Origin of the sequence: Brevibacillus sp. NRRL NRS-603, assembly GCF_003013445.1 — a bacterium.
Taxonomy (GTDB): Bacteria; Bacillota; Bacilli; order Brevibacillales; family Brevibacillaceae; genus Brevibacillus; species Brevibacillus formosus.
In genome coordinates, this window is record NZ_PXZN01000004.1 from 1 (window position 1) to 57671 (window position 57671).

Sequence of the window (57671 nt, forward strand, 5' to 3'; positions counted from 1 at the left end):
CGGGGAAACGCAAAAGTGGTAGCCGCTTCGTAGCGCAGGCACGGTTGCGTTCCTGCTGCCCGCGAATCCCTTCTCCGCTCGGTAGGACTCCACAAGTCGCTACGTCTGGAAATATTCTTCTCTGTCGTAACTGATTACATTCTTCATTCTTTTTAAAACCCGTTTAACACGGAAAGCTCGTAGAGGAAACAGGAGAAAAAAGCGAAGATCTTAGGGACGCCGACCGAGGCGCAATGAAAAAAAGAGAAACAAGCTCTTAGCGCCCACCTCTGAGAAACTTCCTGAATAGACCACTTTGGGCGCGGGCTTCACTTTTTTTCATGGAGCCGGGCAGTCAATCCCACAGCAGGTGGCCCTAGAATCTGAGCGTTTTCTCCTGTTTCCTCCCACCACTACAGCCCGACCGAGAGGTTTTTAAAAAAGGCTTCCCCGCAATGACAAGTGTCCAACAGTGCTGGCCAAGTTTTACATACGATGACCATGTAAAACAAACTACCTCCAGAAAGGAAGGGGTACTATGGCAACCTTTCAGGAAGCGCTCCTGGCCAAGAAGCATTTGGTCAAAAGGTGGAAGCGAATGCCGGGCGTAATTGGCATCGGGATTGGCTACGCAAACGGAAAAAACAAAAAAGGCGGCGCCTGCATTGTGATGTATACCGTCAATGCAAGTGCCGCCGTGAAGAAGACATGCCCGAGCTGCGTCCTTGTCAAAAGACAGGAGGCGACAGCCCATGTGTCTGTTCCTGTTCGAACTGTCACCTCTGGACGGTGCCATTGTCATCCTGCTGTACGTCCCTCTGCAACGAATTATCGCAGCAGAATCCGACCTGTGATCGCTGGATATAGCATCGGCTACCCAGGGGCCTCCGGAACGGCTGGTTTAATCGTTGCGCGAGGAGGCCAACGGTTTGTGTTGAGCAATAATCACGTCCTGAATCGTAACAATACGAGCGGCTATACCGAAACCATCCAGCCAGGCGGAGCAGACGGCGGCCGTTCAGGAAGGGATCGAATCGGACGCTTGTACCGGTATGTTCGACTACGGAAAAATACAGGTAATCGAATGGATGCAGCGATTAGTATCCCTACTTCGAATCGACTCCTTGCCCCGCGTTACGCAACAGTGGGCAGAGTTCCAGGTGTGATTCGCTCGTATGGCATCGGGCGCAGATTGAAAAAAGTGGGCCGTTCATCAGGGCTGGCATGGGGAACAGTCGAATCGATCCACACCGATATTGATGTCAGTTACGGGAATTACGGAGGACTGGGAACCATCCGTTTTCAGAATCAGACGGTCATCAGGAGTACGGTTCCCATCTCCTTGCCTGGAGATTCCGGCTCTGTTTGGCTGACTGCGGGCAACTACGCTGCGGCTGTGAATTTTGCTGGTTCTGCCAATGGGAGGCTCTCGATTTCGTATCCGGTTGTCTGGGCATTGCAAGCGTTTGGCGTCGGGATACCAAGAGCAGCAGGAAGAGTTGGCAGGTCAGTTGCCAAAGCCAAAAGAGTCAGGCGAACCAACGCTCGTACTAGACCGCTATCTCCTGCGGAGTTAAACCGTGTCCAAACTAAAAAAGCTGCCTCCAAAAGGCAGCCGGGAAAGAAAAAGACGAAATAGATAATATCATTAGGAAACTTCTGTGGCTAGCTGATCCAGTACGCTGAGAATGCGTTGTGATATCTCTTCAAGAGTATCGAAAGTAGCTTCTGCTTCCTCAAGTTTTCCTTGTTTGACGAAGTGGTAAATCCTTCGAACAGTTTCGTGGAACTGTCGATGAGGTTCTTCTAATTGCTTGAAAGAGGCCAAGGTGCTCACGGATGGATTGTTCAGGGCCTCGTCATACCAAATTCCCAAGCGGCATTGATGGTGGTCGACGAGTTCTTTTTCATCAATATGGTGATACCCAAGCATGAAGTTGTAGAGCCACCATCTCCATAAGAGATGATCGGTTTTGACGATTCGCAAGTAATGCTTGGTCTTTATGTGGCTCGTTTGTGTGATGCTCAGCTTGTGCAGGCTGTTAATGCCAGCACCAACATTATAGACGTTTTTCCCTACATTCGAGACGTGCGAAGAGACCTGCTCCATATTCGTAAGGACTTGCGATATGCGCATCGAAATATCATCTGTGGCAGCAGACTGCTCTTGTGCCAATTCTGCGATATGTCCGGTGGAATGTCCGACAGTCTCAATATTTTGCACTATATCTCCTAATATCTCAATCGCATCGCGTGTCTGCATCACTTTATCGTTAAAATGGTCACTCATGAGAGTGGCCGTTTCTTTTACCTGGACAGCTTCATTTTGGACGTTGTTGATTGTGGCTGTAATGCTTTGAACTGATTGCTTGGTCTGTTCGGCGAGCTTTCGTACTTCGTCTGCCACGATAGCAAAGCCTCGGCCGTGTTCGTTGGCACGCGCTGCCTCAATCGACGCATTCAATGCAAGAAGATTGGTTTGATCGGCAATATTGCGGATGACTTGGATGACCTGAGAAACTTCTGCAATGGATGTCATTAATTGCGAAGTTTTTGTTTGCATCTCTTGTAATTCATCTGCCATGGAAAGAAAGCTGGTTAATGAATCTTGGATAATATCCTTGCCCATCGTCGCTTGCTCGATTGTAGTGGAAGCACTCTCTGCGACAGAGACGGCTGATTGAGCCACTTTTTGCACAGATTCGCTTAGTTGCTCAGCAGCAGATCCTACATTGCCAGCTTCCTCAGTTGTATCCTCAAGCGTGTCCAGGACATGCTTGAATTTATCGATCTGAATCACTAACTCCAGAACTTCGCCCAGGCGATCAATGACTTTGTAATCATTGTCCTCCTGATACGATTGAAGGACGATTTGCGAATCAAGCGTGATGATTTTCGTGAGTGCCAACAGGACAGAAGATAATTCCTGGGGACGTTTCGAATAGGCGTTGACGATTGCGGGAATCAAATATTCATAGACCCGCAAGTAAGAGCCCGTATACCATTCTGGCGCAAGTCCAATTTTGCTGTGGACCTCTCCGATTTTCGTGCGCCCGGCAACATAGGCATCGTCTAGCTTGGCGTGTGGAAGCGATTGCAAATAGTGACGAAAGGAAACGGCCAATCGGTCAACTGTCGTATGCGTTTCGATAGTTTGCATTAGATGGGAATATTGACGAAGCATGTGGTAATGACGCTCTGTAATGGACTCTAGGTGTTCTGTTAGGAGTGGTTCAATTTGTTTCAACCGATCAAGGTCTGTCTGATTCATTTGCAAAAAATGAACCTTCCCCGTTAGCTGATCGGACATTTGGACATCGCTTTTTTGAATTGAGGCCGTAACGGTTTGGGCGCCACGCTTACCAAACATAAAATCCCTCCATATGTTTACGAAAAACGGGCCTATTCATAAGGGGAATAGGCCATAAGTGCTTTATAGATTATAGCATTTGCGTATGGAGTTGAAACTTTGGAACTATTGTGATTTTGTGAAAAGTATATTAAGAAATGGCAACATCATCGATTATTCAAAAAAGGTCATGTGATGCTTTTCGTCCCGGTAGTAAGCGAGACGGTCCTGAAGAGTGCCTGTGTGTAATTCAAACTTATGTCCATCAGGGTCGGTGAAATAAATGGATCGCTTATCCCGCTCCGCACGATCCCGCCCATGCAAAATGGTAACGTCATGCTTTTCCAAGTGAGCATACCACTCATCAAATGACTCTTCTGTGATAGTGAAGGCCATGTGTGTATAGGAGTGAGCAATTTCATTGCGTGGGATGTCTGGTTCTTCATTCAGGGCCAACCAGTAGCCATTTAAGTCAAAGTAAGCCAGCTTGCGACCACGTACTAATGGTTTGGCATGCAGGACATCCCGATAAAAACAAAAAGATTTCTCGAGATCTGAGACAGAGAAAAGCAAATGATTCAATCCTTGGAGTTGCGGCAATTTGTCCCCCACCTTTTTAGCAATAATCCTTGCAGCTATTGCTATTGTATGGGGAAAACAGGCAAACCACCAGTCTATTCCGGGTCTGCCTGCATTTGTTTAGGATTGGCTTTGTTGAGCTTTCGCTTGGGTTTGCAGCGTGGATTGGACTTGGGACACCATCGTTTGCGCTTGGGCAATTTCCTGAGACGCTTGTTTCAAGGCTTCTTCAGCGAGCTGCGGATTGGCTGCAGATTGCTCGATCGCTTGCGTAATCATATTTTTTGCCAGCGTGGTGGCTACCTCTGCTTTTTTAAGTGAGTCCGTGTTAATTTGGCTAGGCATTGCTATACCTCCTGCGGGTTTTCATGATGGGAACACTATATTAATTTGCCCTGCACGCAACGGTTTATGTATATAGATACGCGTCCAACCGTTTTCCTTACACGATGCATAGTCTGACAGGGGGAGGGACGCCAGATGAAGAAGCAATGGGTGCAGGTCATTCGATTGGCAGAGCAAGCTTTCTTTACGATTATCTTTTCAGCACATAAGCGGGTAAGGGATCGCGGAATCATTTTGCCAAAACGGTTCAATTCCAAGTTGAAAATTCGCCGTTTCCTGCAAAAATTCATGACGCCTTGTCTGGCAAATCGAGTGATCGGCAATCTTGATTTGCGGCGAATAAACGGACGACTCGCGATCCCGGTAGGTGATACGATAGGGGCGCCACCGATTGTAAAATCACAGGTCCTGTCTTCAGGCAGCAGGTGTGCGACGCTTGTGGTATGGTTTGCCTTCGATTCCAGTGATCGATTTTTCCGCGTGTATCAGTTGAAAAAGCTTCCGAATGGGCGCTGGATCGTTGTAGGGCGTCATCCGCTGGACTATCCGTTTAATCTTCCGCAAGATTTCTTGAGACGACAAATACCATGTGGGAAAATCTGTACACCATGGAGAGTGAAGTTAAATACTAGGAAAAAATAACTATATTCCAAAAAAATCCGGTATTGATATTGGTTCAATTTGCCTGTATAGTATGTAAGTGTTGCGATACTTATCGGAAATTGTCGAATGAGAGAAGGTCCGATATGGTTGGCAATCGGGAAGTAGCTCAGCTTGGTAGAGTACTTGGCTTGGGACCAAGGGGTCGCAGGTTCGAATCCTGTCTTCCCGACCATGTTTTCATTTGAATAGGCCGGTATGGCGGAATTGGCAGACGCGCGCGACTCAAAATCGTGAGGGAAACCGTGGGGGTTCAAGTCCCTCTACCGGCACCAGCAATCTATACATATGGTTTTCGTTATAAGGTGGGGAACAGTGAGTAGGCCTGTTTCTCACTTTTTTTTGTTCTTAAAAGATTGTCCATGAAACCGACAATAGATAGGGAAGATCGCATGTACCTGCTGTCTTTTCCTTTTCTACCTGCTACAATAACGTAGTATAGAAGGAAAAGGAGGCGAGAACGTTGAGACTTGCAGGAAAACAAGTGGTTTGCTTCGTCGAAAGTGAATTTGAGGATCTCGAGCTCTGGTATCCGGTGATGAGACTGCGAGAGGAAGGCGCTACCGTCCATTTCGTCGGCCCGAAGGCGAACCACGTCTACATAGGGAAGTACGGTGTACCTTGCGAGGCTGACAAAGCGATGGCTGATGTCAATCCTGCCGACTATGCAGGCGTACTCGTTCCAGGAGGGTGGGCACCTGACAAGCTGCGCCGCTATCCGGAAGTACTGTCGTTTGTAGGTGCGATGCACGAGGCGAAAAAACCGATTGGACATATTTGCCATGCGGGTTGGGTGCTTGCTTCCGCAAAAATTTTGCGCGGAGTAACCACGACATCCACGCCAGGCATTAAAGATGATATGGAGAATGCAGGCGCGATTTGGGTAGATGAAGAGGTTGTGGTAGACGGTCACATCGTGGGTTCCCGGAGACCGCCTGATCTGCCTGCGTACGCCAAAGCGTTTGCTGATTTGCTCGCACAACAATAGGGAATGCTGAAAAGGGCTTGCTCGGATAGACGGGTAAGTCCTTTCATGAAAGAAACGCCAATCTAGTAGGGGATGATCGGGTGTTCAATAATCGGGAGCCACTCCCAAAAGAAAATCAAAATCATAGGCCAAGCAGCAAAAATCTATCTAACAATGTACTTTCCCCACAAAATTCCCCCCGAAATCTGCCGCCAGTTTTACAGCTCGCCAAAAAAGTAGGAAACAAGGCAATGACGCAACTCCTGCAAAATCAAAAGCAACCTCGAATGCCACTCATCCAAAGGAAACTTAAACAAGAGAATCTCAATAAAATGAAAGCGGACCATCCAGATGCATTCCAACAAGAAGATTTTGAAAAAGCCGTTGGAGATGACGGGAAGTTTACGGATGTGCAGGCGGATAAAGGGCTTCCTACTTTTTGGGGGATGTTAAAGGAAGTATTCGGAGAGAAAAATTTGAATGCAAAGGTATTTGCCAAAACAAAAAACCAATTGGGAGATACATGTGACCGTCCTCATTCTGTTACTGCTCTTATTACAAAAAGTGCCTCTAAAAATGGCCGTGAAGGCTTAAAGTTGGTAACAGCCATCGGAAATCTTGGGAATGAAGAGATTTTCATGCGGGAAGGCGCGATTACCGGGTTATTGGCCAGCTACGAGGGAGGTCACTTGATTGGCTATCAGATCCTCAGAGGACAAGGAGCCGATCAAGAATGGAATGTAGCTCCGCAGGATGCAAAAAATAATAAAGAATCCTACAATAATACAATCGAGGAAATGCTTCGTGAAGCGAAAATTGGAACAAAGTACGAGTACACGGTAGAAGTAAAATACGATCAATTGAACTTCAGTGTAGACCAGGATCAGCTCTTACAATTGGGGATCTTGAAAAAAATAGACGCGGATAAACCATGGGAAATTCAGCTTCCTGTCAGAATCCCATTCAAATGGGAGGCCAAGGCAGAGATGCTCAACGATGGGCAATTTGGTTGTCCGACGGCAGGGGATTCGTCCTATGATCAATATTCAGAAAATATGGACGAAGGTAATCTGGATTATACGGAAAGCGACTATACGGCGAGATACCATTTATGGTATTCCGTCAATCGAGGAGAAGACAAAGACTATACGTCCAGTGATTTGGAAGATACCAAGGGCGTTACAGGTGTTCGTTTTTCCATGCATCAAGCCTTAATGTCAGATCATGCGAAAAATAAAGACCCGATAGCATGGAAAGGAAGGGAAAGGGTAGCGGACTACGGGAGTGTACAAGATGGATTGGTGGCAGAGTCTGCGGGTATTCGAAAAGCGATTGACAACATGTATGAGAAAAACAGACAAGACTTTAACGAGTTTGAAGCCATGGAGGATGCTGATCAACCAGAAGATTTTGAACTAGCTCCTGCTGATGTGATGGACAAGATGTTCGATGAAGGATACAAAAGCTGTTTTATCAAAGAATTGCGGGATGCAAACATTGAGATGGAATACGATGAGTTGAAATATGCAAATGAAAACTATTTGGGTTCTTTTTCCGTGAAGGATGATGACATGAAACTCTTGGAGCTGGAAAAAGATCATCTGAAAGACATCGAAACAAAAATGAACGCAAAAGATATAAGTACAGGCCTGCTGAAGGAATGTAAAGCCATGCTCCAAAAGCAAAGCCGCGTTTTACGAGTTATCCTCAATCATAAAAGGGAAAGAATGACGTATTCAAAGATCGTCAAAAAAACACGTCCTATCTATCAAAAAAAATGGGGAGGGGCGGTCGAAAAATCGATTGCCGCTCATGAAAGATTGAAAAGAATGAAGATGAAAAAAAGAAAAACGTGGTATGACGAAAAGATTTTACTAGACTTCGAGCGGAACAAAAACAATTGCAGGCGAATCGAAACATTTGACGGGTATTTGAAGGAGGAAATACTATTACGAGAAATTGATACAGAATGAGAGAAACACCAGGCCGAAACATGTTGCATTTCGGCTTGGTGTTTTTTATGAACCGGATTTGTTCCGTTTCTTCCACGGTGGATCGCCTAACTCGTGGATTTTGTTATTGATTTTAAAAAAAAGATAGGGAATCAAAAACGCTAAGACCGTCCCTGCGAAGGTCAAATATGGAGGGACGACGCCTAAAAATTTGAACATGGGATCACCTGTTGTTTTGGCGTTCGGTACGGTTGATCGCACCGATATTGCGTAGATAGACCTTTGCTTGAATGATTATCTCACTTTTTTCATACAGACGCTGTCCTGTTTCCCAATCCTGCCGAATCTTTTTCCATAGCGAATAATGATGCTGCTTGAGATAGCTGCCAAGCTTGATGACATCCACTTTCATTTGATTATGGACTTTCCTGATGGTGTCATTACTCATTCGCTCGATTTCTTCGGCAAACACTTGTTCAAGCTTCTCCATTGCCGTGTTATTCAAGTAATCCATTGTGGCATAAGACTCGGCCAATGTGCCTTCACATTCGATTTCTATCGTGAATTTCATGTGCTGCCGATCTCGTAAATCTGCCTTAATGCCATGTTTGATCCCTTGGATGTTCATCGAGACGAGACTGTTTTTAAATTTGCCTTTTAGCATGCCTCCGTTAATATTTCCCGTGAGAAAATTCAGTCCCTCCGTCTCTTCCTCCCCGAGAAAACCCATCAACTGATTGTCATAAGAAAAAACAGCTGCACCTGCTAATTTTACCTCCTGCTCTTCGGGTCTGATTCGCGGAACCACAAAGCTGTAAGGGCTGAGAAGCTCCTCGTGGACATCGCCCAATCGGACTTCTGGAAGCATCCGAGCATTTTTAATATTGTTCTCCGCGACAGAGTTGACGTAAATAGCCGGCAGCTTTTCTGTTTTAGGTTTGACTTCCAGTACCTCCTTGGCAAGACCTTTTGAGATAAAGACCTTGCTGCTTCGCCTGGAGTCTGGATCACGCAGATAGAAATCGAGTGCTCGGGCAAAACCATCTTTGGTACGGGCCACTTCCTCAGAGACGATCAGGATCTTCATATGCTGATAAAACGGGGCTCGGCTGGTACGGGTAGCCAATTCGCGAGAAATCTCAAAAAGGGAATCCCCTTCGGATACGAGATTGTGAAAAGCCTCATTGGCTGTGTTTTGGCCGCCTCCGCTTCCTTGACCGCCTGAGACCAACCCACCGGGTACGACGAATTGATGTGTGACGAGAAAGCGTTCTTTTACGGGAGGTTTGTCGGGAGCCTCTTGCTTGGCTTGCTGCTCGGTTTCTTTCGTACGAGGTATATCAATCCCTACGCCTACGACAAATCCTCGTTCCTCAATTTGAACCTGATCCCAGCAGCCAGCCAGCAACGTCGAGAGAAGCAGGCATATACAAAAGGTAGTGAGCTTGCTATTCATGACCCTTTACACCTCGTATGACAGCGATGAGGAGCAGCAAAATCGGACATAAATAGACGACGATCATTCCGAAATAGGTGATGCTGTCAGCAAACGTGAAGAAATCAACCAGGTTTTGCGGGAGCATCGCTACAAAATAAATAATGGGAGAAAGAATGAGCACCCAAACCGTTTTGCGCACCTTATGGAACATGGACTGCAAGTTGAGCACCGTAATATCGAGCCACATCGCACAGGTGTTGAAGATTGTCATGATCCAGATGGTAAAGAAGATGGATTCCACCCGTTCAAAGAAGCCGCCAGGGATTTCTACCTCTTTTGCCAGCTCGATGGTTGGATAGGTCAAGTTCGTTGCAACATCAGCAGAGAAGACCCCGATGACAAATATGTAGATGGTCAAGTAAAGCAAAATGGGAATCGAGAGACCTAGTGTTACCGCTTTTGCCCCTTCCTTAGGGTTCTTCATTAGCATGGTGTAAAACAGGATAATCTCGAAGCCTGAATAAGACAGTCCGACCGCTCTTGTTCCTTCCATGAGTGCGGGCCAGTCAGAAGAAAAGAAGGGCCGGATATTTTCTACCTCGAACAGCTGAGTCGTAAAGAGCAAGACGATGAGCATGACGACGAGAACGACAGGGAGAAAGAGCAAGTTGAGCCGTAGCATGGAAACGCGCGTTCCGACTACGGCGTATTGAACAATCAACAGAAAGGAGAGTGTGATCATCTCAACCGGTGTATTGTAAAACAGGTATTGCTTGGCAATATTTCCGATCGCCCGGATTTCAAACGAGACGAAAAGCATGGTGTAAATACAGACGACCAGGGTCAGGATGTAGGCGATCGGTTTGGTCGCGATGATCGAGGTGAATTCAAAGAAGCTTTGTCTAGGAAAGCGAGCCGCCAGCTTGGCAAGCAGCCAGCCAATCACACACGCGCAGAATCCGCTCAAAACAACCGAAATCCATCCGTCGAAAGCACCTGTTGCCTTGGCTAGGGAGCGGGGAAAGGTCAGAATGCCGACGCCGATTGTGACAGAGGCGATGCTGATCCCCATATGATTTTTGCTGATCATTTTCTCCGCCAAGGTTTGTGAGCTCACTTACGACCCTCCTGTGTTCATACGATTTTCGTCTTTCGGGTGAAGAGCATCTGGTCGGTTCTTTAAGAAGGTCACAGGTGCCCGCAAAATTAAATCCTTCCAGTCCCTCGGCATATGAGGAGCAAGAGGCGCCAAATAAGGGTACCCGATGCTGGTCAGATTGGATAAATGAATCATGATGACAATCAAGCTTAGCACCACGCCATAAATCCCAAAGATGGCCGCCATAAACATGGCGAAAAAACGAATCATCCGAAAAGCGATGGCGAGGTGATAAGCAGGGATGGCGAACGAAGCGATAGCAGTAAGAGCGACGACGATGACCATGACCGGACTGACGATGCCCGCAGATACCGCAGCGTCACCGATGACGAGACCGCCGACGATCCCGACTGTCTGGCCGATCGGCTTCGGCAAGCGCAATCCGGCTTCCTGCAACAGCTCCATCGTCGTTACCATCATGATCGCTTCTACGAATGCCGGAAAAGGAACTCCATCACGCGTGGCTGCAATCGAGAAAGCGAGATCAGACGGGATCAAGCCGGGATGAAAGGTGACGAGAGCAATATAAAAAGAGGGTGAATAGACAGCCAAAAAAGCTGCCAAATACCGCAAAAGCCTTGCTAAAGTGCCTACAATCCAACGCTCGTAGTAATCCTCTGGTGAATGCAGGAGCAAGCCAATCGTCACAGGCAAAATGAGCACCATCGGAGTCCCGTCCACCAGTATCGCAATGCGGCCTTGAAACAATGCCCCACTCACTTTATCGGGACGCTCCGTGTTATGAACCTGAGGAAAAGGAGACAGAAAATCATCTTCAATCCACTGTTCGATAAAACCGGACTCTTCTACCTCATCGATATCAATTGTGGAGATTCGCCGCCTCACTTCATTCAGCAGTTCTGGATCAACGATGTTTTCAATGTAGGCGATGATCAGATCTGTCCTGCTTCGTTTCCCTACGATGGACCCTTCAAAGCGCAAGCTCGGGTCTTTGACACGTCTGCGTATAAGAACGGTGTTGTCCCGGATACTCTCTGAAAAGCCATCCCGGGGACCTCGAACCAGCCCTTCGGAGACTGGCTCCTCGACAGAACGGGTTTTCCATCCCTTGCTGTCGATAATGATGACTTCGGCGGATCCATCTACGAAAAGGGCTGTATCCCCAGAAAGAATGCTTTCGAGTGTTTTTGTAAAATCCGTTGCTTTCGATATTTCGACGACAGAAAGGACTTCCTCATAGAGCATCCGGACAATCTCATCTGGTTCAGTGGGCACCATTTTGGAAGCAGTCGAGATCATCAACTGGATTTGTCCAAGTACTTGCGTGTCCAGCATATCGCAGTTCGCCAATCCATCAATCGCAATAACACCACAGGAATGATTGGTGTTGCCGATAAAAAAGGAACGAGTTAATAAATCATGTGGGCTGCCCAGCACAGTCTTAAACGTATCCATGTTTTGCTGCAAACTGGTCGATAGTGCAAGTGCAGGATCATTTCGCTGCTGCAAACGCTGTGCGATAAGAGAGGGAGTTTTCTTTTGGCGACGCTGGGACAAAAATCTGCGCATCATTTGAAGTTCCTCCCGTTCAGATTGCGAATATCATGTTAGTGCGATTTTTTCCAGATAAGAGGAAAATTATGCGGAGGAATAGGCGAATGCTAAATCTTTCATAGTTTTGAATTGAACTCATTTGTGACCTATGGTACATTCGGCATGGTAGAATAGAGAGTAGTAAAAAGGAAGTTCAAAAAATCGTCTTTTGATCATGAAGTAGTCATGAAAGCTTATTCGACATCGAAAATGGCGTTCACCATCGAAGTCCGGTGCTCATGTAGGTCCCCTACACTCCGCTCCTCCTTCTTCAGGTACTGGCCATTTTCTCGATGCTGAAAAGACGACTTTTTGAACAGGCACAAGTAGAGAGAGTAGGAACGATGGAGAAGGGTGGAATAGAAGTGCTTGACAGTCAAGTATTGATCCGGGAAACGGACTTTTCCCGACTGGCACATACATGGGAAGAACTTGCAGAAGTAATGAAATCGCAGGGAGACGAAACCACGGCTCACAAGCTCATTCAACTGGCCGCAAAAACAAAGTGCGCTGAACTGAATATTGCGTTTTGCGGACACTTTTCCGCTGGAAAATCAACGATGATTAACACGCTTCTGGGTGTCAACTTGCTGCCGTCCAATCCGATTCCGACAAGTGCGAATGTCGTGAAGATTCGTGGCGGAGAAAAAGCGGCTCGCGTCTTCACCATGAACAGCGGAGTCCTTACATTTGATCCAGATACGGAGATGGAGAAGCTCAAACAGTTTGCTGTTGACGGAGATACGGTTGAATCCGTAGAGGTCGCTTATCCGGGAACATTCCTTGACGAATACGCCAGCTTGCTCGATACACCGGGCATTGACTCAACAGACGCCGCACACAAAATCGCTACGGAATCTGCCCTGCATTTGGCTGACGTCGTCATTTACATGATGGATTATAACCATGTTCAAGCCGAAGAGAACTTCAACTTTACGAAGACGTTGAAGGACCGTGGCAAGCCAGTTTATCTGGTTGTGAACATGATCGATAAACATATTGATTTCGAATTGGATTTCGATAGCTATAAGGAAAGTGTCGAGGAAGCATTCGCGACCTGGAACATTCATCCTGATGGTATTTTTTACACGTCGCTTGCGGAGCCGGATCATCTTGAGAACATGTATGCGGAATTTAAGGGCATGCTCTCGCAGTTGATTGCTGATCGTGAAAAGCTGGTTGGCACGAGCGTTCGCAGTGCTGCCGAGCATTTGATCGACGAACACATCCAAGTAGTAAGAACAAGCCAGGCAGATCAACGCCAGCAGTGGGAAGCCCAGCTGGATGGCCTGGAAGTAGAAGGCGTCGACAGTCGTAATAGAGCGGCTGTGCAGAAAGCGCTTGAGCAGGAAGAAGCGACAGCAGCGGCTCTAGAGCAGCGTGCTGAGGATGCCCGATTGCAGATGGAAAAAGAGCTGAGTGTACTTTTGGACAATGCTCGTTTGACTTATTTCAGCACGAACGAAGCTGCACGAAGCTACTTGGAGAGCCGCAAGCCGGGCTTCAAGGTGGGATTGTTGTTTGCAGGCAAGAAGACGGAGGAAGAGCGCGCACGCCGTGAAGAAGCGCTTCTCGTCGAGTTCCGTGAAAAAGTGGCGGGAAATCTCGACTTCCATTTCAAAGAATGGCTCGGCAAGCAGCCGCAAGTGTTTGATTTGCGGAGCGAAGAATATCACGCCAGTGTGCACGCGACCAAGATCGAGATTACGGGCGAGTTCCTGAGCAAGCACATCAAAGAGGGGGCTGCTTCGAGTGAGTACGTCCTGAACTACTGTGCGGATATTTCCAGCGGGATGAAGCTGGAGTACAGACGAGTGGGTCTCTCCTTCATTGCACAAGTGGTTGAGATGATAAAGGAAAAAGTGCGTGTAGAAAGTGCAGCTCAAGGCGAGCGTCTTGGCGTATTGCGTGAATTGGCAGCACTGCATCAAAAGCTGGCTGGACTGGAAGCGAGAGAAGAAGAAACCAAGGATCGTCTGTTGGCGATTATGCGTGGAGGAGAACAAGTAGCATGAATCAACTACGAGACAAACTAATTGCGGCAGCAGAGCGTCTGCGACGCGCAAGTGAAGAAGTCGTTTCTGTACCAGGGATGCAAGCACAGGCACAGGCGATGCTGGATCGCGCAGATCGCCTGACTGCCAATCGTTTTACGGTTGCACTGTTTGGTGCTTTTAGTGCAGGAAAATCCTCGTTTGCCAACGCCTTGATGGGCGATCTTGTGCTGCCAGTATCGCCGAATCCGACGACAGCCGCGATCAACAAAATTATGCCGCCTACGGATGAGCGTCCACATGGAACTGTGCGTGTTGTCTTGAAGGAGCGCGAAGCAATTGAGCAGGATGTTATCCGTTCTTTGGCTGTGTTTGGACTGGTTGCGTCTGATCTGGATGGGGCATTGGCTGAGCTCGGCAAGATCGACGTCGCCCAAATCCCGCCTACGGCAAAACCTCACTACACCTTTTTGAAGGCTGTTACAAAAGGTTTGCCAGAAATGGCTGCTCATCTTGGTGGAGAACTGCTGGTGGATATGCAGGCATTCAAAGGCTTTGTAGCCAAGGAAGAAAAAGCTTGTTTTGCGGAATACATCGAGCTGTTCTATTCCTGCCCGCTGACTGACCAGGGCATCGTTCTCGTTGATACGCCTGGTGCGGATTCCATCAATGCGCGTCACACAGGTGTGGCGTTTGAATACATGAAAAACGCGGATGCCGTGCTGTTTGTGACCTATTACAACCACGCCTTTTCACAGGCAGACCGCGAGTTTTTGCTGCAAATGGGACGGGTCAAGGATACGTTTGAAATGGACAAAATGTTCTTTATCGTCAATGCTTGTGACCTCGCAGCAAACGATGAGGAATTGCAGGGTGTGATTACCCACGTAGAGAAAAACCTCCTCTCGTGCGGAATTCGCCTCCCACGTATTTATCCGGTGTCGAGCCAGACTGCTCTGTTGGCACGGATGCACGAAAAAGGCAAGCTGGCAGCTTCTGCGGAGAAAGTATACCGCCAGCGCACGAATACGGCTGAAGGCGAGCCGCTGATGCCGGCAGATGAAGCATTCAAGTTCTCGGGAATGGCGTCGTTTGAAGCAGAGTTCCTCCGCTTTACGATTGAAGAGCTGACGCAAATTGCTGTGAATTCAGCGATTGGTGAAATCCGCCGGGCCCACGATACCTTGACAGAATTCATGCGTATGGCACAGTCCGGAGAAGACGAGCGTCTGTTGCGCAAAGAAGCAGCAAGCAACGCCAAAACACAGGCTCTGTCAGCTGTTGAAGCGCTGTCTACCGCTTCGTTCGAACGCGACTTGGCAAAAGAGCGCGAGGAGCTGCTCTACTATGTACGCCAGCGCTTGTTCTTCCGTTTCAATGAACTGTTCAATCTCGCTTTTAACCCGGCTGTCATCAAGGACGATGGACGGAACATGAAGCAAGCACTGCAAGGTTGCTTGACTGATCTGCTGCGTTCGATCAGCTACGACTTGGCGCAGGAGCTGCGTGCCACTACCCTTCGCTTGGAGAAATTCACGAACAAGCAGGGGGCAACGCTTGTTACGGCGTGGCAAAAGGATGTACAAGGCTACGCAGCAGGCTTGACCTTGGCACCTTATCAGCAGAGACAGGTGGAAACACTGTCCTTTGCAAACGAGCTGCCAGTAGCTGAATCTGCCTTTGCATCAGCGATTTCCTTGTTCAAAAACACGAAAGACTTTTTCGAGCAGGATGGCAAAGCGAAAATGCGTGAGGAGCTGGAAAAGCGCATGCAAGAACCAGTGAGCGGCTATGTAGAAATCGGAAACAAGCAGTTGGATGAGCAATTTTCTACGCTGTTCCAAGAGCTGGTGGCAAGTGAGCGCAATCGCGTCATCGACCAGATCAACGAGTACTTCACAGGTCTGTTTGCCGCTCTTGAGATGAACGTCGATCTCGACGAGTTGGCGGCGAAAGTAAGCCGTGTGGCGGCTGAGTTGGAATAGAGAGGTTTGAGGGTAACAAATGAAAAGGGCAGTTCCCGGATCTTGTAAAGACCAGGGGATTGCCTTTTTCATTTGTTAGATAGAGCATGTCACACTTGCCGTTCCATTAAAAAATGCCCCAAAGAACTTTCAGCTCTTTGGGACATTTGATTAATAACAATTATTCAATTCTCCTTACTGGTCACCTTATCGAATCTGCCGCATGCTAAAGGCTGCTTCGAGGGAGAATAGGATGCGCCCTGCTCAGTACAGTGACTTGACTTGTAAGCGCCATTTTGCAAAAGGGACTGTATGGGTGGAACAGGAAGTTGTTCTGGTGCAATGACCAGGAAGCTTATTTTTCCCCTCATAGCTGATCGTCTAAATGAATGACGGTTGATTTTGTGCGAATATCCACGTGTCTGGTGAAAAAACCCATGAGCCAAACTGCGATCCAAACGAGTATCGTACCGGCCACGGTGATTATAAAATGACCACCTGTATGAATGAACAAAACGGCAAGACCAATAAAGCTTAGGTACGAATGTATTTTTCTCATGATCTGCGTGCGAACACGTCGGATAAGCCAACCATAGACAGCCAATACAAGTAAAATAAGGAAAGAGGCAATTCCATTCAACATTCCTTTATGTGTGAGTTGTTCCGTTAACAGATAATAACTGCCATGTAAGATACCAAATACTAATGCTGTCCATCCTGTAAATAGATGAAGATGGTAGATTGCTTTTGATATATGTTTGACGAGCGGGGATGGAGAAGAAAGAAACTTTTTAAAGCGAATCCAGGAAAAACTGATCACACCGGCAATATACGAGAAAGTTCCAAGTAAATGAAAGATTTCTCGATAACCATCGCTCGCCATATTCGGATGACCACCACCAGTAGCAGGATCTTGGTGCATTTTTTGTGGTGTGGTATAGAATGAATAAAGAATAAGCATTGCAATAACCATTAGGAAAAGGATCGCGGGTAGCCAAGGTTTTATTTTTTTCACAAAAGTCACCTCTGTATTTAAGTTAGATAAATAGTAGCGAAGAAAACTTAACAAATCCTTAAGTTACGAGGATGTGAATTTTAAGGAAGAGTTAAGGGTTGTAAGACATAATTGAAGCAGTATGAAAACAGATGTATAGATGTGGGGTGAAGCGGATATTGCGGTTGTTAGTTGTAGAAGATAATCTCCCGTTGAAAGAATCGATTATTCAAATATTAGTGGATGAGTTTAAAGTAGATGGAGTATCTGAAGGGGAGGAAGCACTCTTTCTAGCAATGCAAAATATTTATGATGCTATTGTGCTAGATGTGATGATACCAGGAATGGATGGCTTTCAAATTATAGAAAGCATGCGCATGGAGGGAATTAAAACGCCAGTATTATTCTTAACAGCGAGGGATTCATTGGAGGATAGAGTGCAAGGTCTGGAGTTGGGAGGAGATGATTACCTGACCAAGCCTTTTCAAATGGCTGAATTAAAAGCACGCATTCGAGCCCTGTTAAGAAGGAGCGGCAGTTTGACGACTGATCATACCTTAAAGTACCGGGGCATCGAGTTAGTTGGTAAAGAACAGGAAATCCTGGTAGATCAGGCGCCTGTAAAATTGACAATAAAACAATACGAATTATTGGAATACCTCGTACAAAACAAGGGCACCATTCTGACAAAAGAGCAGATTTACGATCGCATATGGGGATTCGAGTCAGATACAACAATATTAGTTGTTGAGGTTTTTGTGCATCATCTTCGAAAAAAGCTGGAGCCCTTCGGATACCATAAAGATATTCAAACCATTAGAGGCGTTGGGTATATGTTAAAAGAACAGTAAGGGGAAGAATATGTTCAGACGAACGCATATGCGGCTTACCATTATGAATTCAGTTGTTTTCATAATGCTTATCGGTTTGCTAGCTACTGTGATCTATTTTTTCACCTATGTACAATTGTATAAGGATGTTGATCGATCCTTGCTAAAAACAGCTGAGAAGTTAAACCCGCAGCTTAGGCCTGGAAGAAACGATGAGCCTAGGAGTAAGCCCGAGGGTGGGCCTGGAGCTGGCGCAAAGAAAGGACCTGAAAAAGGACCCGCTCTCGAGGAATTCTTGTTTGAAAATGATCCGCGTGTCATTACGCTTGTCTGGAATGATAAAAATGAACTGATTAATACGGGCCCAGGAGTAGATTTCTTTCAAAAAGCGAATTTCGTCAAGAAGCCAAGGCATTTTGATGGTGGAGAGATTCAGGAAATTCATGTTGATCGCTTTGCTTTTCATGTGAAAACCATGAAGGTTCATTCCTCGAGTGGGGTAATAACGGTACAGTATCTCCGCAATGTAAATTCAGAGAAGGAGCTTCTGGACAGATTGCTCGTCATTATTATCATCGGAAGCTGTATCGGGGTCATATCGGCTGTGATTGCCGGTTATTTTCTTGCAGGTCGAGCATTGGTCCCAATACAAAATTCCTGGACAAAACAACAACAGTTTGTTTCAGATGCTTCTCATGAATTAAGAACACCACTTGCTGTCATACAAGCAAAAACAGATTTATTATTTCGCTCACCTTCTGCAACGATTCAAGAAAAAAGTATTGATATTTCCATGATTTCAAATGAGTCTAGAAGATTATCCAAACTGGTCACCAATTTACTTACCTTAGCGAGATCTGATTCCAATCAGATGGAAATGAAGAAACAGCCCTTTTTGCTTGATGAAGTTCTGCGAGATATTGTAGCTAACTATGAAGAAATTGCTATATATCAAGAGAAAGCGATCACTCTTCATACGCCAGTAAATATCAGTTTCACAGGAGATAAAGAAAGGGTCCATCAGTTGATTCTTATTTTCTTGGACAATGCGATGAAATATACAGAAGCAGGAGGCGAAATCTCACTTATATGTGAACAAACTGCCTCCACAATTAAACTGAAGGTGAAAGATAACGGGATTGGAATGGACGAGAAAGAAATTCCAAACATTTTTGAGCGGTTTTACCAAAGCGACAAAGCACGGACGATGGCAGAAGGTTATGGTTTGGGGCTTTCTATTGCCAAGTGGATTATTGACAAGCATCATGGAAAAATTACGGTCAGCAGCAAAGCAGGGGAAGGAACCTGCTTTGAAATTACGTTCCCTAAGAATCAAAAATAACAAAGCATTGGGTACCGATTCCATTGGTACTCTTTTTTCTTTTTCCGGCTCTTGTTGTTCTTAAGGAAAAGTTAAGACTGGAGGTCCATAATCGTACCTGTAAACAAAACATCTCATCATCGAAAAAGGAGGAGAATGGATGGAAGAAAAAAAAAAGAAGCGGAAAATCTGGAGGTGGCTGATCGTTGCTACCGTCTCCGCTGTCATTCTTGCTGTTGGATTCCGGGCTTTGCATGCAACAGGCTGGATGAATAAGGAGATGCTCGCTTTTCCACATGTTCATCAAATCTTTGTAAGCATGCAAGACAGAGGCGAGAAGGAATTGGTAGGACAAAGAGAACATTCGGAGCGATTTCAACCCAAATCTGAAGGAAGGCGATTGCACAAAGAGGATATCAAACGAGAACACGGTGAGCGAAGACATCAAGCAGATGGTTGGATATTCTTCCTGATTGCAGCAGGTCTTGTCATCAGTGGTTGGTTTGTTCGCAAACATGCAAATGAGAGTATCTGGAGAAAATGGACAGGCTGGCTTCTGATCTTTGTTGGGGTTCTTCCCATCCTGCCATTACTTGTCATTGGATTCGTCATTTACTGGTTATGTATACGAATCAGAACGCGTAAAGGGAATATCGTTTTTGTTGAAGTACCACTTCACTCCCCATATGCAGGAGAGAATAGGAATTCAGCCATTTTAGATAACTGGGAAAAACAGATGTCAAAGGAGGAAAAGTAAGATGGGTATTTTTAAACGGGTAAGAGATATTGTTGTTGCAGATGTGCATGAGGTATTAAATAAAGTAGAGAATCCAATCACTTTGTTAGATCAATATATAAGAGACATGGACAATCAAATCGAAAAAGCCAATCAGGCACTTTCCTATCAACTCTTTCTTGAGAAAAGGTATGATCTTCTCATCGCAGAAGAAGAAGCAAACATAGAAAAGCGCGCGAAGCAAGCCAGCCTTGCTGTTGATTGTAATGAAGATAACATGGCAAAGCTCGCTCTACAGGAAAAAGTAATTCATGAAAATAAGCGCAATCTGTACCAGGATCAATATGACGCGACAAAAAAACAGACTGCGATCCTGTATGAACAAATAGATAAACTTAAAAACACCTATCAAGAGTTCCAATTCAAAAAGCTGGTGTTAACATCCAGAGCCCACGCTGCAAAATCTATCAAGCAAGGACAGGAAATGTTGTCAGGGTTTCATAGCGACTATGCAATGAAAGGATTTGCGAGGGTAGAAGAGTTTGTCCAGAAGCTGGAAGCTGAAGTAGCTGCGAGTTCATACGTTTACGGTACGAAAGCTGTCGACAGGAATCCACATATTGATCATCTTCTGGCAGAAACAGTGGAGGCGCAATTAGCAGAGCTGAAAAAAACGAAAGAAGTGAAATAAGAGGATGTGAAACGCAGATAAACTCCCTTTTTTTGTTCAGATAGAAGGGAGTTTGTTTTTTGCGGTACCCGACAACCGACTGAACAGACTTCCGCTGCTGCATGATAAATGGCACCAACAAACACATAGCTCTTTCGTTCTGCATTCGACTTTTGGACGGTGATATCTTCCATATTGGGCATACAGTTTCCTCGTATAGGGAGTTTCCTATACAGATGGAAGATGCTCATGTTAAAAACAACCGTTATTCAAAAGTTTTATTTCCGATCTCCCATTCCTCCCGCAATATCCCCATCTTAATCGCATCGTAATATTCACCGCGAACAATCCTTGCTTTGCGTACCCGCGCTTCTTCCACCATTCCCATGTGAGCAGCCAGCTTGATCATACGTTCGTTGCCGGACCACGTCCCAATGCCTAAACGTACCGTATCCATGTGGGTAAACAAGTAGTCGATCCACATCCGAAACGCTTCCCGGCCATAGCCATTTTGCCAATAGCGGGAGTCGTAAATGACGATTCCGATTTCGCACCAGTTCGTCTCTTCGGATACCCAATAGCGACCGACACTGCCTTTTAGCTCCCCATCAATCTCAATCATCAGCTCAGTTCTTGGTGCATCTGTCCCGACGAGAGCGAGAGACTCCTGATGGCGTGGGAGGGCACGATACTCTTCTCTTGTGTAAGGATCAAGCGGTTTGTAGGGGCCATTCCAATTGAGATGTTCACGATCTTCTGCTTCGTATTTCCAATAGTAGATGGTATCTATATCTTCTGCTCGAATATCACGTAAAATGACCTTTTCTCCTTGCAAATGAATACGCATGATTGCTTCTCCTTTCGTGTGGGTAAATCTGGTACAATCATTGTAAAAGAGAACTGCTCCTATACATAGTGACAGTTTGGTAGAGTTGGATGGGTACAGAATGGAGGCCGCTGATGGAATACATGCCGATCGTGGATGCACAGAGCAAAGAACCTTTATATCAGCAGCTATACAAGCAATTGAGCAAATGGATCGCATCAGGAGAGATACCGTCTGGAACGAAGCTGCCGTCGATCCGTCAGTTGATGAAAGCAAGCGGCGTCGGAAAAAATACGATTGAGGCAGCCTATCAGCAACTGCTCGCAGAAGGCTACATCGTGAGCCGGGAGCGAAGCGGATTTTTTGCTGCCGAGATCGAGAGATGGTCAGAGCCAGTAGATCAGGATGAGGAGATTGCCCTGTACTCGTCCATCTTGAAAAAGAAAAAAGGAGAGCACCTCTCTTGTCGATACAATTTCCACGGTTCTGTCATTGATACAAAGCACTTTCCTTACGCTGCATGGCGCTCGTGCATGCTGGAGGCGCTGGATGTCTATCCGGAGGACTTTTCTTTTTATGGAGATGATCAAGGAGAGTGGGAACTGAGAGAGGAGCTCAGTAAATATTTGCGCAGAGCACGTACGCTCCTTTGTCAGCCCGAGCAAATCATCATCGGCACCGGATTACAGCAGGCTCTCAGCTTTCTATGTCTGCTCTTGGCGGATCGGCACCGTGTGGTTGCGATCGAGGAGCCTGGGTATGCCGATGCTCGAATCGTTTTTTCGCATCACGGGTACGAGGTCGTGTCGATACCGTTGGAAGAAGAGGGGCTGTCCATTGAAGCCTTGGAGAAAAGCAACGCAACTGTCGTATACACAACTCCGGCCCATCAATATCCGTATGGGATGGTCATGCCAGTCGGTCAGCGCCAACAATTGCTGCAATGGGCAAAGAGAAAGAACGGAATCATCATCGAAAATGATTACGATGGCGAATTCCGCTACGATGTACACCCTACGCCATCTCTGCAAGGAATGGATCGGGATGGATGTGTTGTTTATATCGGCAATTTTTCCAAAGCATTTTCTCCAGCACTTCGCTTGGATTATACGGTACTTCCGAGGCAATTGCTCGGGCGTTATTTGGAAGCATTTCAGGCGTATCCTTCCCCAGTTTCCCGCCATTTGCAGCGGAGCATGCAGTTGTTCATGCAAAAGGGCTATTGGGAAAAGCATGTCCGAAAAATGCGCACCGTCTATCACCGCAAGCACGATGCTCTGCTTCGTGCGATACAGACGTACATGCCACGGGAAGTACGAGTATTGGGGCAGTCAGCAGGGCTGCATATTTTGCTGGAGGTAGATACTTCCCGAACGGAGAAGGAGCTGATCGAGCTGGCGCGTGGGGTCGATGTCCGCGTTTATCCGAGCGGCCATAACTGGGCCAATGATCCGACGAATGCTCGGCCGCGAATCATTGTTGGATTTGGTGGAGTGGAGGAACAAGACATTGCGGTAGGAATCAGGCGTTTGGCAGAAGCTTGGTTTTCGTTATGATCTGCGCTTTTGCCGAAGCTTCTCGTTCTTATCCTTGTCGTCACCTTCCTCTTCCTCCGATTCTTTTTTCTCGATCTTTTGCTCATGGAATTCGACTGGTGTTTGCCCAAGCACGCGATCTAGCGGGGTGTAGTAGTGCTCGACCGTTTTCTTTTGGATAAAAAAGCGGTAGCAAGCCATCCCGAGCATGCCAAAAATCAAAAGGGATACGCCAATAATCAAGCTGGACATCATCATCTATTTTTTGTCCCTCCTTTTTATGAGGTTATGGATGATTTACGATGAGGGTTCCAAATAGTTTCAACAGAAAAAAGCAGCCTATGGCGTGGGACAGGGCAGTTGTCCAGTGCATAGGCTGCTTGGCTTTTTCAGCAAGATTATTTCATGCCTTTTTGGTACTCATCAAACTGAGCGGTAACCTCATTCGAAGGCTTGCTGGTCAAATGGCTGACAACCACGATGGCGAGCAGGCTAATGGCAAAACCGGGAACCATCTCGTAGAGGAAGTCCTTCAGCACATCAAAACGAGTCCAGATGATAACGGTAAGTGCGCCAGCGACCATACCCGCGAGAGCACCCCATTTGTTCATGCGCTTCCAATAGAGGGAGAGCAGGATGACAGGCCCAAACGAAGCACCGAATCCGGCCCATGCATATCCGACGAGATCGAGGATCGTGTCATTTTTATTCAAGGCGAGCAAAAAGGCAACGACAGATACAAGCAATACGGACAAGCGGCCAAAGGTGACCAGCTCTTTGTCGGTTGCAGAACGCTTGAAAAAGGTTTTGTAAATATCTTCGGTCAAGGAGCTGGAGGTGACGAGCAGCTGAGAGGAAATCGTACTCATGATCGCTGCCAAAATCGCCGCCAGCAAAAAGCCGGTAATGATTGGATGGAACAGAATCGTTCCCAACTGGATGAAGATCGTCTCAGGATCGCTCAACGTCCAGCCTTGCTTGGAGTACAGGGCGATACCGACCAGACCTGTCAGCATGGCGCCAACGACGGAGAAAATCATCCAGCCCATACCGATGCTGCGTGCTTTTTTGATCTCACTCGTGGACGTAATCGCCATAAAGCGAACGATAATGTGCGGTTGTCCGAAATAGCCGAGACCCCATGCAAACAAGGAAATGATGCCGAGCAGGCTCGTCCCTTTAAAAATATCGAGTAAAGAGGGATCGACAGCGTGAATCTCGGTAAATGTTTCCCCCAATCCGCCTGCTGTAAGAACGGTCACGAGCGGGACGAGAATGAGCGCGATAACCATGATGAGTCCTTGCACAGCATCCGTCCAGCTAACAGCGAGGAAGCCGCCAAACAATGTGTAGGCAATGGTGACCAATCCGACAATCCATAGTCCCGTTTGATAACTCAGGTGGAAGGTGTTTTCAAACAGCACGCCTCCAGAGACGAGACCGGATGAGACGTAAAAGGTAAAAAAGATCATAATAACAAGGGCCGAGACAAGACGAAGCATCCGAGACCCATCCCCGAAACGATTTTCCAAAAAAGCAGGAATCGTAATCGAGTTGTTGGCAACCTCTGTATACGAACGAAGGCGGGGAGCGACATACAGCCAGTTGGCATAAGCCCCGAGAGTCAGACCGATGGCAATCCAGGATGCGCTAAGACCTTGGGCAAACATGGCGCCAGGCAGGCCCATCATCAGCCAGCCACTCATGTCGGATGCACCCGCGCTGAGAGCGGTTACAGTTGGACCCAGCGATCGACCACCAAGCATATAGTCGGTCAGATTGGAGGTACGCTTGTAGGCATAATATCCGATTAAAAGCATACCTGCCATGTACACAATAATAGACGCGAGCAGCATATTCATTATTGGCAGCACCTCTTGTTATGTTTAGTATTTATGAACTTTATATGAACACTTTACACATTATCATGCCCATATATAAAAATCTATAAGTAAAAACAGAAAATTTTGTAGAGACTCAATAAAAAGTTTTTTATAACGCGAAAAAGCCCGCGAGGATTGATCGCAGGCTTTTCCTGAAATGTTTTCCAAATTACTGAACTTGAACCTGACCGTTTCCGTCGAGTGTTACTTTGAATTCCTTTACAACAGTAGGCTCCGCACCTTGGTTGTTCAAATCGTGCTTAAGCACTTTGAAAGTACCATCGGCAGAGAGCGTGCCTGTATATTCAACACCGAACATGTCAGATTTGTAAAAGCTGAAGTTCGCGAGCTCGGTTTTTTGCAATTCTTCTGCGAGCAGCTGACCATCTCCACTGAACATGGCATTACGCAATGCCTCAGAGGATTCGTATTTTTGCTGGAGATATGTTTGCAGCTGTTTGGCGACCTCAGACTCAGCCAGTTGCTTGCCGGCTTCCAGAACTTGTTGGCCAGCTTCGACAGCCTGTTTGCCTGTCTCAATCGCTTGCTGTCCTGTTTCTACTGCTTGCTGGGCGGTTTGGACCCCTTCGGATATATCGGAGCAGGCAGTGAGCAGCAGCGCGCACGCAAAAATCCATACTTTTTTCATGTAGTTCACTCCTTTCTGGCGTGACGATTCTTACTTTATTTATTTTACCGTATATCCACTGACTTCGCATCCGCATATGATGGGGTAAGCGTAAGAGCTGCACTGATTACAGGGAGGAAACACAATGATTCAAGGGAAAGTAAAATGGTTCAGCAAAGAAAAGGGCTATGGGTTTATTGAGCGCGATGGCGGACCTGATGTATTCGTACACTATTCTGCGATCACGGGGTCAGGATATCGGAACTTGGAGGAAGGCGAGCAGGTGGTTTTTGAGATCGTGAATGGACAGCGTGGGCTGCAAGCCGCCAATGTGGCGAGGCAAAGCGTGTAAAGCTGGTAACATCCCCTAAAAACACATGACGAAGGACTTCCTTCGATTCAAAAACGCCGTCATACCTGTAAAAGGCAGACGGCGTCTTATTTATGTCACGTAGCGCTTGGGATTGATCAAAGGTTGTTGTAGAGGAAGACTGACAATGCAATGACCAGGGCGATCGTAATGATGCCGTAAATGATCAACAGATTTCGGGAGCGTTGTTTAAAGTCCCGCACTTTGGATTCGGATGGGTTTATTCCGATTTTTATGGTAACGACGAGACCTATAAGAACAAGTACAATAATAGCAATAATGAAAGGAAAAATACTCATAACAGCCAGTCCTTTCTGTATGGCCCAGTCATCCTGCTGGATATACACGAGGATGCATACGGTAGCTTACTTCGATCATATACCGACCACACAAAAATGTTGCCATCCACTTTGGGATTATTTTGCCCATCCACTTGCTATGAGCGCATCCGCTAAGCGCGAGACTGCCTCGGGGATCTGATCCAGAGTAGCTCTGCCAAAAGTGAAGCGGATATATCCTTGCTCTGCGCCGAAAAGATGTCCCGGAACGAAGACAACTCCCCGTTTGACTGATTCTGTGAGAAGTCGTTCGCCGCTCCATTCCCCATTAAATTTACACCACAGGTGAATGCCTCCCTCTGAACCGATCATTTCTACTTGATCACCGAACATGTCTTGGAGCGAGGAGACAAGCTGATCATGCCGCAAGGACAGCTCTGTTCGCAAAAGATCGATATGACTTGCAAACTGCGGCGATCCGAGAAAGCGATTTGCCAGCCATTGCGGAAAAATGCTGTGTCCAAAATCAAACTGCTGTTTCGCATCTGCCAGTCTTTCCATGACAGTGGCGGGTCCGACGATCCAGCCGATTCGCAGACCTGAGGCTACGATTTTGGTCAAAGAGCTGATGTAGAGTACTGTTCCATGTTGATCCAACGATTTTAAGGTTGGGACGTGCTCTCTTGAAAAACTGGTCAAGCTGTATGGATCATCCTCGATAATTGGAATCCCGTTTTCATAGGAGAATGCCAGCAGTTCCTGGCGCCGCTCCAATGAAAGCAGTGTCCCAGTCGGGTTTTGATAATTCGGATTGAGAAAAACCATTTTGATGCGGTGCTGGCGGTGGAGCTGGGCCAAGTGCTTGGGGTCGATGCCGTCCCGGTCGACCGGCAGAGAGAACGTACGCAAGCCAGCAGAATGAAAAAGCGGCAAGGAATAACAATAAGACGGCTTCTCAATGGCAACCGCATCTCCTGGCTTTAACAAGCATTGAACGACGAGATGAAGAGCTTGCTGCGCGCCTGATGTAATCATGATCGAGGTAGCGGGTGCTTCGATGCTTCGCCATGTTTTCATATGGAGACTCAATGTCTCTCGCAAAGCCCAATTGCCCTGCGGGTGTTCATAGCCGAGATGAGCCGGGAAGTCATCGGGGGTCATGAGCTGCTTAAGTGCTTGATTAGGAACGAGATCGGTCGAGAGCTCGCCACTCGCCAAATCGATCAAGTCATTTTCCTGAGTTTCACGACGGATTTTCCGGATCAACGGTAAATTCGGGCGAAACGAACCTGATTCCGTCAAATGACGCCAGTTCGGAACGCGGGTCCGTGCCAGTCCCCAAATATCTTGGCTGACGATGGTGCCACTTCCTTGTATGCGTTCGATTATACCCGCTGCTTGCAGCTCATCGTACGCAGCGACGACGGTTGAACGGTTGACGTTCAGTTCTTTGGCCAGCGTGCGCTCCGAGGGCAAATAGCTGCCAGGACCGAATTCACCACTGCTGATTCTTTGCTCGATTTGTTCTGCTATTTGTTTATATAAGGGCTTTGTAGCTCCAGAAGATTTGCCATCCATCAGGAATCCCGCTTTCTACATTTATCCATTTATTATATCATGACATTCCGATCTTTCCTTTTCGTCTGGGTCAGGTAAAATAGATGAGATGGAAGGAGAGATGGACGATGAAACAATACCTGGATTTGTGCCAGCGCATTTTGAATGAGGGTGTCACAAAAGAGGATCGGACAGGCACCGGAACGACCAGTGTTTTTGGGCATCAGATGCGTTTTGACTTGAGTGAAGGCTTTCCTATGGTCACGACGAAAAAGCTGCATATGAAATCGATCATCCACGAATTGCTCTGGTTTTTATCAGGCGATACCAATGTCCGCTACTTGCAGGAAAACGGCGTGCGGATCTGGAACGAATGGGCCGATGAAAATGGAGATTTGGGACCGGTATACGGAAGCCAATGGCGTTCCTTTACTGGACGCGACGGCAAAACAGTGGACCAGATTCAATGGGTCATTGATGAGATCAAACGCAATCCGGACTCTCGCCGCTTGATCGTTAGCGCATGGAACCCAGCTGAATTGGACAAGATGGCATTGCCGCCTTGTCACCTGCTGTTCCAGTTTTACGTAGCGAATGGCAAGTTGTCCTGCCAATTGTATCAGCGCAGTGGCGACACATTTTTGGGTGTGCCGTTTAATATCGCTTCCTACGCGTTGCTGACCCATATGGTGGCGCATGTCACCGGGCTTGAAGTAGGCGATTTTGTTCATACGATTGGAGATGCACATCTGTATCTCAACCATATTGAGCAGGTCAAGCTCCAGCTCACTCGCGAGCCGAAGCCACTGCCAAAGCTCGTGCTCAATCCAGAAGTGACTTCGATTTTTGACTTCAAATACGAAGATATTGAAATCGTCGGCTACGAATCTCACCCGCACATCAAAGGCGAGGTGGCCGTATGATCAGCCTGATTGTTGCCTATGCCCGCAACCAAGTCATCGGAAAAGATGGCGACATGCCGTGGCACCTTCCTGCCGACTTGAAAAATGTGAAGGAATTAACGACAGGCAAAACGATCGTAATGGGACGCAAAACGTTCGAATCGATCGGCAAGCCGCTGCCTAACCGCAGGAATGTCGTCCTGACACGCAGCCAGGACTTTCACCCTGAAGGTGTAGATGTCGTCCATACGAAGGAAGAAGTGCTCGCCATGGGTGATGTCATCATCTTTGGTGGCTCGGAGATTTACCGTCAGTTCCTCGATGTCGTTGATCGTCTGTACATTACGGAGATCGATTTGGAAACAGAGGGCGATACGTTTTTCCCGGCATGGGATCGCGATGCTTACACATTAGTGGACAAGCGTGAGGGTATCGTGGATGAGAAGAACGTTCATCCGCATGCGTTTTACGTGTATGAGCGAAAAAATAGCTGATAAGCAAAAATGCCTCGTTGCTGAGGCATTTTTTTTGTTCTTTTTTCACCCCTTTTGCTAGGTCGTTCGTCATGTGAATACTCGACATATGTATGGAACCAAACGCATATATAACGATAGGAAATAGCAGGGACGAACCCAAGGAGGTGATCGGGTGAAGGTAGATTTTCACGTCCATCTGGAGGAAGGGCCGTATTCGCTGGACTGGTTGCTCAAGCAAGCGGAATCATTGCGCCCCCTCGTAGAGCATGCCGAAGTGAAGGGGAGCCGAAAATGGGCAAGTATGCTGATCAATGGGTTGGCAGAGCGCCTACAACAAGGCCCGTATTCACGGGATTGGCTTGAATTGTATCGATTGCGTGCCAAGCAGGCTGGGATTCAGCAAGTTTGCGTGGTCGAGCACTTATACCGTTTTTTTGAGTATCGGTCGTACTACGAACAGCATGTGCACATCGGCTCTGATCGTTTGGGGACCGCGCAGCGCAAATGGCTGAGTCAGGTCGCAAACGATTCACTGGACAGCTTTGTTGTTTTCCTGCAAAAAGAGCGGCTTCGTTGGGCGGAGGATGGAATTGAGCTTCGTGTCGGGATTGAACTGGATTATTTTTCAGGTGGAGAAGAGACACTGCGGCATGTCATGAATCAATATCCTTGGGATGTGTGCATAGGGGCCGTGCATTTTCTGGAGGGCTGGGGCTATCCGATCCAGGATGCACGAGAACGCTTTGGCAGGCAGGAGCTAATCGGATTGTACAGCCTTTATTTTGATAAGCTGGAGCAGGCGATCGAATCGCAATTATTCGATGTCATCGCCCATATCGATGGCATCAAAGCGTTTGGCGTGCGACCGGATGAAACTGCACTATTGCCGTATTATCAGCGTGTGGCCCGGGCTCTTGGGCGCATGGGTATTGCGACGGAAATCAATACAGGCTACGGTCTGGCGAGTCAGCTCCGTGAATTTTCGCCCAGCTATCGTTTTTTGGAGATTTTGTTCCAGAATGAGGTGCCCATTACCTTGGCGTCTAGCGCTACTGCGCCTGATCAAGTCGGTCAGCAGTTGGACGAGGCTCGAGCCCAGTTGAAACGGGTAGGCTATACGAGCTTTGCGGTTTTTGAAAAGCGAAAACGGAGCATGCTCGCTCTGGATTAGTCAAGCTCCCCATTTGACCCATGATTCTGCTATGATGGGACAAGAATGGTGAATCAAGGGGGAGGAGTAAGAACCATGGCCTTGCAGGAACAATTAAAAGAGCTGCTCAAAGAGATGGAGCCGCAAATAATTAGCTGGAGGCGTCATCTGCACCAGCATCCCGAGCTATCTTTTCAAGAGGAGAAGACCCCAGCTCTCATTGCCGAAATATTGAGAGGACTTCACTTCGATGAGGTTCGCACAGGGGTTGGCGGTAGAGGAGTCATCGGCGTTTTGCGCGGAGGGCGCCCGGGTAAGGTCGTCGCGTTGCGTGCGGATTTTGACGCGCTGCCGATTCAAGATCAAAAAGAAGTGCCGTATAAATCCACTGTACCTGGCGTCATGCATGCGTGTGGACATGATGCGCACACTTCCCAGCTATTAGGACTTGCTTCTGTTTTGGCAGCACATCGTGAGCAGTTTGCCGGTGAAATTCGCTTTATCTTTCAGCATGCGGAAGAGGAAAATCCGGGCGGAGCTACCCAAATGGTTCAGGATGGTGCTGTAGATGGCGTCGATGCGATCTTTGGCGTTCATCTCTGGTCGATGTTCCCTGTGGGGAAGGTATACATTAGCGCAGGTCCGCTGATGGCGAATACGGACGACTTTTCCATTGAGATCAAAGGAAGAGGGGGACACGGTGCTGTTCCAGAAGAAACCGTCGACTCCATTGTGATCGGTTCCCAAATTGTCGGGCATCTGCAAACGATTGCCAGCCGCAACGTCAGCCCTTTGGAGAGTGTAGTCGTGACCGTGGGGACGTTCCACGGCGGAGACAGTACGAATATCATCGCAGATAGCTGTCGGTTGACAGGGACTGTCCGCACCTTTTTGCCAGACGTCCGCGATCGTGCGGAGCAGCGCCTGACAGAAATTGCGGAGGGGACAGCTGCCATGATGGGAGGCAGCGCTACGGTTGTCTACGATCGAGGGTATCCAGCCGTCATTAACCATGAAAAAGAAACAATGATCGCACAGGAAGCAGCCATTGCCGCATTTGGAGCTGGTCGTGTGGAATCGATGAAGCCGTTGATGGGTGGCGAGGACTTTTCGTACTACTTGGAAAAAGTGCCGGGTGCTTATTTGTTTGTAGGGGCAGGCAATCCAGAAAAACTGGCGACATATCCTCACCATCATCCCCGCTTTGATATCGACGAGGATGCCATGCTGATCGCAGGCGAGCTCTTGGGACGAACAGCACTGCACTATTTGGAAACACATCAACGATAAGAAAACCCATGAAAGATGCGCTTTTGCCTACATAGGACAAAGGCGCTTTTTTTGCTTTCAACCATAAGCTATACGAGGCTAGCTAGAAAATCGAACAAGGGAGGGAGTGGCCTTTCGGTGAGAAAACGGATAGGCGTACTGACCTACCGAGGAGAATCAGGCTTTGTCGAGCCGGGCTATTTGCGAAGGCTGGTTAAGGAAGGAAGAGAAATGGGGGCAGAGGTTTTTTTATTTAGCCCACAAGATGTCCGTTTTGCAGAAAAGCGGATCAACGGTTATGTACCAGATGGCACGAAGTGGAGACGAGAGCGTTTTGCCTGGCCCGATATCGTCATCGACCGTTATCGCTACTATCCATTGCCCAAGCATCGTGCTTATTTGCCATTTCGTAAGCAAAACTGGTTTCGTTATGCGAATAACCGTTTCTCGAACAAATATGCCGTACACCAGATTTTGATACAAGATCCAGAGCTACAGCGCTGGCTTCCCGAAACACTCCCCTACGACAGAAAAACGCTTGCTGCGATGCTTGCTGATCATCGTCTGGTTTATCTCAAGCCGACAAACGGAACAGGTGGCAGAAGCATACTGCGTGTGGAGAAACGAGCAGGTCGCTATCTTTTGCATGGCAGGACCAAGCAGCAAGCCAAAAGCTGCGAAAAACTGCCGACGCTCACAGAGGTGTGCGAGCGGCTGGAGCATTGGATGAAGAATGAGAAGAGCGGAAACGAGCAGTTTTTTCTTCAGCAGGGGCTACGGTTGTCACTGGTTCCCAAGCGAACAGTAGATGCTCGCATGCTTGTGCAAAAGAACGGGAAGGGTCAGTGGTGTTTGACCGGGATGGGTATTCGCGTTGGGCCGATACAATCTTCCACCTCGAATTTGCATGGAGGGGGAACCGCTTTGCCTGCTGTTTCCTTTTTGGTCAAACGATTTGGTCAAGAAATGGCAGAGCGGATTGTGCTGGAATGCAAGGAGCTCGCGATCAAGACTGTCACACGCATTGAAGAACATTTCGGCCTGATGATGGAGTTTGGCTTTGACCTGGGAATTGATGTTAACGGGAAGGTGTGGATTATCGAAATCAATCCGAAGCCAGGCAGAGAAATTTTCAAGCAGATGCGTCAGTACGAGCGATATGCGATGGCGGTTCGTCGGCCGTTGGAGTATGCGTTGTATCTTATTAATAAAGACAATGCAGTTATCTAAAGGGGATCTTCTATTGAGGAAGGTCTCTTTTTTTAGTATTTTCGTTTCTTTTAGGAGGGGGACACGGCATAATAATAAAAAAATGCACAAGAGGTGAAACGCACATGCAAAAGCAATCATTTTCCATCGCACTCGATGAGGAGTTAACGCTGAGGGGCGACATTCATACGGAGGAATCGGCAGGCTCAGCACAGCCACTGCTGCTATTTTGCCACGGCTTTAAAGGCTTCAAGGATTGGGGAAGCTTTCCCTACGTAGCCGATGAACTGGCCAAGCAAGGCATTACCACGATTCGCTTTAATTTTAGCTGCAATGGCGTAGGGGAGAGCTTGACGGAGTTCGACGAGCTGGAGAAATTCGGACGCAATACGTATGCGCGTGAACTGGCTGATTTGCAAGCGTTGACGGAACACATTTTGTCAGGCGAGCTACCGTTACCCGATTATGTGGACAAAACGAAGCTGTACGTACTCGGACACAGCAAGGGCGGCGGTGACGCGATTCTATTTGGAGCAAACAACCCGCATGTGGCAGGGATTGTGACCTGGAACGGAATCGCTCATGTCGATTTGTTCGACGAGAAGCTGCGCCGACAAATAGAAGAGACAGGCGTCGGATACATAGCAAATGCCCGGACTGGTCAAGACATGCCAATCACGAGAGTCGTGATCGAGGACGTGGACAACAATCGCCAACAATACGATATTTTGGAACTTGTTTCTACGATGGAGCAACCATTGTGCATCATCACAGGAGAAAAAGATTATGTCCGTCTGGTAGAGGGTGCAAAAAGAATTCATCAGGCTGCCAAAAACAGCGAGCTGCACTGGATAGAAGGCGGAGACCATACATTTAACACGCGTCATCCGTTTGCGGGTACATCGGCTCCGCTGGAAGCTGCGATCAAGCAAACCGTCGCATTTGTCCGCACCCCACGGACATAGAAAAAACCTCTATTTTCCCGCGTTTTCTTTCCATTTGGGCTGTGGTATACTGGGAATCGTCTAACGGTTAGAATGATGTGATTATTCAGAAAAATAACAGGACAGGTGGAGAAGAAACATGAATAGCAAGGTGTATCTGTATGATACGACCCTGCGAGATGGAACGCAGGGAGAGGGGATCAGCCTGTCGGTAGAAGACAAGATAAAGATCGCACTGCGGCTGGATCAGTTTGGTATCGATTTTATTGAAGGCGGTTGGCCGGGCAGCAATCCAAAGGACATGGCTTTTTTTGAGCGTATCCGGGAGATTTCACTGCAACACGCTAAGGTAACGGCTTTTGGCAGTACCTGTAGACCGAATGTAGCAGCGGCGGATGATGACAATCTGCAAGCGTTGATCTTAAGCGGAGCCTCGGCAGCCGCGATCTTCGGGAAATCATGGGACTTGCACGTTACGGATGCTCTGAAGACGACATTGGAAGAAAACGTGCGCATGGTCGCTGACTCGGTCGCATTTTTAAAAGAAAATGGACTGACGACTCTCTTTTTGGCTGAGCATTTCTTCGATGGGTACAAGGCGAATCCGCGCTACGCATTGCGGGTGTTGGAAGCAGCAGAAGAGGCTGGGGCTGACTGGATTGTTCTCTGTGACACAAATGGCGGGACACTGCCGCATGAAGTTTATGATATTGTCAAAACGACTGTGGGCCATCTGCGGACGCCTGTAGGCATTCATCCGCATAATGACAGCGGAGTGGCAGTTGCCAATGCATTAGCTGCGATTCAGGCTGGCGCACAGCAAGTACAAGGAACGATTAACGGCATCGGTGAGCGCTGCGGGAACGTCAATCTGATCTCAGTGGTGCCGAATTTGCAGCTCAAGCTGGGCTATCAATGTGTGAGCAGCGATCAATTGCAGGAGCTGACACAGCTGTCTCGCTATGTAGCGGAAATTGCCAACATGACGATGCCGAACAACCAGCCGTTTGTCGGGTACAGTGCTTTTGCTCACAAGGGCGGTATTCACGTAAGCGCCGTGATGCGCGATCCGAAAACGTACGAGCACATCGAGCCGGAAAACATCGGCAACAAACGTCGCGTACTCGTCTCAGAGCTCGCAGGACAAAGCAATTTGCTCGCCAAAATGGAAGAGCTAGAGATCGACCTCTCCCTGGACCGCGAAAAGGCGAGAGAAATCATTACACACATCAAGGAGCGCGAATTCCAAGGCTATCAATACGAGGGAGCAGAGGCTTCGCTAACGCTGATGCTCTTAGAAGCCTCCGGCAAGCTGAAAAACCTGTTCAAGCTGGACTCCTTCAAGATCATGCTGGAAAAGGCAGCCGTCCAATCGATCACGTCGGAGGCGACTGTGAAGCTGCGGGTGAACGGGGAGTCTGTCCATACGGCCGCAGATGGCAATGGTCCAGTGAATGCGCTGGACAATGCGATGCGAAAAGCATTGGAAGGCTACTACCCGTGCATTGCAAAAATGCAGCTGGAAGATTACAAGGTGCGTGTCTTGGATGAAAACGGCGCGACTGCCGCAAAAGTACGTGTCCTGATCGAATCCTCGAGCAACGGCGAAAAGTGGAGCACAGTCGGCGTCTCAACCAACGTCATCGAGGCGAGCTGGGAAGCGCTGGCAGACAGTATCCGTTACCTGCTGTGGAAAGAAGGCTGCGAGGAAGTCGGAAGCCTTGCTTCCTCCGGGACGCGCGTAGGAATTGTGAATCATTAACAAAGAGAACCAGCCCGGGCAGATGCCGTCGGGCTGGTTTTTCTTTTGCGTGCATGTTTTAGAAGGCATCGGTTTACGAACAAAGCTAGTGAGAAGAAAAAGCACAGAGCTCGTAGACCTTGACAACGCCTACCCAGTCGGAACTTCCAAAAGGGAACCACGCTTGTCGAACACTTCTTCCCTGAGAAGCCTCCGCCCGTAGGGTGGCTTTGGCTCGACGGTCCCCTTTTGGAAGTGGAGACGGACAGTGAATCCCCATGCTGGCGTGTCAGAGTCGAAGAGAACTGTGCTTTTTCTTCTCCTCCACCATGTTGACTCAAACCACATAGAACTTCGGTCAAGGTTTGCCAGAAGTAACAGGCCGATCAATCAACTGCCTCAGCTTTGTCTCCGTGGCAGAATTCGGGTCAGGCGTGTAAATGCTGCATCGCAAATCCGCGCTCCCGGAAACTTGCAGCGAAGTCAGATGAAAGAGCATTTTCCCTGCTTTTGCATGACGGAATTCCAGTAAAACCTCCGGGGCTGAGCTGACTCGGCTTTGCTCCCACAGGTCGTGAAAGTCGGGATGAACCTGCCGCATTTCGCTTAAAAACTGCTCGTACCACTCGTCCTCTACATACTGACCGTAATTAGCGCGAAAAATCGCGAGAAAGCCGCTGACGAAATGCTCCCAGTTGACTGCCAGCCGCCGTAATTCCTTTCGTGTAAACACCAAGCGGATCAAATTGCGCTCTTCATAAGGGATTTGTTCAAAATCAAGAAAGACATGTGCGGCTGCCTCGTTCCAGCCGACAATATGACTGCGTCGATCTGTAATGATGGCGGGACACGAGCGCAATTCTTTCAAGATTCGTTTCAGGGCAGGATTGATCTGCGGCGGTTCATCCTTTTGCACACCTTGCCCGACTCCCGTTCCTGTCTCCAGTGCCAGCGCATACAAATATTTACGCTCATCGACGGTAAGCTGCAAGGCTCTTGCTACCGCATCCAGAACAGAAGGCGAGACCTTGATATCGCGGCCTTGTTCCAGCCATGTATACCAGGTGGAGCTAACCCCCGCGAGCTGAGCAACTTCTTCTCTTCGTAGTCCGGGGGTTCTTCTGCGCGTCCCAGGAGCCAGCCCGACCGATTGTGGCAGGATTTTGGCGCGCTGCGCTTTCAAAAAAGTAGACAGTGCCTGCAAACGCGTTTGCTGATTCATGGTACACTCTCCATTTCTCGATTTCCTCAACTGGTTAAGTTTGTTAGACTAGTACTCATTATACTAGGATAAACAACAACTTGTAATAGGATAACTCGTGTGACAAGATGATTTCCATAAGGCACTCGAATAGGAGGCTAATCATGGAAAAAGTCGTTGTCACAGGTATGGGAGTAATCTCCCCGATAGGGAATACAGTGAATCAGTTTTGGAACAGTCTCGTGCAAGGGAAGTCTGGTATCTCGCCTATTGATACTTTTGATACAGCACGCAATAAAACGAAAATCGCAGGTTTGGTGCGAGATTTTGATCCGGCAGAGCGTTTTGGGCGCAAAGAAGCGCGGCGAATGGATCGCTTTTGCCAGTTTGCCCTTGCTGCTGTAGAAGAAGCGCTAGAGGATGCAGAACTTCGGCTGGACGAGTTGGACCGCGAGCGAATCGGGGTATATGTAGGCTCTGGCATCGGTGGAGTAGGGACGCTCCTTGAGCAGCATAACGTTCTTCGTGAACGAGGTCCTGAGCGGGTCAGTCCGACGCTTGTTCCCATGCTCATCTCCAACATGGCAGCAGCGATGATCAGCATCAAGTACGGTCTGTACGGGCCGACGATGTCACCTGTTACTGCTTGCTCGATTGGGAATACGTCCATCGGAGAGGCTTTCCGGCTCATTCGGACAGGTGGGGCAGATGTCGTCATCGCAGGTGGGTCTGAGGCCGCAGTGACGGACATATCTCTCGCCAGCTTTAGCAATGCGACGGCATTATCAACGAGAAATGATGATCCAGCAGGAGCGAGTCGGCCATTTGATTCCCAACGGGATGGGTTTGTCATGGCAGAGGGTGCCGGGATTGTGATTTTGGAATCAGAATCACACGCCAAGAAAAGAAACGCCCGGATGTATGCCGAGGTGATTGGCTATGGGGCAAGCTCAGATGCTTATCATATGGTAGCGACACATCCAGAAGGAATCGGTCCCTACCGCGCGATGAAATGGGCCCTCCAGGAAGCTGGGGTGCAAACGACAGACGTCGATGTCATCAGCGCGCACGCAACCAGCACAGAAATCGGAGACCGTTCAGAGACATTGGCGATCAAAAAGCTGTTTGGCGAGCATGCGTACCGTGTGCCGATCACCGCCAACAAATCGATGACGGGTCATATGTTTGGTGCAGCAGGAGGGGCGGAGGCGATCGCACTGATTAAGAGCTTGCAGGAAGGGATTATTCCTCCGACGATTAATCAGGAGGAGCGTGACCCTGAATGCGATCTGGACTATGTGCCAAATACAGCACGCAGAGCTACGCTCGATATCGGCATGTCCAATTCCTTTGGCTTTGGCGGTCATAACGCAGTCATTGTGTTGAAAAAAGTAAACGGATAGAGCCTGTTTCCGTAGTCTCCGATAGACTGTGGGAGCACACAAAAAAAGCGTCACTCCATATACCCGGGAGTGACGCTTTTTCACTGTGTCAAACAGAACTAGGATTGTTTTCTCATCGCACCCAGCTCTTCAACGATAGCAGTCATTTCATTGATGCCAAACGCGGCTTTTTTCTGCACCATGTTGTACAGGTACAGCAAATCCTCGTAATGAACCAGATCGAAATCCTCCGGGCGCATCACCGCTGTATTCGCCATATTCAGCTTTGCTTTGATGCCTTCAATGATAATAGCGAGGTTTTCAACAGAAGGTTGATTCAGGTCAGCCATACTTTCTCGCTCCTCTCTACAAATCTGTTAGTTATTTCGTCAGTTGCCCACGTGTGACGCCCAACTGGTTAGTTGCCTTCAGAGTACGCCATACATGTGTACCGCTAACTTCTCCGCGCAATGCCTTGCGATACAGGCTGATTACCTCTTTCACGCGCTCTGGCTCTTCTTCCAAAAACTCGATGCGATAGCTGCCGACATTCAGGGAGCGGAATTCGCTCAAGTACTCAGCACCGGACTGGTCAATCGCATTATAAACGGTATTGCGGCAACCGGTATCCACACGTACAGGGTGAGAGAAACCGACGCGGTCTTTCAAAGAAATGCGGGAGGTCTCACATGGAGTTCCGCAGTTTGTATGGTCAGTACCTTCACTCATGAATGTGCAGTATACGCAATGCTCCGTGTGGAACATCGGCATATGCTGGTGGATGACCAGCTCCATGTTCGCAGCGTTCGAGCGGCTGAGCAGATCGACCATCTGCTGGATGTTCAGATCGTACGATGGCGTGACGAGCTCAAGACCTGTTGCGAGGAACAGCTCAACTGCCTTGTGGTTCGCGACATTCAAGGAGAAATCGCCAATCAGCGGAATGTCGATTTCATCACGACGGGACAAATAGTAATAGAGTGCTCCCGTATTGCGCACCAGAATAGCGTCTGGCTTGCTTTTCGCGATCAGGGCAAGGACACCGTTTTCATCCGGCATATGAATGCGCATCGTAGCAATCCCGATCTTTTTCCCGTACTTGTGAGCCAGCTTGACACCCTCTGGATACTGCTTGACGAATTCAAAGTCAGCGTAGAGGAAGTCCACATCTGTTTGCGCAGCTGCTTCCAATTGCTCAAGGGAGCGGCACAGCGCTGTCAGGAGCGGCTTTTCCACTGGCTGGCTCTTTGGAACATCCGCATATACGTTGATATCGTGATGGTGGTAAATCGGCGGCTTGGAGCGCAGGAACACGAGCTGTTCGACCGCGTCACGGCGCATCCGGTTCAACTCACTGACAGGAACGATGAGATCCCCTTCGAGATCGACAGTCAGATCGTGAGCTTCCAGGTGGAAAATGGTTCCGCCCAGACGGCTGAGTTGATCGTGCAGCAACTCTTTCGTCAGCGGACGCTTCAAAGCAGTTTCCAGCAGTACCTCGGAAGGAACACTGACAGCGTGATTCGCCTGTTTATCCACCCAAGTGACGCTGAGCTTTTCACCCAGCTTTCCGCTCACGTGAACAGACAATGGGAAGGTTCGATAAGGCTTTTCGGTCTCGAACGTTTTGCGCAGACGACGATCCAGCTCAGGATCGCTCGTCTTCCATACGCGGTCACCGACGTGAAGACGCTTCAGATTCACGTCATTGCGTCCCATGACGATTTCGTACAAGCCTTTGGAAACTTCGCCTTCTACCTTTTTACTGCGGCTCAATATATCGTAGATACGACCGCCTTCTTCTTTTTGCGTAGGGTCCCCCGCGTCGAACACGATTCCGTCTCCGCGTTTGACGGGAGCAGTGATCTCCACCAAAACGCCTGTAGGAAGCAGTTTTTTCACGGTTCCCAAAAATACACCGCGGCTTTTCGGGAACGAACCATCTACGAGCTGCTTGTTGTTTGTCCCGGTCAAAAATCCGTGTGTAAACCCGCGGGAGAAGCTTTGTTGCAGCTCGCGTACTTCTACCTCGGTTGGTCCCGTATCTTGTCCGGCAAAATAGCGCTCGATGGCGGCATTGTATTTGCTCACGACGTTTGCCACGTATTCAGGTGTTTTCAGACGGCCTTCAATTTTAAAGGAAGTCACGCCAGCCTCAATCAGCTCAGGAACCAAATCGATGGCAGCCAAGTCCTTCGGGGACAGTACGTAAGCGATGTTCCCCATGTCCTTTTGCACACCGTCTACCATCAGGTCATACGGCAAGCGACAGGCTTGGGCACACTCCCCGCGGTTTGCCGAGCGTCCACCCCACATTTCCGAGGTCAGACATTGTCCCGAATAAGAAACGCACAAGGCGCCGTGGACGAATACTTCCATCGGCAGCTTTGCTTTTTCTCCGATTTTTTTGATCTCTTTTAAAGAATTTTCACGACCGAGGACGACGCGTTCCATATCAAACGGCTTTGTGAACTCCACCGCTTCCGGCGAAGTGATCGTCATCTGTGTAGAGCCGTGAATCGGGAAGTCTGGAGAAATCTCGCGGATCATCTTTACAAGACCGAGGTCTTGCACGATCACAGCGTCTACTCCAGCGTGAATACAGGCGTCAATCAGCTCGCGTGCATCCTCTAGTTCATTTTCAAATACGAGAATATTAAAGGTAAGGAAGCCCTTTACCCCGTACATGTGCAAATAAGCCATAATCTCAGGCAGTTCCGCCATTTGAAAGTTCTCAGCACGAGCACGCGCGTTGAACTTTTCTACCCCAAAAAAGATGGCATTGGCTCCGTTGGCCACGGCTGCCTTCAAACAGTCCCAGTTACCAGCAGGTGCCAACAGCTCGATATCTTCACGCTTTATACCATTTCGCATGTGTATGTCTTACCTCCAAGGTCTTCAAACAAGCTCTTCTTCATCATAGGGAAATGTGCTGGTCACCGCAACAAAAACATCCTATCTGCCAGATGTTGAAAATGTGCCTTCCAGAAAGACACCTAGTGATGGTATTCTGTAAGAAAAATCGAAATATTCTACGAACCAGGGGAACCGATATATGTTAATCATCAAAGACATTTTGCTGCAGTTGCTGTTCGTTATCGTCCCTGTTTTGCTGTATAGGAACGTTTGGCTGGGGCGATCAACCTCGAACAAGATGAGCGTCAAGTCATCCATGGTTATCGTTTGTAGCTCGATCAGTGTCATTCTTTCTATGAGCTTTCCAGTACAACTCAGTAATGGTATGGAGTACGATTTACGCTCGATACCGATCATTATTACCATTTTATACGCTGGGTATATCCCGGGCATTTTAGCGATTTTGGTCATGTTTGTCGTACGGATCGTTCTAGGTGGCGATGGCGTCCAGATGACCATACTCGAAACGATGATTTATGTGATCATCCCGTTTTTGCTAGTCAATCGATGGTATGGCTACTCTTTACGAAAAAAACTAGCGGTCGTTCTCTTGATCGGATGCTTGAAGCAGCTATCCATCATCGGTGGAGGGATGGTTGTTTTGATCTGGAGAGGGTTTCCGCTGTCCATCATTAACAATTATCTGGAGCCGCTGGTGGAAATCGGCTACCTTGCTTTGATCGTACAAGGTGGAGCCGTTTATTTCATCGAGTTTATTCGCGAATCTCATATTATCCGCAAGCAGGTCGAACGCTCGGAAAAGCTGAACCTGATCAGTGAGCTGGCAGCGAGTGTTGCCCATGAAGTGCGCAATCCACTCACGGTGGTACGAGGCTTTGTCCAATTGCTGCGCGAGGAGTCGAATCCGAAAAACGTTGAATACATCCGATTGGTCTTGAATGAACTCGATCGGGCTGAATTTATTATTTCCGACTATTTAAATCTGGCCAAGCCTCATTCTGAGACGCTGGAGCGACTGGAGATTGCGCATACCGTGAAAGAAATAACCGCCATTATGTCCTCTTACAGCGTCATGAACCGAGTGGAAATCGCCTGTGAGACCGAGCCGGGCCTATTCGTTGAGAGCAACGCCGTTAAGCTCAAGCAAGCATTGATGAATCTGATGAAAAACGGTATCGAATCGATGGGACAAGGTGGCGTACTGCATGTCACTGTACGAGCAGCCGGGAACTATCATGTGATTTCCATCAAGGATGAGGGAGAGGGGATGACGCCAGAGCAGATTGAACAGATTGGGCTGCCTTTTTATTCTACAAAGGAAAAAGGAACAGGTCTCGGCTTGATGGTAACCTGCCGGATCATCGAGGCGATGCAAGGGACGATCCACTTTCAGAGTGAACGAGGGCACGGAACGCAGGTGACGATTCAACTGCCAGCTGTGTATACGTCCGAGAAAGGAGGCGAACATGGACAAAGATCAAGAGGTGTGGGAGCGACTCTTTCATGAGTTGGCTGTCATCAGAAGTGAATTAAAAGCGTTCAAGCTCGAAACACGTGCAGAGCTCTATCAAATCAAAAGCGAGCTAAAAGAACGGCAACAGCGTGAAGAACAGCGAAGGCTCTCAAACGAAGGGGAATAGACCATGAGAAGTTCCGCAAACCGATGGTGGCAAAAAACAGGAAAAGCTGTTTTCGCAGCAGGCTTGGCTTTATCGCTTGCTGCATGCGGACAACCGCAGGAAGCAGCAAAGCCTGCCATACAACCAACGACAGAGGCTACACCAGCTAATGCATCTTCGCAAACCGAACAAGTACTCAGACTGAATAACTTTACAGAACCGCTTTCTCTTCATCCCGGACTCATTTCGGATGTTTGGTCATCCAATGTCATTTTTCAGACGTTTGAGGGGCTAACTCGCATTGACGACAAGGGCGTTCCACAGCCCGCGATGGCCGAGGAAATCAAGGCATCAGATGATTTGTTGACGTACACCTTCACGATGCGTGACAATGCGAAGTGGTCGAACGGCGATCCCGTAACCGCACACGATTTTGAAAACGCCTGGAAATGGGCACTCGATTCCAAAAACGGTTCCCAGTATGCCTACCAGCTGTTTTATATAAAAAATGCAGAGGCAGCCTTTGCTGGCAAAGCGAAGCCCGAGGAGATCGGGGTCAAGGCAACAGATGACAAGACACTGGTCGTCCAATTAGAAAACCCGACTCCGTTTTTTCTGGAGCTGACGGCTTTTTACAGCTACTTTCCGCTAAATACCAAAGTGGTGAAAGACAATCCGGACTGGGCGAAGGAAGCAGGACCAGCCTACACCTCGAATGGACCGTTCAAACTCGCTGCGTGGGAGCATAAAAACAAGCTGACGCTCACGAAAAACGAGCATTATTGGGACGCAGACGCTGTCAAGCTGACCAAAATCGAAATGAACATGATCAATGACGCGAATACAGAGCTGTCGATGCTGGAGGGTGGCGATCTCGATTGGGCAGGTGCCCCCACTGGCAATCTTCCGCTCGACGCGATGCCGACCTTGAAGGAAAAAGGCTTGCTGGTGATCACCCCAAAAGCCGGGACGTATTGGTATGAATTCAACACAGAGCAAAAGCCTTTCCACAACAAAAAAATTCGCCAAGCCTTTTCCTACGCGATCAACCGGAAAGACATTGTGGAAAACATCACCCAAGGAGGGGAATTGGTTGCGACAGCTGTAGTGCCGCCTACGATGTTTGCTGAGAACGAGCAAGGCTTGTTTACAGACAACGACATGGAAAAAGCCAAGCAGCTGTTGGCGGAAGGCATGAAGGAAGAAGGGTACGCCAACGTCGATCAGCTCCCGCCGATTACGCTGTCCTATAATACGGAAGAAGCACAGACGAAAATCGCCCAAGCCGTACAGGACATGTGGCAAAAAAACTTGGGTGTGCACGTCAAGCTGGAGAATCAGGAATGGAATGTCTACTATGAAAACGTGAAAAACGGGAAGTTTCAAGTAGCGCGGATGGGGTGGACGGGGGATTTCAACGATCCGATCAACTTCCTGGAGATATTCCGAACGAAGGAAGGCAACAACCATACTCGTTGGGAGAATCGTCAATATGCCGATCTATTGGCGGCTTCTGCCAAGGAGAAGGATGCTGCCAAACGAAAAGCGATCTTGCAAGAGGCTGAGAAAATCTTGGTGGAGGAAATGCCAGTCATTCCGTTTTACTTTAAGTCTACGGTGTATGCGCAGAACCCCAAGTTGAAGGGCGTAGTCATTTCAGGTCTGGGAAACGCGCAGTACAAATGGGCCTATTTCGAATAAATCATAAGTAGTCACATTCGAAGGGCTGGTCAGTCGGATTATTCCACGACCAGCCCTTCGAATACGATAGAGACCTTCTCTTCCATGATTTCTTCGAGTGCCCAGGCGCCCTCGCTGCGTACCCAATCATAAAGAGCATTATAGTAAATGTTTTCTAACATATTCGCAGCGACAAGAGGGTTGAATTTGCTTTTCAGTTGATTCTTTTCTTGTGCTTCTTCAATCAGGTCAGCGAACAGTTGGCGCAATTCAAAGTACATGTTCTTTTCGTTCTCAAGCACTTTCCGATGTTTCATCGAGGATTCTACGACGACTTTGATGAAATCAAAATTGGTGATGGTGACTTCATTCATGATCTTGTAGATTCGCAGCACCTTCGACTTGCAGTCGTTACCGTAATCCCACTCTTCCCGACGCTCCTCGATTTCATGCAGACGCTCATAACCCCAGTTGGCGAGAATGGCTTCCTTTGAAGTGAAATGCAAAAAGATCGTACCGCGTGCAACATCCGCTTCTTCGGAAATCATGTCGATAGTGGTTGCTTCAAAGCCGTGCGTTTTGAAAAGCTTGATCGCAGCATTGAAGATTTTTTCGCGTGTTTCGCGCTTTTTCCGTTCCCGTCTCGTCGTCAATTATGTAGCACCTCCCTATGAACTCGTACGCTTGATTATAACACAACCGTTACCTAACAAAAGAATAGTTCATACAATTACGCATAAATTAGGTGAAAAAAGGATAGACTTCTGCACAGTACGAATGTATATTTATATAATATAATGAATAAATATTAAATCATACCAGGCTCGTTATGCATGGAGTGGAGGAGAGTAAAATGGGTGTTGCAAAGGCTTTGGCAGTACGTCAGGCTACGATGAGAGACGTGGATGCCATGTTGGAAATTGTTAATGAATATGCACAGCAAGGCTTAATGCTGCCACGTACGAAGCTGTCTTTCCTGGAAAACTTGCAATCCTTTATTGTCGCTCATGATGGGGATTCGGTCGTAGGTGTCGCAGGCCTGCATATTTTGTGGGAGGACCTGGCGGAGATCCGCTCCTTGGCTATCTCGGAAAAAGCAAAGGGGATGGGCGTTGGGAAACATCTGGTTCTTCATTTGGTTGAGCAATGCCGCCTTTTGGGAATTAAGCGTGTACTCGCGCTGACCTATCAACAAGTGTTTTTTGAAAAGTGCGGGTTTTGGGTGGTTGCCAAGGAAACACTGCCGCAAAAGGCTTGGAAGGATTGCATTAACTGCTCCAAGCTGCCGATGTGCGACGAAATAGCTATGATTTTTGAGACGGCCTGATACATTTGGTCTAGCCTTCCCTTTTCCTTTTCTGGTACTATATTCATATGAATAGTAGAAATATAAACAATATTCTATTAGTATAACAGAAAAAGGTATTGGAAAAAATAGGGGGCTTTTCCATGAAACTAGGCGCTCGTATATTGCTCGTACTACTACTGGCAGGAAGTGTACCGCTGACGGCAGCGGGATTGTTTGCTTATCAGGAATCCAAGCAGGAATTGTTGAAAGGCAGTGCCGCTACACTGGAAGCGCTGCGTCAAAGCAACAAGGAACAGGTGGAAAATTACTTTCGCGAGCGAGCCAGGAACGTGGATACGTTGGCTGCATCGGGAACAGTAATGTCTGCCCTTTCTTCGTTTGAGGACGTGTGGCGGCAAGGCCTGGAATCGCCTGTTTATGAAGAAGTGCAAGCGCGATATACGAACGAATTGAAGATGGAGGTCGCTCGCTACGGCTTCGTAAATGCCTTTCTGTTAAATGCACAAGGGGACATCGTGTACGAGACAAAGCCGCAGGCCGATTTTGGCACCAATCTCATGACTGGCCCACACGCTGACTCTGTACTTGGCCAGACTGTGCAGCAAGTCCAGAAAACCCAAAGCGCAGAAATGTCAGATCTAGGCATTTACGAACCATCTGGAGGGGCGCCAGGGGTATACATTGCAGCGCCGATCTACGAACGAGGCTACATCATCGGGCAAATAGCAGTCGAAGTATCTATGGATTATATTTCAAGAATATTCAACCAACGAGAAGGGCTGGGGGAAACCGGGAAGATTTACCTGGTAGGCAGTCCGGACAAGCTCATGCGCTCGCAACTGGGTAGTGGACCAAATACGTTGTTACAGAAAAAAGTAGATACGACCATCGTCGACCAAGTCTTGCTCACCCAACAATCCGAAGGAACGGTCGAAAGCATGGATTACTTAGGACAGCAAGTGCTCGTGTCCTACGATCAGGTCAAAGTGGGGAAGAAGACGTGGGCGATTTTGGCAGAGATGAATATGACCGAAATACTGGAGGGCCCAAACCGCATTCGGGATGCCATGATTGCCTTTAACGGTGCCGTCCTCTTGCTCATCGTCATCATCTCGTTATTTACAGCGAACTGGCTTCGTCGCTCGTTTCGCGGCATGCTTGCTGTCGCTGAGCGGATCGGGCACGGTGATTTCTCGCGTGAGATTCCTGACAAGCTATTAAAACGAAAAGATGAACTGGGAGAGCTGGCAGGGTCTCTCGTTACCATGCAGAAGCAGTTGCGCAAAATCTTGTTTCAGATTCAGCAGGCAGCTGCTTCCGTTTCCGGGGCGGTGCGAAATATTCAGGGAAACACCAGTGAGATTGCTGCTTCCAGCCAACAAATTGTCCTCGTCGTCGACCAAGTGGCTGCTTCTGCTGACAGCCAGGTGGAAAAAATGGGACAAACCTTGAATCTGGCTGTTGATTTGACGAGGGATGTGGCGGTGGTAACGGAAAATGTAGAGCGAGTGACCGTATCTGCGGAAGAAATGAAGCAGCATGCACACGCAGGCAGACGCGCGATCGCAGATGTAATGGACAGCATGGACGAAATCAATCGTTCGGTAGAAGCTGCAACGGATGTCATTCATGTATTGGAGGGGCGCTCGAAGGACATTTCAAGAATTATCTCTGTCATTACTGAAATTGCCCGCCAGACCAATCTGCTAGCCTTGAATGCTGCGATTGAAGCGGCCAGAGCAGGAGAGCATGGCAAGGGATTTGCCGTCGTCGCAGGGGAAGTGCGCAAGCTGGCGGAGGATACCAATAATGCTGCCCAGCAGATCGTAGGCATGATTGGAGACGTACAAAAGGATACAAAGGAAGCAGTATCAAGAATGGTCGAGGGTGCCCAAACGACCGCTCGTGGCATGAAGACAGCACATCAATCCCAAGAGATGTTCCGGCACATCGAGGAAAACATCCTCGGGGTGTCGCAAGAAATTAACGGTGTCAGTGAAGCCTTCAAGCGTATGGCCCCAGATGCCCAACAGGTAGCAGTAGTTGCTGGGGAAGTATCGTCCGCATCGATGCAAGCGGCCGCTGGTGTCCAAAGCATCTCGGCTGCGGTAGAGGAGCAGAGTGCAGCGATGGAGCTCATCGCAGATGCTGCGAATCAGTTGGCTATTCTGGCAGAAGAGCTGAGAAGCTCCCTTGCAACCTTTGTTTCGCGCGAAAATTAAGAAAAGAGGGACGGAGCAAAAGCCGGTGACAACTGCCTTTTCTCCCGTCTCTTTTTGTATTTTGGAAGGATATCTCACACAAAATGTTGAATGATAAGGACGATGGAGAGTTTCAGGCCGGAGGGACGTAAGCGTGCACAAACTAGATTGGGAACTATATCTGCTACCGTTCGAACAAGCTGTAGAAGAAATCAAAGTCAAAATTAAAAATATCCGTAACGAGCTGCGCAAACGTAAGGAGCATTCACCGATTGAGTTTGCGGTGGGCAGGGTCAAATCGATCCCGAGTATTTACAACAAGGCAAACCGCTTGCAGTTTCCGATTGATGAGAATATCTGCTGGGAAATTCGCGATATCGCGGGCATCCGCGTCATTTGCCAGTTTATTGATGATATACCGGCAGTCGTAGAGATGATCCGCAACCGCGGAGATATGCGTGTGTATCTGGAGAAGGATTATGTCTCTACCCCAAAAGAAAGCGGATATCGCGGCTATCACCTTGCTGTGGAGTATCCGATCATGATGGCGGGTGGGCAAGTGACCATTCCGGTAGAAATTCAGATTCGCACATTGGGAATGAATTTTTGGGCGACGATTGAGCACTCGCTGAATTATAAATACGAGGGAATTATCCCATCTGATATACGGCAAAGATTGTTCGAGGCAGCCAAGGCGTCCTATAAGCTGGATAGCGAAATGAACAATATCCGGGACGAAATTAAAGACGCCCAAGCAGAGTTTACGAAAAAAGAAGTTCCGATGGAGTCATTATTATCGCTGGTTGAGCTGGATCTCGATGTCGATGCGGCAATGGACGAAGGAAGTATGAATGAGGGGACTGGAGAAGAGGATGACAAGCGTTAATTGGCTGGAAGAAACAAATAAACGCAAGGAAGAACTGATTGCAACGACGCAACAATTTTTGCAAATTAAAAGCGTATTGGACCCCGAGTCCGCGCGGGAAGGGGCCCCTTTTGGAGAAGGGATTCGGCAAGCCCTTGACTTTGCATTAGGCGTGTGTGAAAAAGCAGGCATGACAACCAAAGACGTCCGTGGCTATGCAGGGCATGCTGAATTCGGGCAGGGTGAGGAATTGATCGGCATTCTGAGCCATGTTGATGTCGTACCGGAAGGCGATGGCTGGGGTACGCCACCGTATGCAGCCGAGATCGTGGATGGACGCATCGTGGCTCGTGGAGCGATTGATGACAAGGGACCGACGATGGCTGCCATTTTCGCCGCAAAGATCGTGATGGAGCTGGGATTGCCGCTCTCGAAGCGCGTGCGCTTTATTTTCGGAACGGATGAAGAATCGAGCTGGCAGTGTGTGAACACGTATTTTGAAACGGAAGAAATGCCGACGATGGGCTTTACACCAGATGCAGACTTCCCGCTGATCTATGCGGAAAAAGGCTTGACTGATCTGTCATTGCGCCAGACGCTAGAATCCTTCCAAAGCCTCGGGAAACCTGCTGCGGAAAACGTGGAGGCAAAGCTCGTTTCCTTACAGGCTGGCTTGCGGATGAACATGGTTCCAGACAAGGCTGTAGCAACGCTTGCGCCAATCGGCTTGAATAGTGAGGCGATTGCACAAAGTTATCGTCAGCACTTGGACGCGACTGGCTTGAAAGGCAAGACGGAGGAGCAGGAGGGTCTCGTAGTGCTGCACATGGAGGGCGTCTCGGTTCACGGAATGGACCCGAGCAAAGGTGTCAACGCGGGTACCGAGCTCATTCACTTTTTGCGCACCTTGTCCTTGGATGAACGCGGAGCTGTATTTGTAGGCTTGGCTGATCGGTACTTGCACAAGCAGCATTACGGGGAAGCGCTCGGCATCGCGCATGATGATGAAGAAATGGGGGCACTCACACTGAACACAGGTGTGATCGAGTATGACGAAAAGCAGGATGCGCTTTTCCGACTGAATATCCGTTACCCACATTCTGTTGCCTTCGAAAAATGGTCGGCCGTTCTTGCTGAACGCTTCAGCGAAGGGGCATTTTCATTCGAAGTGGCAGAGCATCTGACACCGCACCGCGTGGATCCGAATCATCCTTTGGTGACGACACTTCAACGCGTGTATACGGAGCAAACAGGGGAGGAAGCTGGCATCATCGCAATTGGCGGCGCTACCTACGGCCGTTCGTTGGATGTAGGGGTAGCATTCGGACCGCTTTTCCCAGGGCGTCCAGACAGTGCCCACCAGCGAGATGAATATATTTTCGTGGATGATCTGATTAAAGCGACAGCGATTTACGCGCAAGCGATCTATGAATTAGCGAAGTAGAAATAGCAAACGGCTGGACACAAACTCCAGCCGTTTTTATTTTTCTGAATCAGACGAGACAAAAAACTTTGCAAATGCTGCGAAGGGAACCCCTCAAATGTGACAGCATGAGGAAGTTCTCAAGCGCATTCGGGGTAGAGGTTGAGGAAACAATAATAAATAGGGTGTAGGCAATTTGGAAATGAAAGGATTATGTAAACGATTTCTCGAAATCATAATGGAATATGTCAGTATCGAAAAGGAGATAAATGATGGACGATCTTACGAAATTGCTCAAGGATTTGACGGAAGCGGACGGAGTACCAGGGCACGAGCGCGAAGTCAGGGTAAAGATGGAGGAGTACTTGCAGCCTCTCAGCGACGAACTGGTAAAGGATCGGCTGGGTGGAGTACTCGGTAAGAAAACGGGTGCAGAAAACGGTCCGAAAATTTTGCTCGCGGGACATTTGGATGAAGTAGGGTTCATGGTGACGCATATCACGCCAAAAGGGTACTTGCGTTTCATCCAGCTTGGCGGATGGTGGACGCACAATATCCTCTCACAGCGCGTGAAGGTCAAGACACGCAAAGGTGAGTATCTGGGGCTCATTGGTTCGAAGGCGCCACACGCACTGGAAAAAGAAGAGCGGGAAAAAGTCATGAAGCTCAAGGATTTGTACATTGACATCGGGGCGAAAGATGAAGCAGATGCGAAGGAAATGGGGGTTCGCCCTGGTGATTGGATTGTCCCTGACAGTGATTTTACGACGATGCGCGACGGAGAGCTGTGGGTGGCAAAGGCGCTCGATAATCGAGCGGGGTGTGCACTGGCAATCGAGGTACTGAGACGATTGCAGAAGGAAGAGCATCCGAATGTGGTATACGCGGGTGCAACCGTGCAGGAAGAAGTTGGGACTCGCGGTGCTGGCACAGTAGCGAATCTGGTTGAACCGGATATTGCTTTTGCTGTTGATGTTGGACTCGCATATGACACGCCAGGTAATGAATCGTATCCGATGACCTGCAATGTGGGGGACGGTCCGCTCGTCATGTTATTTGATGCCACGATGATTCCGCATACCGGATTGCGCGATCTCGTATTCGATACAGCAGAGGAGCTCGGCATCAATATCCAGGTGGATGCACTCGCAGGAGGCGGGACAGACGCGGCGAAATTCCATACAAGCGGCATCGGCTGCCCGTCGATTGTCGTCGGCTTTGCGACACGTTATATTCACAGCCATAATGCGATTATGTCCAAAAGCGATTTCGAGCAGGCTGCTCAGCTGCTGACAGCTGTTATCAAGAAGCTCGATAAAGAAACGGTTCAACAACTGATCGACAGATAAGGTAAGGAAAACGAAAACCCTCCCCATGCAAGATGGAATGCATTGGGGAGGGTTTTCGTTTTGTTACTTGTTCTGCTCGGGGAGGTCTACCTTTATTTCCAGCCCCTTAATAAACTGATCGTCTGTGACTGTTTCAGCGGAATTATCTTTTACGACAAAAGGCTTGATTATGAAATACTTCGGCTTTCCTTGTGCAGAAGCATAGCGGGCATCAAATGTGAGAGTGTTATCCTTACGTTCTCCTTCTCCGTGGAGGGACGTCAGTTGACGACCTTGGTCGTCAAACAGGGCAGCTCTGACGAACTGATCTGATGTTTTGCCATCCAGTTTGACCGAATACAACAAGCGCGTCGTCACTGGCGTCACATTGACCTCGGATACTTCGAAAGAAATCCCATCGTTTGATTGAACAGCATTCGGTTTAAGCTGGATGGTGTCGTTCGTCGCTTTTTGGAACGGAATGTCCAGCTTGAAGGCTTGATCAATTCCAGCAAGCTTAACAATCACTTCCGCATGGAAAGAATCTGGAATCTTGGTTGTTGAATTGTGGTCAGGTGTCTTCAAAATCTCTTCGAAGACAAGCAAGTTTGGGTGCGATTCGCCAGCCGAGGAGAAAAAACCACCGCTTGTTACCAAACTACTTGGGTCATCTTGAGCTTTTCCATCGATGCTAAAAGTGACATTTTCGATAGCGTCACTGAGTTTGACAACCTCTTTTCCCGTATCAAACATGCCGTCTTTCAGGTTTGGAGCCGTTACACTGAGTAGGTAGACAGCGCGTGTTCCGTCGAAGACCGTCTCCGTTACCTCGAGCTTCATGTCCTGATGAGAAATACTCTTGTTCACCTTGGAAGAAAGACCTTGTTCGCCTGCAGCTCGTAAGCCGAGGTCCGCCTCGATTAAGCTAAAGAGACTCCCCACCACTGGGATCTGCTTAATCGATTGCGCCATGACCGGCGAGATAAAACCGGAGGTGAACACAGTTGCACCTAGAATGACTGCGGCGGCCGCAACATAAGGTGCTTTACGAAATCGTCGAACTTTTCGTTCACGAGACATTTCTGGGAGAGCGGCGTATGTTTCATCCAGTCGAGCCCGTACCATAGGTGACATCGTCGTTTCCTTTGCACGTTTGTACTCTTTTAGTTCAAAATCGAATTTAGATTGATCCATATTGTATCTTCCCTTCCCGAAATGTAGTTAATTTCTCCATCAAGTTGTTCCGTGCCCGACTGAGTCGCATTTTCGCGGCACTCTCCGAAATTTCCAGTACCTCTGCAACTTGTTTTAAAGGCATGTCTTCAAAATAGTGAAGCACAATAACAAGGCGCTGCTGTTCATCCAATCTCTCAACGGCGTCCCGCAGGTCAAGATGTTCGTCACTATGTGAGAGTGACAATTGGATAGGGAATTCATCCATTAGAACGTTACGGGAGCGATTTGCTACTATCTTGTTGCATTCATTGATCAAAATTCGGAACATCCATGTCTTGAAAAATTGGGGCTCACGAAGAGAATGCAGCGATTTATAAGCTTTCAAAATGGTTTCCTGAAGAGCGTCCGCAATATCTTCCTCTTTTTTCAGGATGGCTTTAGCCGTATGGTACAAGGAGCTCTCGACTTGTTTGACAACAGCGATAAAAGCTTCGCGATCACCTTGCTTTGCCAGAAGAACCTGTTCTCTTAGATTCACCTTTATCACTCCTTTCTGTGTTGGTTTTTCACATTGACAGTAATTAGATCAGCTAAGTCGATACATGGTCACATCAAGGAGGCAAAAATTTAATCTAGGCTTGCTTCGCGTCACGAGTCTCGAAGAAAAATGCCTGGGAGTTGAACGGTTTAGTTGTTTTTTCGAGAGTACTCCTTTAGTATAGGTAGGATAGGATTTCGCAAGGGCAACAACCTGCCTAGGATGAATTTTGATTGATGAGAGCCGGTTTTATCGCATCCACTGTCCATGCAGTCATGGTGTGGCGAATCGGATCGCTTGTGAAAGGAAGTGGAAGTTATGGCAAAATCGTTTGCGTCTTTTGGTTTTCGTCCGGAGCTGATGCAAGGGATTCAAGACCTGTATTATAAAGAACCAACACAAATTCAAGAGGAAGCCATTCCTCTCATTATGGAAGGCAAAGATCTGATCGGACAAGCTCAGACAGGTACGGGAAAAACAGCGGCATTCATGCTGCCGATCCTCAACGCATTGGAAGAGGGAAAACGCGACATTCAAGCGCTCATTCTCACCCCGACACGTGAGCTTTCCATTCAGATTGCAAAAGAGGTAGAAAAGCTGGGTAAGCACCTGAATGTAAACGTGCTGTCTCTGCACGGTGGAACGGATATCGACAAGCAACTGAGCAAACTGAAAGAAACTGTTCATGTTGTAGTCGGAACACCGGGGCGCGTGCTGGATCATATGAAGCGCGGATCGCTCCATTTCGGACGCATCTCCACATTGGTGCTGGATGAAGCAGATAAAATGATGGAAATGGGCTTCCTGGAAGATGTGGAGCAAGTGATCGTCCACACGCCTTCCCAGCGTCAGGTGCTGTTGTTCTCTGCTACGATGCCTGATTTGGTGAAAAGACTGGCGCACCGCTTCATGAAGCAGCCACCGCATATCAAAATCGAGGGCAAGCAGAAGACTGTGGAGCGCATTGAACAATTTTACTATGTAGTGAACCAAAGCGATAAGACGGACGCTCTCGTCGATGTGCTGGAGCAGGAGCAGCCGTTCTTGACCATCGTTTTTGCCAATACGCAAGTACGTGTACAGCAGCTTACAGCTCGATTGCAGGAAAATGGCCTCGCTGCGAAAGCACTGTACGGTGATTTGTCCCAAAATAAGCGGGAACAACTAATGAAGCAATTCCGTGAGATTCGTTTCCAATACTTGATCGCGACAGATATCGCGGCTCGTGGACTCGATGTTGAAGGCGTAACACATGTCATCAACTACGATTTGCCGAATGACGTGGACAGCTACATTCACCGCGTTGGACGTACGGGTCGTGCGGGACAAAAAGGAAAAGCCATCTCTCTCATTTCTCCTCGTCAGAAGAATTTGATGGGGCGTTTTGCCAAAGCCACGAAGGCATCGATCGAGGAAAGAATTTTGCAGGTAGGTCGCCATCTGGATGCGGGTCGCCGTCAGCGCGCAGAAGAACGGGAAGCTCATTTCATTGAGCTGCGGGCGCAACAGGCGAAAGAGCAACAGAGGGAAAAAGACAAAGAGTTCTCTCCAGTACGTGAAGCCTTGAAGAAAAAGACGAAGGTAAAACCGGGCTACAAAAAGAAAATGGCTCGTGAACTGGGTGAATTGCAGACGCAGTACGAGAAAAATCGCAAGAAGGCAGAAGCGATTGCAGCGCGTAAAGCGGGTAAATCAGTGAAGCCTGCCGATGCCAAAAAAGCAGGAAAAGGTGGAGCTGCTCGCTCTGCCAAGGGTGGAAAAACGTTTGGTCAATCTGCCGGGAAATCAAGAGGAAGATAAGAAATGAAGAGGCTGCCCAGATTCGAAAAGGATCTGGGCGGTTTTTTTTGTAGAAACGCCTTTGGTGTATGAAAGGAAGTTCTTGACTTTATACTCGACTAGAAGGTTTATACTCGGATCGAAGTAATGGGAGAGAAGGTGTGGAATTGTTCAAAATCAGCGAGTTTTCCCGACTGAGTCGAATTCCTTTGCAAACGTTGCGCTACTATGATCAGATTGGGATTCTAAAACCAGCAAAAATCGATGATACGACCGGGTACCGATATTATTGTGCCGAACAGCTGCTGCAAATCAATCGAATTGTCATCTTCAAGGAATTGGGGTTCTCATTGCAGCAGATTGCGCAATTGCTTCACGAGAATATACCAGCTGAACAAATTCGGGGGATGTTGAGGCTCAAAGAAAATGAAATCCAATCCCTGCTGGAAATGGAAATGTCAAAGCTTGCCCGTATTAAAGAACGGGTGCAGCTCGTTGAACGGGAGGGAAGGATCGAGAAGGAGCAAGAGGTGGTTTTGAAGCAGGTAGATAGTATGCACTTGATTTCCTATTCAGCACGGGGTGTTGCTGAAGATATTCCTTGGCTGTTTCAAATATTCGACAGCTTGCTTGATGCCAGCTTGAAATCATCCTTGACTGGTCCCAAAACAGTGCTATGGAAGGAAAGCGGAACGAAGGATCAGCTTTTCGAATTTGGGGTGGGCTACGCCAGTAAAACAGAATCTGTCAAACTTCCCGAGCAAATGGAGCGAAGCTTCTTGCCTGCCGAGACAATGGCTACGCTACTATTCCGTTCGGATTCGACTTTTAAAGAATCAGCTTGCCTGGATCTGGCTACGTGGATTGAACAGCATGGTTATTGTATTCGAAGCGAGCAGCCCGGCAGAGAAATCTATGTTCCCTTATCAGAAGAACCTGGAGTTGAGCTCATAGAAATCCAGATTCCAATTGAAGCAAGGGGGCAAAAATGAGCATGGACAATAAATGGGTTGTCTATATTCTCGCTCTGGCCGTTTTCTTGATTGGGACAGTGGAGTATCTAATAAGCGGCATCATTCAAACGGTGGCAGCTGATCTGGGTGTCACGACATCGTCTGCGGGATTGTTTGTCACTGCATTTGCCCTTTCTGCGGCAGTAGGGGCTCCCATAGTCATCGCTGCTACGATCCATCTTGACCGAAAAAAATTATTACTCATGATGCTTGGCATTTTTATGCTGAGCAACTGGCTGGTCTATGTGAGTCCTTCCTTTGAGATGATGCTGGTTACACGCATGATCCAAGGACTCAGTGGAGGAGTTGCTACCGTTGTTGCGATGGCGGTATCTACACGGCTAGTTGAAGAGGGCAATCGTGGGCGAGCAATCGGCATTATTTTGATGGGATTGAGCAGCTCGCTCGTACTTGGCCTCCCAGTTGGCACTTTTTTAAGTGAAGGGATTGGCTGGAGACAGCTGTTTATTTTAATTGGACTGCTGGGCTTGGTTCCGCTGCTTGTCATTTATAAAAAAGTCCCGCCTATAAAAGCACAGGAGGCTGTAACACCGCGGGCACAGCTGGCTGTTATAAAAAATAAAAAGATTCTGGCCGCGGTTGTTATCACGCTGTTGTACATCGGCGCTTATTCAACATTGTTTACCTATATTGCGCCTTTCCTGCGAACCCGGGCAGAGCTTTCGGCATCCGAGATTTCCGGGATTCTGTTTCTAGCAGGCATTTGCAGTTTTATGGGATCAAAAATTGGGGGGGTTATCGCAGATCGCAAGGGGCCGAAATTTACGATTTATTTTGGACTCTCCCTTCAGGCAAGTATGCTGCTTTTGCTTTCCGTCATGGATGGAATGCTAATTACCCATATCGTGATCATCATGCTGTGGATGCTCGCCACTTGGGCAACGTCTCCGGCCCAACAGCTATATCTGGTTACCCAGGTGCCCCATTCGCCCGACATTGCGCTTAGCATCAATACATCCTTTATTCAATTTGGCTTCGCTTTGGGATCATGGATTGGGGGATTGGTGATCAGCCACTCCTCTGTGGAGCATCTAGGCTGGTCCGGATTTGTTATTGCGTTGCTGTCACTGTTGCTCGCGATCCGCTTGTTTTCATTAAAAAAAGAGCAGCTGTCAGCGTAGGAAGATGGCGGTATGATGCCTTTTCGTCTCTCTTGGCAGCATTATTTTAGGAAAACACCCCAAGATAATTCGTTTGGCAGAAAAAACGAAGGTTAAACCCTGTTATTTCTTTAAAAAATACGGCAATCGTGTCGAATTCCTTTTTATTCTGAATAAATTGGTATAATCATGATAAAAAGGAGGGGTACCACTATGGACCGGATTGATGAACAAATCCTCCGCTTATTGCGGGAAAATGCCCGAATCACCAGCTCAGATATCAGCAAGCAGGTTCATTTGTCCGTGCCTGCGGTCTCCGAGCGAATACGCAAGCTGGAGGATACAGGACTTATCAAGCAATTCACGGTGAAGCTGGATCGGGAGCAGCTAGGGCTTCACCTGATTGCGTTTGTGATGGTGCAAATCGAGAAGACAGAGCATATCGCTGGCTTCCGTGAAACAGTCATGCAGGCAGACTGTGTGCTGGAATGCCATCATATCGCGGGAGCTTACGATTATGTATTGAAGGTTGCCGTAAAAGGGACAGCTGATCTGGAACGATTCATCTCTGAAACATTGAAGCAAGTAGAAGGTGTAAGCAAGACGAATACGATGATTGTCCTGTCGTCCATGAAAGAGGAGATGTGAACCTGATGGCGATCTGGAACGGCTTGTTATTCGGGATGATGCTCCAACTATCGGTTGGTCCGGTTTGTCTGGCGGTGCTGCATCGATCGATGACACGGCGATTGCGGGATGCACTCATGATGGTACTGGGTGTTGCATTAGCAGATGCGGTTTATATGGTGGGAGCGATCGGGGGACTGTCGCTGCTGTTACAAATCCATTGGGTCAAACAGATGGTTTTGATGATGGGAGCCCTGATTTTGACTTGGTTTG

52 protein-coding genes and 2 tRNA genes (1 of these 54 running past the window's edge) are annotated in these 57671 nt (G+C 48.2%); 35 read left to right on the forward strand and 19 right to left on the reverse strand.

From position 1 onward, the window contains the following. Positions 1-517: 517 nt before the first annotated feature. Positions 518-1618, forward strand: coding sequence for a chymotrypsin family serine protease (locus C7R94_RS00865; RefSeq protein WP_106778072.1), 1101 nt, complete (start codon positions 518-520; stop codon positions 1616-1618). Positions 1619-1627: 9 nt separating this feature from the next. On the opposite strand, the gene C7R94_RS00870 is transcribed toward C7R94_RS00865, so the two are convergent. The 3 genes from C7R94_RS00870 to C7R94_RS00880 all read right to left on the reverse strand — a co-directional run bounded on the left by C7R94_RS00870 (position 1628) and on the right by C7R94_RS00880 (position 4252). Then, positions 1628-3349, reverse strand: coding sequence for a protoglobin domain-containing protein (locus C7R94_RS00870; RefSeq protein WP_106778073.1), 1722 nt, complete (start codon positions 3347-3349; stop codon positions 1628-1630). A gap of 153 nt (positions 3350-3502) precedes the next feature. Continuing rightward, positions 3503-3928: a metallothiol transferase FosB gene (fosB, locus tag C7R94_RS00875; RefSeq protein WP_047071555.1), complete on the reverse strand. Its 426-nt coding sequence runs from the start codon at positions 3926-3928 to the stop codon at positions 3503-3505. 99 nt (positions 3929-4027) lie between these two features. After that, positions 4028-4252, reverse strand: coding sequence for a hypothetical protein (locus C7R94_RS00880; protein ID WP_047071558.1), 225 nt, complete (start codon positions 4250-4252; stop codon positions 4028-4030). Between the two features lie 135 nt (positions 4253-4387). Here C7R94_RS00880 and C7R94_RS00885 point away from each other — a divergent pair, with 135 nt between their 5' ends. The 5 genes from C7R94_RS00885 (at position 4388) to C7R94_RS00905 (ending at position 7852) form a co-directional block, all read left to right on the forward strand. Next, positions 4388-4894, forward strand: a complete 507-nt coding sequence (locus C7R94_RS00885; protein WP_106778074.1) for a hypothetical protein — start codon at positions 4388-4390, stop codon at positions 4892-4894. Positions 4895-5010: 116 nt separating this feature from the next. Further along, positions 5011-5087 (forward strand) — tRNA-Pro (locus tag C7R94_RS00890). A gap of 17 nt (positions 5088-5104) precedes the next feature. Beyond that, positions 5105-5187: transfer RNA gene (locus tag C7R94_RS00895), tRNA-Leu, on the forward strand. A gap of 188 nt (positions 5188-5375) precedes the next feature. Continuing rightward, on the forward strand, positions 5376-5900 hold the full coding sequence (locus C7R94_RS00900; RefSeq protein ID WP_106778075.1) for a type 1 glutamine amidotransferase domain-containing protein: 525 nt from the start codon (positions 5376-5378) through the stop codon (positions 5898-5900). Positions 5901-6211: 311 nt separating this feature from the next. After that, positions 6212-7852, forward strand: coding sequence for a DNA/RNA non-specific endonuclease (locus C7R94_RS00905; protein ID WP_233220438.1), 1641 nt, complete (start codon positions 6212-6214; stop codon positions 7850-7852). 202 nt (positions 7853-8054) lie between these two features. Here C7R94_RS00905 and C7R94_RS00910 read toward each other — a convergent pair whose 3' ends face one another. Genes C7R94_RS00910 through C7R94_RS00920 form a run of 3 tightly spaced genes read right to left on the reverse strand, consistent with a single transcriptional unit; the run spans position 8055 to position 11961 of the window. Continuing rightward, positions 8055-9287, reverse strand: coding sequence for a Ger(x)C family spore germination protein (locus C7R94_RS00910; RefSeq protein WP_106778077.1), 1233 nt, complete (start codon positions 9285-9287; stop codon positions 8055-8057). Next, complete coding sequence (locus C7R94_RS00915; protein WP_106778078.1) at positions 9280-10386, reverse strand: GerAB/ArcD/ProY family transporter; 1107 nt, start codon at positions 10384-10386, stop codon at positions 9280-9282. Before C7R94_RS00915 ends, C7R94_RS00910 begins: the two co-directional genes overlap by 8 nt. Continuing rightward, complete coding sequence (locus C7R94_RS00920; RefSeq protein WP_106778079.1) at positions 10387-11961, reverse strand: spore germination protein; 1575 nt, start codon at positions 11959-11961, stop codon at positions 10387-10389. A gap of 314 nt (positions 11962-12275) precedes the next feature. Between C7R94_RS00920 and C7R94_RS00925 the strand changes: the two genes are divergently transcribed. Together C7R94_RS00925 and C7R94_RS00930 are read left to right on the forward strand one after the other, a co-directional pair. Continuing rightward, complete coding sequence (locus tag C7R94_RS00925; protein WP_233220439.1) at positions 12276-13997, forward strand: dynamin family protein; 1722 nt, start codon at positions 12276-12278, stop codon at positions 13995-13997. Further along, a complete protein-coding gene (locus tag C7R94_RS00930) occupies positions 13994-15961 on the forward strand; it encodes a dynamin family protein (RefSeq protein ID WP_106778081.1) in 1968 nt (655 codons plus the stop codon). The genes C7R94_RS00925 and C7R94_RS00930 overlap by 4 nt, the downstream gene beginning before the upstream one ends. A 346-nt stretch (positions 15962-16307) precedes the next feature. Here the strand turns inward: C7R94_RS00930 and C7R94_RS00935 are convergent, their stop codons facing one another. Continuing rightward, the gene (locus C7R94_RS00935; RefSeq protein ID WP_106778082.1) at positions 16308-16955 is read right to left on the reverse strand and encodes a ferric reductase-like transmembrane domain-containing protein; all 648 of its coding nucleotides are present in this window, start codon (positions 16953-16955) and stop codon (positions 16308-16310) included. A gap of 158 nt (positions 16956-17113) precedes the next feature. Here C7R94_RS00935 and C7R94_RS00940 point away from each other — a divergent pair, with 158 nt between their 5' ends. The 4 genes from C7R94_RS00940 (at position 17114) to C7R94_RS00955 (ending at position 20512) form a co-directional block, all read left to right on the forward strand. Next, a complete protein-coding gene (locus C7R94_RS00940) occupies positions 17114-17785 on the forward strand; it encodes a response regulator transcription factor (protein WP_047072030.1) in 672 nt (223 codons plus the stop codon). Between the two features lie 10 nt (positions 17786-17795). Then, positions 17796-19106, forward strand: coding sequence for a sensor histidine kinase (locus C7R94_RS00945; RefSeq protein ID WP_106778083.1), 1311 nt, complete (start codon positions 17796-17798; stop codon positions 19104-19106). A gap of 139 nt (positions 19107-19245) precedes the next feature. Continuing rightward, positions 19246-19842: a hypothetical protein gene (locus tag C7R94_RS00950; RefSeq protein WP_106778084.1), complete on the forward strand. Its 597-nt coding sequence runs from the start codon at positions 19246-19248 to the stop codon at positions 19840-19842. Position 19843: 1 nt separating this feature from the next. Beyond that, on the forward strand, positions 19844-20512 hold the full coding sequence (locus C7R94_RS00955; protein WP_106778085.1) for a PspA/IM30 family protein: 669 nt from the start codon (positions 19844-19846) through the stop codon (positions 20510-20512). 244 nt (positions 20513-20756) lie between these two features. On the opposite strand, the gene C7R94_RS00960 is transcribed toward C7R94_RS00955, so the two are convergent. Continuing rightward, complete coding sequence (locus tag C7R94_RS00960) at positions 20757-21338, reverse strand: GNAT family N-acetyltransferase (protein WP_106778086.1); 582 nt, start codon at positions 21336-21338, stop codon at positions 20757-20759. Between the two features lie 113 nt (positions 21339-21451). Here C7R94_RS00960 and pdxR (C7R94_RS00965) point away from each other — a divergent pair, with 113 nt between their 5' ends. Next, the gene (gene pdxR / locus C7R94_RS00965) at positions 21452-22873 is read left to right on the forward strand and encodes a MocR-like pyridoxine biosynthesis transcription factor PdxR (RefSeq protein WP_106778087.1); all 1422 of its coding nucleotides are present in this window, start codon (positions 21452-21454) and stop codon (positions 22871-22873) included. Here pdxR (C7R94_RS00965) and C7R94_RS00970 read toward each other — a convergent pair. From C7R94_RS00970 to C7R94_RS00980, 3 genes are all read right to left on the reverse strand, one after another. Next, positions 22868-23110, reverse strand: coding sequence for a DUF3951 domain-containing protein (locus tag C7R94_RS00970; RefSeq protein ID WP_106778088.1), 243 nt, complete (start codon positions 23108-23110; stop codon positions 22868-22870). The two genes, pdxR (C7R94_RS00965) and C7R94_RS00970, sit on opposite strands and share 6 nt — an antisense overlap. A gap of 140 nt (positions 23111-23250) precedes the next feature. Further along, the gene (gene putP / locus C7R94_RS00975; protein ID WP_197240714.1) at positions 23251-24714 is read right to left on the reverse strand and encodes a sodium/proline symporter PutP; all 1464 of its coding nucleotides are present in this window, start codon (positions 24712-24714) and stop codon (positions 23251-23253) included. Positions 24715-24904: 190 nt separating this feature from the next. Beyond that, on the reverse strand, positions 24905-25384 hold the full coding sequence (locus tag C7R94_RS00980; RefSeq protein WP_106778090.1) for a hypothetical protein: 480 nt from the start codon (positions 25382-25384) through the stop codon (positions 24905-24907). A gap of 124 nt (positions 25385-25508) precedes the next feature. On the opposite strand from C7R94_RS00980, the gene C7R94_RS00985 reads away from it, so the two are divergent. Beyond that, positions 25509-25715: a cold-shock protein gene (locus tag C7R94_RS00985; RefSeq protein WP_047071579.1), complete on the forward strand. Its 207-nt coding sequence runs from the start codon at positions 25509-25511 to the stop codon at positions 25713-25715. A gap of 116 nt (positions 25716-25831) precedes the next feature. Here the strand turns inward: C7R94_RS00985 and C7R94_RS00990 are convergent, their stop codons facing one another. Together C7R94_RS00990 and pdxR (C7R94_RS00995) are read right to left on the reverse strand one after the other, a co-directional pair. Beyond that, positions 25832-26032 carry a hypothetical protein gene (locus tag C7R94_RS00990; protein ID WP_106778091.1) on the reverse strand — a complete coding sequence of 67 codons (201 nt, stop codon included), beginning with the start codon at positions 26030-26032 and terminating at the stop codon, positions 25832-25834. Between the two features lie 117 nt (positions 26033-26149). Next, complete coding sequence (gene pdxR, locus C7R94_RS00995) at positions 26150-27589, reverse strand: MocR-like pyridoxine biosynthesis transcription factor PdxR (protein ID WP_106778092.1); 1440 nt, start codon at positions 27587-27589, stop codon at positions 26150-26152. Between the two features lie 107 nt (positions 27590-27696). Between pdxR (C7R94_RS00995) and C7R94_RS01000 the strand changes: the two genes are divergently transcribed. From C7R94_RS01000 to cimA, 7 genes are all read left to right on the forward strand, one after another. Continuing rightward, positions 27697-28491 carry a thymidylate synthase gene (locus C7R94_RS01000; protein ID WP_047071583.1) on the forward strand — a complete coding sequence of 265 codons (795 nt, stop codon included), beginning with the start codon at positions 27697-27699 and terminating at the stop codon, positions 28489-28491. Continuing rightward, complete coding sequence (locus C7R94_RS01005) at positions 28488-28964, forward strand: dihydrofolate reductase (RefSeq protein ID WP_015892627.1); 477 nt, start codon at positions 28488-28490, stop codon at positions 28962-28964. Before C7R94_RS01000 ends, C7R94_RS01005 begins: the two co-directional genes overlap by 4 nt. 154 nt (positions 28965-29118) lie before the next feature. After that, the gene (locus tag C7R94_RS01010; protein WP_106778093.1) at positions 29119-30117 is read left to right on the forward strand and encodes a histidinol phosphate phosphatase domain-containing protein; all 999 of its coding nucleotides are present in this window, start codon (positions 29119-29121) and stop codon (positions 30115-30117) included. 75 nt (positions 30118-30192) lie between these two features. Next, positions 30193-31386 carry a M20 metallopeptidase family protein gene (locus C7R94_RS01015; RefSeq protein ID WP_106778094.1) on the forward strand — a complete coding sequence of 398 codons (1194 nt, stop codon included), beginning with the start codon at positions 30193-30195 and terminating at the stop codon, positions 31384-31386. Between the two features lie 117 nt (positions 31387-31503). Continuing rightward, positions 31504-32595 carry a YheC/YheD family endospore coat-associated protein gene (locus C7R94_RS01020; protein WP_106778095.1) on the forward strand — a complete coding sequence of 364 codons (1092 nt, stop codon included), beginning with the start codon at positions 31504-31506 and terminating at the stop codon, positions 32593-32595. 104 nt (positions 32596-32699) lie between these two features. Further along, positions 32700-33539 (forward strand): alpha/beta hydrolase, encoded by an 840-nt coding sequence (locus C7R94_RS01025; protein WP_047071603.1) that lies wholly within the window; start codon positions 32700-32702, stop codon positions 33537-33539. A gap of 118 nt (positions 33540-33657) precedes the next feature. Further along, positions 33658-35280 carry a citramalate synthase gene (cimA, locus tag C7R94_RS01030; protein ID WP_106778096.1) on the forward strand — a complete coding sequence of 541 codons (1623 nt, stop codon included), beginning with the start codon at positions 33658-33660 and terminating at the stop codon, positions 35278-35280. Positions 35281-35617: 337 nt separating this feature from the next. On the opposite strand, the gene C7R94_RS01040 is transcribed toward cimA, so the two are convergent. Further along, positions 35618-36481 (reverse strand): helix-turn-helix transcriptional regulator, encoded by an 864-nt coding sequence (locus C7R94_RS01040; RefSeq protein WP_106778097.1) that lies wholly within the window; start codon positions 36479-36481, stop codon positions 35618-35620. 143 nt (positions 36482-36624) lie between these two features. Here C7R94_RS01040 and fabF point away from each other — a divergent pair, with 143 nt between their 5' ends. Next, positions 36625-37863, forward strand: a complete 1239-nt coding sequence (fabF, locus tag C7R94_RS01045) for a beta-ketoacyl-ACP synthase II (protein ID WP_106778098.1) — start codon at positions 36625-36627, stop codon at positions 37861-37863. Between the two features lie 98 nt (positions 37864-37961). Here fabF and C7R94_RS01050 read toward each other — a convergent pair whose 3' ends face one another. Further along, positions 37962-38192 carry a DUF1128 domain-containing protein gene (locus tag C7R94_RS01050; protein ID WP_047071613.1) on the reverse strand — a complete coding sequence of 77 codons (231 nt, stop codon included), beginning with the start codon at positions 38190-38192 and terminating at the stop codon, positions 37962-37964. Between the two features lie 31 nt (positions 38193-38223). Continuing rightward, positions 38224-40716 carry a U32 family peptidase gene (locus C7R94_RS01055; RefSeq protein ID WP_106778099.1) on the reverse strand — a complete coding sequence of 831 codons (2493 nt, stop codon included), beginning with the start codon at positions 40714-40716 and terminating at the stop codon, positions 38224-38226. Between the two features lie 181 nt (positions 40717-40897). Between C7R94_RS01055 and C7R94_RS01060 the strand changes: the two genes are divergently transcribed. Genes C7R94_RS01060 through C7R94_RS01065 form a run of 3 tightly spaced genes read left to right on the forward strand, consistent with a single transcriptional unit; the run spans position 40898 to position 44039 of the window. Beyond that, positions 40898-42226: an ATP-binding protein gene (locus C7R94_RS01060; RefSeq protein WP_106778100.1), complete on the forward strand. Its 1329-nt coding sequence runs from the start codon at positions 40898-40900 to the stop codon at positions 42224-42226. Next, positions 42186-42359 (forward strand): hypothetical protein, encoded by a 174-nt coding sequence (locus tag C7R94_RS30155; RefSeq protein ID WP_197240696.1) that lies wholly within the window; start codon positions 42186-42188, stop codon positions 42357-42359. The genes C7R94_RS01060 and C7R94_RS30155 overlap by 41 nt, the downstream gene beginning before the upstream one ends. A gap of 3 nt (positions 42360-42362) precedes the next feature. Continuing rightward, a complete protein-coding gene (locus C7R94_RS01065; RefSeq protein ID WP_106778101.1) occupies positions 42363-44039 on the forward strand; it encodes a peptide ABC transporter substrate-binding protein in 1677 nt (558 codons plus the stop codon). 38 nt (positions 44040-44077) lie between these two features. Here C7R94_RS01065 and C7R94_RS01070 read toward each other — a convergent pair whose 3' ends face one another. Then, positions 44078-44671 (reverse strand): TetR/AcrR family transcriptional regulator, encoded by a 594-nt coding sequence (locus tag C7R94_RS01070; RefSeq protein WP_047071619.1) that lies wholly within the window; start codon positions 44669-44671, stop codon positions 44078-44080. 200 nt (positions 44672-44871) lie between these two features. On the opposite strand from C7R94_RS01070, the gene C7R94_RS01075 reads away from it, so the two are divergent. From C7R94_RS01075 to C7R94_RS01095, 5 genes are all read left to right on the forward strand, one after another. Next, on the forward strand, positions 44872-45345 hold the full coding sequence (locus tag C7R94_RS01075) for an N-acetyltransferase (RefSeq protein WP_106778102.1): 474 nt from the start codon (positions 44872-44874) through the stop codon (positions 45343-45345). A gap of 122 nt (positions 45346-45467) precedes the next feature. Further along, on the forward strand, positions 45468-47549 hold the full coding sequence (locus C7R94_RS01080; RefSeq protein ID WP_106778103.1) for a methyl-accepting chemotaxis protein: 2082 nt from the start codon (positions 45468-45470) through the stop codon (positions 47547-47549). Positions 47550-47682: 133 nt separating this feature from the next. Beyond that, positions 47683-48414 carry a GTP pyrophosphokinase gene (locus tag C7R94_RS01085; protein ID WP_106778104.1) on the forward strand — a complete coding sequence of 244 codons (732 nt, stop codon included), beginning with the start codon at positions 47683-47685 and terminating at the stop codon, positions 48412-48414. After that, positions 48401-49837 (forward strand): dipeptidase PepV, encoded by a 1437-nt coding sequence (pepV, locus tag C7R94_RS01090; protein ID WP_106778105.1) that lies wholly within the window; start codon positions 48401-48403, stop codon positions 49835-49837. Before C7R94_RS01085 ends, pepV begins: the two co-directional genes overlap by 14 nt. Before the next feature lie 251 nt (positions 49838-50088). Continuing rightward, on the forward strand, positions 50089-51165 hold the full coding sequence (locus C7R94_RS01095; protein ID WP_197240690.1) for a M42 family metallopeptidase: 1077 nt from the start codon (positions 50089-50091) through the stop codon (positions 51163-51165). 63 nt (positions 51166-51228) lie between these two features. Here C7R94_RS01095 and C7R94_RS01100 read toward each other — a convergent pair whose 3' ends face one another. After that, positions 51229-52338 (reverse strand): DUF4179 domain-containing protein, encoded by a 1110-nt coding sequence (locus tag C7R94_RS01100; protein WP_106778107.1) that lies wholly within the window; start codon positions 52336-52338, stop codon positions 51229-51231. Then, the gene (locus tag C7R94_RS01105; RefSeq protein ID WP_106778108.1) at positions 52325-52858 is read right to left on the reverse strand and encodes a sigma-70 family RNA polymerase sigma factor; all 534 of its coding nucleotides are present in this window, start codon (positions 52856-52858) and stop codon (positions 52325-52327) included. Before C7R94_RS01105 ends, C7R94_RS01100 begins: the two co-directional genes overlap by 14 nt. Positions 52859-53176: 318 nt before the next feature. Between C7R94_RS01105 and C7R94_RS01110 the strand changes: the two genes are divergently transcribed. From C7R94_RS01110 to C7R94_RS01130, 5 genes are all read left to right on the forward strand, one after another. Beyond that, a complete protein-coding gene (locus C7R94_RS01110; RefSeq protein WP_106778109.1) occupies positions 53177-54658 on the forward strand; it encodes a DEAD/DEAH box helicase in 1482 nt (493 codons plus the stop codon). A 146-nt stretch (positions 54659-54804) separates the two neighbouring features. After that, complete coding sequence (locus C7R94_RS01115) at positions 54805-55629, forward strand: MerR family transcriptional regulator (RefSeq protein ID WP_106778170.1); 825 nt, start codon at positions 54805-54807, stop codon at positions 55627-55629. 2 nt (positions 55630-55631) lie between these two features. After that, on the forward strand, positions 55632-56792 hold the full coding sequence (locus C7R94_RS01120) for an MFS transporter (protein WP_106778169.1): 1161 nt from the start codon (positions 55632-55634) through the stop codon (positions 56790-56792). Between the two features lie 192 nt (positions 56793-56984). Further along, complete coding sequence (locus tag C7R94_RS01125) at positions 56985-57419, forward strand: Lrp/AsnC family transcriptional regulator (RefSeq protein ID WP_106654409.1); 435 nt, start codon at positions 56985-56987, stop codon at positions 57417-57419. Positions 57420-57424: 5 nt separating this feature from the next. Further along, positions 57425-57671, forward strand: the 5' portion of a protein-coding gene (locus C7R94_RS01130; RefSeq protein ID WP_106778110.1) for a LysE family translocator. It continues 392 nt past the right edge of the window; only the first 247 of its 639 coding nucleotides appear in the window; its start codon is at positions 57425-57427; its stop codon lies beyond the right edge, outside the window.

Coding starts and splice junctions, on each gene's coding strand:
- C7R94_RS00880 (WP_047071558.1), bottom strand. CDS start 4,252: ATGCCTAGCCAAATTAACACGGACTCACTTAAAAAAGCAGAGGTAGCC.
- C7R94_RS01120 (WP_106778169.1), top strand. CDS start 55,632: ATGGACAATAAATGGGTTGTCTATATTCTCGCTCTGGCCGTTTTCTTG.
- C7R94_RS00955 (WP_106778085.1), top strand. CDS start 19,844: ATGGGTATTTTTAAACGGGTAAGAGATATTGTTGTTGCAGATGTGCAT.
- C7R94_RS00960 (WP_106778086.1), bottom strand. CDS start 21,338: ATGCGTATTCATTTGCAAGGAGAAAAGGTCATTTTACGTGATATTCGA.
- C7R94_RS00870 (WP_106778073.1), bottom strand. CDS start 3,349: ATGTTTGGTAAGCGTGGCGCCCAAACCGTTACGGCCTCAATTCAAAAA.
- C7R94_RS01080 (WP_106778103.1), top strand. CDS start 45,468: ATGAAACTAGGCGCTCGTATATTGCTCGTACTACTACTGGCAGGAAGT.
- C7R94_RS00930 (WP_106778081.1), top strand. CDS start 13,994: ATGAATCAACTACGAGACAAACTAATTGCGGCAGCAGAGCGTCTGCGA.
- C7R94_RS01055 (WP_106778099.1), bottom strand. CDS start 40,716: ATGCGAAATGGTATAAAGCGTGAAGATATCGAGCTGTTGGCACCTGCT.
- fabF (WP_106778098.1), top strand. CDS start 36,625: ATGGAAAAAGTCGTTGTCACAGGTATGGGAGTAATCTCCCCGATAGGG.
- C7R94_RS01040 (WP_106778097.1), bottom strand. CDS start 36,481: ATGAATCAGCAAACGCGTTTGCAGGCACTGTCTACTTTTTTGAAAGCG.
- C7R94_RS00885 (WP_106778074.1), top strand. CDS start 4,388: ATGAAGAAGCAATGGGTGCAGGTCATTCGATTGGCAGAGCAAGCTTTC.
- C7R94_RS00985 (WP_047071579.1), top strand. CDS start 25,509: ATGATTCAAGGGAAAGTAAAATGGTTCAGCAAAGAAAAGGGCTATGGG.
- C7R94_RS01095 (WP_197240690.1), top strand. CDS start 50,089: ATGGACGATCTTACGAAATTGCTCAAGGATTTGACGGAAGCGGACGGA.
- C7R94_RS01100 (WP_106778107.1), bottom strand. CDS start 52,338: ATGGATCAATCTAAATTCGATTTTGAACTAAAAGAGTACAAACGTGCA.
- C7R94_RS30155 (WP_197240696.1), top strand. CDS start 42,186: ATGGACAAAGATCAAGAGGTGTGGGAGCGACTCTTTCATGAGTTGGCT.
- C7R94_RS00905 (WP_233220438.1), top strand. CDS start 6,212: ATGAAAGCGGACCATCCAGATGCATTCCAACAAGAAGATTTTGAAAAA.
- C7R94_RS01060 (WP_106778100.1), top strand. CDS start 40,898: ATGTTAATCATCAAAGACATTTTGCTGCAGTTGCTGTTCGTTATCGTC.
- C7R94_RS00865 (WP_106778072.1), top strand. CDS start 518: ATGGCAACCTTTCAGGAAGCGCTCCTGGCCAAGAAGCATTTGGTCAAA.
- C7R94_RS00950 (WP_106778084.1), top strand. CDS start 19,246: ATGGAAGAAAAAAAAAAGAAGCGGAAAATCTGGAGGTGGCTGATCGTT.
- C7R94_RS01075 (WP_106778102.1), top strand. CDS start 44,872: ATGGGTGTTGCAAAGGCTTTGGCAGTACGTCAGGCTACGATGAGAGAC.
- C7R94_RS00945 (WP_106778083.1), top strand. CDS start 17,796: ATGTTCAGACGAACGCATATGCGGCTTACCATTATGAATTCAGTTGTT.
- C7R94_RS01015 (WP_106778094.1), top strand. CDS start 30,193: ATGGCCTTGCAGGAACAATTAAAAGAGCTGCTCAAAGAGATGGAGCCG.
- C7R94_RS00980 (WP_106778090.1), bottom strand. CDS start 25,384: ATGAAAAAAGTATGGATTTTTGCGTGCGCGCTGCTGCTCACTGCCTGC.
- C7R94_RS01065 (WP_106778101.1), top strand. CDS start 42,363: ATGAGAAGTTCCGCAAACCGATGGTGGCAAAAAACAGGAAAAGCTGTT.
- putP (WP_197240714.1), bottom strand. CDS start 24,714: ATGAATATGCTGCTCGCGTCTATTATTGTGTACATGGCAGGTATGCTT.
- C7R94_RS01125 (WP_106654409.1), top strand. CDS start 56,985: ATGGACCGGATTGATGAACAAATCCTCCGCTTATTGCGGGAAAATGCC.
- C7R94_RS01005 (WP_015892627.1), top strand. CDS start 28,488: ATGATCAGCCTGATTGTTGCCTATGCCCGCAACCAAGTCATCGGAAAA.
- cimA (WP_106778096.1), top strand. CDS start 33,658: ATGAATAGCAAGGTGTATCTGTATGATACGACCCTGCGAGATGGAACG.
- C7R94_RS01000 (WP_047071583.1), top strand. CDS start 27,697: ATGAAACAATACCTGGATTTGTGCCAGCGCATTTTGAATGAGGGTGTC.
- pdxR (WP_106778092.1), bottom strand. CDS start 27,589: ATGGATGGCAAATCTTCTGGAGCTACAAAGCCCTTATATAAACAAATA.
- C7R94_RS00990 (WP_106778091.1), bottom strand. CDS start 26,032: ATGAGTATTTTTCCTTTCATTATTGCTATTATTGTACTTGTTCTTATA.
- C7R94_RS01110 (WP_106778109.1), top strand. CDS start 53,177: ATGGCAAAATCGTTTGCGTCTTTTGGTTTTCGTCCGGAGCTGATGCAA.
- pdxR (WP_106778087.1), top strand. CDS start 21,452: ATGGAATACATGCCGATCGTGGATGCACAGAGCAAAGAACCTTTATAT.
- C7R94_RS00970 (WP_106778088.1), bottom strand. CDS start 23,110: ATGATGATGTCCAGCTTGATTATTGGCGTATCCCTTTTGATTTTTGGC.
- C7R94_RS01050 (WP_047071613.1), bottom strand. CDS start 38,192: ATGGCTGACCTGAATCAACCTTCTGTTGAAAACCTCGCTATTATCATT.
- pepV (WP_106778105.1), top strand. CDS start 48,401: ATGACAAGCGTTAATTGGCTGGAAGAAACAAATAAACGCAAGGAAGAA.
- C7R94_RS00925 (WP_233220439.1), top strand. CDS start 12,276: ATGCTGAAAAGACGACTTTTTGAACAGGCACAAGTAGAGAGAGTAGGA.
- C7R94_RS00910 (WP_106778077.1), bottom strand. CDS start 9,287: ATGAATAGCAAGCTCACTACCTTTTGTATATGCCTGCTTCTCTCGACG.
- C7R94_RS01025 (WP_047071603.1), top strand. CDS start 32,700: ATGCAAAAGCAATCATTTTCCATCGCACTCGATGAGGAGTTAACGCTG.
- C7R94_RS00920 (WP_106778079.1), bottom strand. CDS start 11,961: ATGATGCGCAGATTTTTGTCCCAGCGTCGCCAAAAGAAAACTCCCTCT.